The sequence below is a fragment of the Pallidibacillus pasinlerensis genome (assembly GCF_009996845.1).
Lineage (GTDB): Bacteria > Bacillota > Bacilli > Bacillales > Caldibacillaceae > Pallidibacillus > Pallidibacillus pasinlerensis.
Genome location: NZ_JAACYS010000002.1, coordinates 1 through 57,671 on the forward strand (window position 1 = coordinate 1; position 57,671 = coordinate 57,671).

Consider the following 57,671-nt stretch of genomic DNA (forward strand, 5'->3'; position numbering starts at 1 on the left):
TAATAATAATTATATGCTAATTGTCCTATTATTTAAATGTCCATAATTTATTTAAGAAGAAATTAAGTACCATTCCTACACCTGTTGCAAAAATTTGTGCGATTATGGCACCGATACTTAAGTAGTTAACTAAAGCATATAAGACGATATTGTTGACTATTAACGTAATTAAATTTACGATTACAAACTTTAAAAATAGATGATTTTTCCGATCTGTAACTTGAAAGACCCAATTTTTATTCCAGTAAAAGCTATTGATTACACCGAGAATATAGCCTATAATGTTTGCAAAAATGTAATATACACCAAGATGCACTAAGATTATATATGTGCATATTGTTATAATAGTATTAAATATACCAACAAAGCCAAACTTAGCAAATACTTTCATAATAAGTCTCCAGTTCTTTTACCGTTAATATAGATGGCCTACTATTAGTTTTTTCGAATACTATCTAAAAAACTTTTTTACATCACAAACTTCTACCGAGCAATATCATATCATAGTTTTCCATTAATACGTAATAAATTTATTACATGATATCATCATATTCTTTTTAGCTATATAATATAAGTATAATTTTCTACAAATACCAAATAAACGTATCAGTTTTAAATTATAATAATATTTCGAAATAACTTTATTTCATTGTATTTGGTACCAATATTTGAAAAGTTAGTTCAACCAACTAACAAATCGTAATATATTCAAATAGCCTCAACTTATTGAGGCTTCTTCTATATGTTACGTTAGAATTTTTCTAAAAGACGTCGTCATTTCCCTCGTTGGCTGAAGTGTAATATTTTATTTGTATGCCGCGCACAAAGCGGTATTTTCTTTTTCCACTCATTGGGATTCCTTTAAATATATTAATTACTTTTGTTTTAAGTGCAGTTATAATCGCGATCATTAGACGTATTCCTATTGTAAAAAAATTAGTTCCTTAAAATATATATGTTTGAAAAGAGGCCTGTCCTAGTTTTTTAGGATGAGTGCCTCTTTTTTTCTAGAGAGAATGGTGGGATTTTTCCCATCATTATCATTTTCGAATTTATTCCTTGCACATCATTTCATTTGTAAGATAGAATCTTTTGTAGATGGACATTTTACGATGATTTGAACCGTAATTAGGAGGTTTCATTTTGAAAAAAATTTATCAGGAACAGTGGGATTTGTTTAAGACGGCTTACTTAAAAACCTTTATTGGCTTATTCTTGTTCTTTATCATCGCAGGATTCCTAAGCTATTTTTACATGCAAAATAATGAAGGCTTGTTGAATGAGCTTATGCTTAAAATTTATGAAATGTTCGAAGAAACCGATTTGTTAAGTCCGGATTTGTCCCCTATTCCGCTTGCTATCGGTCTGTTTGTGAACAACACGCGGGCATCATTATTAATTGCTGCTACTGGATTTATTCCACTTTTTTTACCAGCACTTAGTATTTTATTTGTAAATGGAGCGATTATTGGCGTCTTATTTGCCTTTATGAACATAAATGCGAGTGAAGTTTCCATTTTTACGATGTTTATGTCGGGAATTCTTCCACACGGTATTTTTGAAATTCCGGCGGTTATTTTATCAGGTGCCATTGCGTTTTATTTATCGGTAGGTATTTATCGAAAACTTAATAACAGTGAGTATTCTTTTCGGAAATGTGCAGCGAATGCGGGGAAAACCTTTGTATTTGTCGTTGTGCCGTTATTGGTGATTGCAGCCATTATTGAAGCCTTTATTACACCGCAACTTATGGATCTTGTTGGGCTTGGTAATGGAATGTAATTTTATGATGTAAGGTGCGCGTCTTTTTCGACCTGCTATATGATGGTAGGTCGATTTTGTTTTTTAGACGTGGATTTTAATGATGATACGTTACTAATTTAGAGGATTTGTTGATATGGGATTTTATTCAATAACGAAAAGTGACGCTGTTTTCGTGTTTGATCAATTCTATGAGCGATTCGTCCTGTTTTTGGAGCGATTTTGTTAATTTATGGAGCGAGTTGACCGATTTAATGAGCGACTTTTTCAACCTATGAGCGAATCGGTATTCTACGAGCGACTTCGCCTCATCTAGGAGCGACTTCCATTGGTCTATGAGCGAAAGTATTTTGAAAAAGTTGATGCTTTCAACCTATGAGCGAATTCACCTCACCTATGAGCAATATAACCATGTCTATGAGCGATTTTTTCTTAAAAATACTATCCTTTCACTGCTTTTTTTGCCTCTTCCTTTAAAACACGATTGATTTTCATAGATATTGTGCGATTTTTCCTGTTATTTGTGCGAAAACCACAAATTTCGTGCGATTTCCCTCCATTTTTGTGCGAAATCTACAAAATTTGTGCGATTTCCCGAAATTGCAAGTCCCCCAGCCAAATAAACAAGTCCTTTCCTTAACTAAATTTCAGATACTTTCTAAAGGTATTAACTACAATAATCTTTCTATTTCTTTCCCCACTAAAAAAACAAGCAAATTATTGGTATAATAAAGAAATAAAGAATTTTACGGAGATGGCCGCCTCAGCAAATTGCGGTCAACATATTCCAAGGAGGATTTGTTCAGTGAGTTCGGTTCCGTCACTGTTTTTACATAAGTATAGTGATTTTTTAATCAACAATTTAAATCCACATCAAGCGGATGACCTTCAAAAGGTTGAAGATGGACTCGCCCTTTTTCAGGAAGGGATGATTCAAGATGTATTTGTGGAAAAAAATTTCATCATGGCATCGGTTTATGATGAAGAAAAATTTAATTGTTTATTTCACACCCATTTATTTTCATTAAATACGTGCAGTTGTAATCAAAAGTTGTGCAAGCATATGGTGGCATGCTTCTTTTCCATGTATAGCGAAAGAGATAATGCGAATCAGTGGATCGCAGAGTGGAAGTCTCATCATGATTTTGAAGAAAAAAACGAAACGCAGACCGTGGCGACACAAAGTTCGAGCCGCGAAACAGATTTATATCAACAATGGATTGATTTAACAGACAAGCTTTTTGAAAAAGAAATTTTATCAAATAAATCGATGGCTCCTTATCTTTTAAATCTGCACGGTTTAGTTTTGGCAAAAAAATTAATGATCTATCATGGTGCGGGGTATGAATATCAAAAGCTGTTTCAAATTGTTGTAAATGTGCGTTTATTAGAAAGGCTGTTGGACTGGTTTATTTCGAGCCGTTACAGTTATCAAGAGATCGAGGATATGTGCGGGCAACTGATGGATGCGATCTACGCCAATATAGAAACGGTAACGCCTCAGTTACCAAAACCCCTTCCCTTTTCCTATGATCCGATATGTGAAAAGTTACGCGGCAATGTACGGGAACTGCTCTTTTTACAAGGGGCCTTTGATCGTACAGTATTACGCATTTATTGGTTACTTTGGCAAAATTTATTTCAACAAAAGAAGTTGCGTGAAGAAGAGTTAGAGTTTGCAGAAAGAGCTGCCGCTAAAAGTAATCCAAACTCATCATGGCGAGTGGCCTATTCGTTCCACTTACTAATGTCCGGTCAAGTAAAGCAAGCCATTGAAGCGATTGAATCTGCTGATGCAAAGCAATTTGTTTATGTTTTAGATTATATGTTTTACTTTGTTGAACGAAATGAATGGATTAGTGCCGAAAGACTTGCGCCGACCTTTATTCAAAATGTAAAAAAATATATGGAACAAGCGGATAATCCGTGGCGTTTTATGAGTTATGTTGATTCGATTTTTGAACGAATTTCTGAACAAACCTCATCCTTCGATTTACATGAACAAGTATTAATTAAAATGCTTCCATACAGTAGACAACGGTTAGCTAATTTATATTTTGAATGGAAAGAATATGGTCGGATGCTCGACTTTTTACAAGTATCTGGATTTTGGCAACCGAGTACCGAACAGTTACGGATTATTCAAAAGGAAGCGCCGGAATGTTTACTTCCTTACTATCATCGTGAAGTAGTCCAAGCGATTGAACGGAAAAATCGTAAAAGTTATAAAGAGGCGGTCCGGTATTTGAAAAAGTTACGGACGATTTATAAAAAGTTAAAAAAGGAAACGACTTGGGAATATTATTTGGAAAATCTGTTAGAAGAAACGAAACGGCTACGCGCCTTTCAAGAAGAAATTCAAAGGGGAAAGTTAATTTATGTTGAAGATCAAGCAGTACGAAGTTAATTGCATACCACTTCGAAAAGGGTTCTTTTTTCTATACGCCTATAATGATAATGGAGTTGCCAGTTGCCAGCAGTGGGTGGAGCCGCTATTCCAATGGCATGAGGGAACTTTTTACGGATCAATTTTAAAGCCGAATGAAGTTGATATAGTCGTTGGCTCAAGTCAGACGATGCGGGTTGAAGGTGTGACGATCAATACGTTTGATACGTTGGAACTATTCGGTATGGAACCTTTTAACGAATTTGTCCGTTGGGATTTTGATGATTTTTCCCAAACGATGATGGCGATCTCCCCTGTTATTTATGAAAGTATTGTTAAAGGAGAGTTCGGTCCGGATTTTGACGCTTGGAGTGAAGGTAGTTTTCAGTGGCGAGTGCCGGAACAAGTTTGGGAGGAATTTTTACCTGGCTTTTGGGAAACGAAAGTAAGTGGTTGGTATGACGATGGTTTTGAGCCGGAATCGGTGAGTATGCGCGAATTTGTTTCCAATTTGTTCAATGACGGAGTTGAGATCTTTTTATCCCGGAAGCCCCTTGCTGAACGAAACTGGCGTGAGAAAAAAGCCGTGTTGGAAAATGCATTGGAACAAGGGATGGATTTAGCTTCCTTCTTTGATAAAAAGCGCTTTTTACAATGGGTTGGAATTGAAGAAAGCGGGTTGCCGTTTACATTTGCGCTGCAGCTTGAAGAACCGCAGGAAGATCACGACATGTGGCGGTTGACGACGATTTTACGGGATCGCAAAAAGCCGGATACGGTAATTGTGTTAAAAAATCGCGCTGGACGTGGGGTGCGGATTCCAAAACGTTGGCAGGCCTTCGCGGAGGAAATTGTTGAGGAACAAAGACGAATTTGTCGTTTTATACCATGGTTGGCAAATGAAGACGTTGATTTTACTTTAGATGAGGAGTTTGAGTTGGAAGATGTGGCGCGACCTCCCCTTCTTATTAAGGAAGAACTTTTTGAAGACGAGGCCCTTGATTTTTTAACAAGTGAAAGTGAAAAGTTATTGCTCCTTGGTGTGGAAATTCTTTTACCATCATGGTGGGAATCGTTGAAAAGTGCCAATATGCGCTTGAAGGCACAAGTAAAGTCGGGGTCATCGGGACCGTCCTTTGTTGGCTTAGATGCGCTGTTGAATTTCGAGTGGCGTGTATCGATGAATAATGTCGATTTGTCGGAAGCTGAGTTTCGCAGGCTGTTGGAGGAAAATCGACGCATCGTGAATATTAATGGGCAATGGATGAAGTTGGACTCTGAGTTTATTCGGAGAATGCAGACGTTGATGGAAAAAGCTGATAAGGAAGGTATGCGGGTCCAAGATTTAATTCAGCAGCAGTTGCTGTATGGGGATGATGAGATAGCTGGGGAGGATGTAGTGGATGAGGAAAACGATCCGAATGTGTTTGCGCGAATTCAAATTGAACTTCATCCGAAACTGCGAAATTTTGTTGAAAACTTAGTTGATTTGTCGGAGCTACCGGAGTTAGATGTACCGGATGCTTTGGTAGGCGAATTGCGGCCATACCAACGTAAAGGGATGAACTGGTTGTATTTCTTGCGGGAGTATGGCTTCGGTGCCTGTTTAGCCGATGATATGGGGCTTGGTAAAACGATTCAGTTGATTTCGTATTTATTGTTAGTGAAGGAACGGAACCCGGAGGCTGGACCAACGTTAATTATTTGTCCGACTTCTGTGTTAGGAAACTGGCAAAAGGAATTGGAGAAATTTGCACCTAGCCTGAATGTGTATTTACATTATGGTGCGAATCGGGCGAAGGGTGAGAAGTTTACGGGATTGTTTGATGGTGGCGATGGATCCGGGCAAGTGGAATTATTGGATTCTGAACAGTATGATGTCGTCTTAACAACATATGGCTTATCCCATCTAGACTTTGAGGAGTTGTCTTCGGTCCGATGGGGTACGATTGTGTTAGATGAAGCGCAAAATATTAAAAATGCGGCAACGAAGCAGTCTCGCGCGATTCGGAAGTTACGAGGCGAACATCATATTGCTTTGACAGGTACACCGATGGAAAACCGCTTAACAGAGTTATGGTCGATTTTTGATTTTATTAATAAAGGGTATTTAGGAAGTCTCGCCCGCTTCCAGGAACGGTTTGTTGTGCCGATAGAACGGGAACATAATGAGGAAAAAATTGAAGAGTTACGTAGATTAATTCGCCCGTTCTTATTGCGCCGTACGAAAAAGGACGAAGAAGTGGCATTGAATTTACCAGATAAAATTGAACAAAAGGCCTATTGTCCATTGACGGGTGAGCAGGCTGCGATTTACGAGCAGGTTGTGAAAGATACGTTTGACCGGATTGCTGAATTATCTGGATTTCAGCGTCGAGGGTTGGTGTTGCAATTGTTAGGAAGGTTGAAGCAACTATGTAATCATCCGGCGTTGTACTTGAAGGAGTCGAATTGGTCATCGAGTGAGGAATTAATTAAACGTTCAACTAAATTGGAAAAGTTAGTGGAAATTTTTGATACGGTGTTAGACCAAAATGAAAGTGGGTTAATTTTTACCCAGTATATTGGCATGGGTGAGATTATTCAATCTGTACTAGAAGAGCGATATGGCGTGCGGGTGCCGTTTTTAAACGGAAGTACGAGTAAACAACAACGGGATACGATGATTGCTGAGTTTCAAAATCGCGATTTTCCAATCTTATTGTTGTCGTTGAAAGCCGGTGGTACTGGTTTGAATTTAACGGCCGCTAACCACGTGATTCACTATGACCGTTGGTGGAATCCAGCTGTAGAAAACCAGGCGACAGACCGGGCCTATCGAATCGGGCAGACGAAATTCGTTCACGTGCATAAGTTTATTGCAACAGGTACGCTGGAGGAAAAAGTCGACGCGATGCTTGAGAAAAAACAAGCATTGAATGAAGAAATTATTCAAAGTGATCAATGGATTGTTGATATGTCGGATGATGAATTGTTTGATATATTACGATTGGATTAATGGGACACGGGAAAAGCCCGTGTTCCTTTTTTGTTGTCGGGTCCAGGGTGGTGGTTCACAGGGACAGACCTCATGTTTCACTTTGCAGTTAAATTTATTTACATGGCTTCAATTTTGTATTCAGAAAATGATACAAGGAACCCGTCCCCTTGTTGCATCTCGAGGACATTTTCTCATTTCTACTTTCACGTTTTGGCATCGAGAACCTATCTCGAGGACATTTTCTCATTTCTACTTTCACATTTTGGCATCGAGGACGCGTCTCGGGGACATTTTCTAAATTCTTCATCCACATTTTGTCACCGAGGACGCGTCTCGAAGACATTTTATAAATTCTACATTCACGTTTTGGCATCGAGGACGCGTCTCGAAGACATTTTATAAATTCTACATTCACGTTTTGGCATCGAGGACGCGTCTCGGGGACATTTTCTAAATTCTTCATCCACATTTTGTCACCGATCACGCGTCTCGAAGACATTTTATAAATTCTGCATCCACATTTTGGCATCGAGGACGCGTCTCGAAGACATTTTATAAATTCTATATGCACGTTTTGGCATCGAGGACGCGTCTCGAAGACATTTTATAAATTCTACATACAGATTTTGTCACCGATCACGCGTCTCGAGGACATTTCAAACCGACTTCTATCCCATTTTGTCCATTATCCCCCGCCTCTAGAAAATAAAAAAAAGCCAGATGTCTTGCACCTGGCTTGTTGGAAGGATAATTTAGAGGAACCAAAAGAAATTAGTGATGGGATTTTCTGATCTATTTTGTGTCACAAATTTACCCACAAATATTTTCCTTCAGTAACCCTATATTTAATTTTTCCTTAAAACAAAGTTTTACTCTGCCTCTTTTTCAAAATGCTTATCTCCCAAATCAACTTCAACGTCTGATGCAAATACTCCCTTATTTTCCTTTGCGTCGTTTAAATACTTTAATATATACCTTGCCTTTAAAAATTATTTTTACCGTTTTTTTGTTCCCTTTTACTTCTGAATATCTCCAAACTATTTAATATCCCTCAGAAAAAAATTAATCCTTTTCCTATAACTCCTTATCCTGTTTTCTTCTCAATTTTTCGATATTCATCCTCTTTTTCTAATTCCAGTTGTTTCAATCTTTCTTCAAGTTCAACAATTTTTTGATTTGTTTTGCCTAATATTCGGATCAGTAATTGGACCATTTCTTCAAGTTGATGGTTGGAATCCAACTTTTCTGACATACCACCTCCCTCCTTTCACAAAGCTACGATTCAATCCTCTTAAGATTGACTAGCTGCGATTACTTTTTCTTCTCGCTCTTGTGGTTTGCTACTTAGGAAACGAACATTATCTGCGACAACATCGGTGACGTAAACTTTTCTACCTTCGTGATTTTCGTAGCTTCTCGTTTGGATTCGGCCGGTTATTCCAACAATTGTCCCTTTCCGACAATATTGGACAGTGTTTTCGGCCGTTTTCCGCCAAAGAGTACATTGGACAAAATCTGTTTCGACTTCTCCATTACTGTTTTTAAAATTACGACTAACGGCTAAGGTGACATTTGCGACTGCAATACCATCTTGTGTAATTTTTAATTCCGGATCTTTCGTTAGTCTGCCAACGAGTGTCACCTGATTAATCAATTGTTTCCCCCCTTTCGCTTTGTTGCCTTCATTCTAGTCCATTACTCATCCTTTGTAAAATTGTGATTTTTCAATTTTGATATGTTTTTACTATAGTTTTACTAGCAAAATCGAGCCTAAATAATCCTTTTTTACTAAATTCAACTTTCAAAAAATCAATTTTACAAACATCAACATTTTTTTATAAATCGATTTTTACTAAAAAAGCAATGTACTTTTACTAAAATAAAGTGAAAAATCAGAAAAAAAGTGGTAAAGTAAAATCAAGAGGAGTCTGACTTTTAGGGGGGAGCTTGTTGAAGACCTTTAAATTAGTTTCATTTTATTTAGTAGATAAAAAAGGTGATGTTGTTTCAATCCCATTAATTGATGCACTAATCATTAATAAAGAAAATGAGATAAATACGTGGATTATTGAAATATTTGTAGAAAAGAAATATCAGGAACTATTTAAAGATTTTTCAGCAGAAGAGAAAATTCCAGTGTATACGGTCATAACAAAGAAAGATAATGAACCCGCTCCATTCATTGTTCAAATCATTTCGCAAAAAGAAATTGGGGATAATGTAAGTATTTTATTTGAAGGTAAATTAGATCGGACAACCGGTTATGCTGAGCAACTATTAGAGGCTTTATTAGAAACCGGGCTGGACGGTAATGAATTACTCACCTCCTTTAAACAAAAGATGAAAGATAAGACAAAAATAATACGTAGTAAGAGAGTATAAAAACAGGGGGGGAAATTTCCCCCTTTTAAATTTGCACAAAAAAATTATTCATCTTTTAGGTCTTTATCACGCACGTCTTTTGGATCTTCAATGATATCTTCTTCATTGCCTCGATTGTTTTCATCGAGAATATCATCATCATTTCTGCCATCATTGTCTAAAACCCCGTCGTCTCGGTTATCCTCTAGTAATCCGTCATCATCGTTCGTACCACGATCATTATCATTGACGTTATCATCTTCCATTAAGCCATCATCTACATTTGTATCATTCAAATCTTGATTCTCGTCTACATTATTATCTGCGGGAGGGGCTGGGTCTTCTTCATTATTTGCACAACCAAATAACAATGCTGAAGCTAAAATTGAAGTACCTAATATTTTTATCCAACGAGTCATTGTTTTACTCCTTTCTACATGTATAAGTATTTCCCTTTTATAGGGTCAATTGTTATGTTGCCCAAACTTTTTAAAAATTTGCATGTAAAAAAGTCTACACTTACCACTTAATGGCAATAGTTATAAATAGGATAGTTCCCTAGACTATGAAAGGAGAATTTCCTTTGGTATTTAATGAAATCATGGCACTCATTTTCCCATCTATTATCGGAATACTTTTATACGTAAAATTTACCAATAAAACACTTTCCATTCTTGAGGCTCTCGGTATTACTGTATTATTTAATTTAGTGACAAATTGTATTTGTTATGCTATTTTATATTTTTTCAAAGGGCGGCAAGATTTTTTGTTTACACCATTGTTTACCATTAAATATTGCTTAACTGCTGTGGTTGTAGTTATAATCATCGTCATTGCCTACAGATTTATTGAACTAAATTTTAAAGTAAAACTGAAGGTGGAGAATACCGAAAATGATTAACAGGATAAGGACACTTGCAACAGGGCTGTTTCTTCTTATCGCAACAATGATTATTACAGTAACTATTTACTTACAAGCAAATTTTTCTAATCAAAGTATTGATGAAATCATTTTCACAATTTTTTACGGATTAAAAGGTGCATCACCTGATATTTTTATGTCTGCTATCGTGCAAATTATTTTTCCCTTTTTCATCGTCTTTTTTATTCTCATTTCGCCCACAATTTTTGCTACAAAAAAGCAATTTATTGTTGAACTATACTTTCGAAATAGAAAATATCGTATTAATGCCTTTCCTTTAAAAATGCTTTATAAACATAAAACATCGTACGCAATTGTTACGCTTGTTTTAGTAATCTTTTTTTCGTATCAAATTATTGGAATTGCAGATTATATGAAAAGAGTTTCTGAATACTCTTCTATATATGAGGACTATTATATCGATGGAAGAGATGTAAAGATTACGTTTCCCGAGAATAAAAGAAATTTAATTGTGCTCTATTTGGAATCTGTCGAAAATACAATGATGGACCAGAAAGTTGGTGGAGGATGGGAATACGATGTGATGCCTGAATTAAGAGCGCTGGCGGAAAAGCATTTAAATTTTTCTCATTCGGATAAAATTGGCGGTGCTCTTCCTGCATCACGGACGCAATGGACTGTTGCAGCACTCGTATCACTTACGGCCGGAATTCCTTTAAGTATCCCAATAGACGGGAATGATTATACGAACTCGGAAAACTTTTTAGCTGGTGCTTATACGTTAGGCGATATTTTAAAAAAGGAAGGGTATAGACTTGGATTATTAGTCGGATCTGACGCTGGCTACGGTGGGCGGGATCAATATTATACAAAACATGGCAATTATGAGATTTTTGATGTTAAGCGAGCAATAGCTGAGGGAAGGATGACAGAGGACGAACGAGTCGGTTGGGGTTTTGATGATTCGAATTTATTTAAATGGGCAAAGGAAATCCTTACTGACTATGCTAATAGCGAGCAGCCGTTTCATCTTTCTCTTTTAACAGTAAATACACATTTTCCTGATGGGTTTTTAGAAAGTGAAGCAGATATCATATTCCCAACTCAGTATGAAAACGTCCATGCTCACGCTTCAAAACAAGTGCATGATTTTGTTGCGTGGGTACAAAAACAAGAGTTTTTCAAAGATACAACTTTAGTTATCGTAGGTGACCACATCAGTATGCAGCCGGTCGATTATTATGAATCAAAGATTCCAGATGACTACGTTAGAACTACATATAATGTTTTTATTAGTTCAGTAATAGAGCCGATTTATCCACATAATCGACAATTTACTAATTTCGATCTATATCCAACCATCCTCGCGAGTATTGGGGTGAACATTGACGGGGATCGGCTTGGTTTTGGGACAAATCTTTTTTCAGATAAACCAACACTTGTTGAAGAGTTAGGCTATGAATATGTAAACCGTGAGTTAGATAAAAGCTCACTTTACTACAATCAATATATTTTACAAGATGATTTTTTAAAATTAATGGAGCAAGCAAATGTAGAGTAATATCTCATTTTTCACTAAAAATAGAAGTCCAAGAACATGGAATAATCATGAATCTTGGACTTTTTTCATTATTATTGAATCGCAAACATTATATCTGTTTGGCAAGCTACTTCTCCATCTACTGTTGCAATAGCGCGACCTTTTCCGATTGGTCCGCGAACGCGCGTAATTTCAACTTCTAGACGTAATGTATCACCTGGTTTTACTTGGCGTTTAAAGCGGCAATTGTCAATGCCTGCAAATAATGCAAGCTTTCCACGGTTTTCTTCTTTACCTAAAATTGCCACAGCACCAACTTGAGCTAATGCTTCAACGATTAGCACACCTGGCATTACCGGATAGTCAGGAAAATGACCTTGGAAAAACGGTTCGTTTGCTGTTACATTTTTAATCCCAACAGCACGCTTGTCCTCTTCAACTTCAACGATTTTATCAATTAGTAAAAACGGATAACGATGAGGGATAATTTCTTTAATTTGATTTATATCAAGCATTATGTATTTCCTCCTCTATAAAAGAATGGCATTATGTACGAATTTATTAACTCATATGTATTATGAAAATGCAACCCGCGGTCCCGGTTAATTTCTTTGTAAAATTGCATCAAAATAAAAATACGGAATAGTTATCGTGAAAACTATTCCGCTTCCGAAGGTGTACCTTTATCAATTATATCTGTAATATGTGTCCATGTTGATGGTTTGAATACATCAAAAGCTTCGCCTTCACCAATCACACCATAACCGATCATCGTGCCAATAAAGAAGAACAAAACTATAAGTACAAAGACAATAATAATTCGCAACCAAATAGGAATCAGTTTAACACGTAACTTTTTTTTCTTTTTTCCGCTTCGTTTTTCTCCCTTTACCTTTTCTTTATCATTTTTTAATTTTTGTTGACGTCGTTCTTGACGGGTTTCACTTTGTTGAACATCCAAATTTTCCACGATCGTCCATTCCCCTCTTTATAAACTGCATGAAAGTTTATATCACTTTCATTCGAAATGGTACAGCAATGTTTTTTACACTTATAATAAAGGAGGTTTAACATTTTTGCTCGATATATGTTGTGAAGCATTTCAGTTTAATTTTTAAGTGAATGAACCCCTAAACTTATGTTTATGATATGTTGTAAAAAACATGCTTGTTATTATTTACTAAATTAGCGAATGCCATTAACTAAGCCGGACATTTGATCCGCTAATGTAATTGCTCGTGCTTGGAATTGATAAGCACGTTGGGTTTGAATAAGATTTGTCATTTCTTCAATTAAATCTACGTTTGATTGCTCTAGAGCTTGATGATTTAAGCCGATTTGGTCACGAGCTGCACCTACTAAATTAACGATTAAATCATCAATAGTAATATCCTCGTTTTGGAGATGGTCTGGTAACGTTAGCAAGTTGTTACCTGTTTTTACAAGGGCTTGCGGATTATTAACTTGAACCACGCCTAAGGCGAAGCTAGCTGATGCACCATGCTCATTGGAAAATGTTACGATACCATCGTCACCTAAAGATACATTCGTCAGATCACCATTAAAAATTATCGGATTGTTGTCTTCATCTAAAACACGATGGCCTTCACTTGTTACAAGTGCAACTTCTGTATCATTAATTGGTGATAAATAAAATGCCCCGTCCCGAGTATAATGAACATTCAACTCATTACCATTTGGCGCAAGTACTTTAAAGTATTGATTAGGAACTGTTAAAGCAAAATCTAAAGGACGTCCAGTTTCTTTGATAGCACCTTGATTGGCAACTGTTTGAACTTGACCAACTTTTCCACCTGTACCGATGCGAACGCCTTGAGGAGTCAACCGTGGTGAGTTATCTCGTAACGGATGATTATTATGTTGTTGAATGAGTAGTTCTTGAAAGCTTGCCCGTTGTTTTTTATATCCTGTTGTATCGACATTGGCAACGTTATTACTAATTATATCTAGCTGTTTTTGCAATTGACTCATCGTATTCATTGCGGTATATGTAATTCGACTCAAAACTGTTCACCTCTATATTTAAACAAGAAATGTTGTTGTGAAATTTTTAGTTCATTGGCGCAATTTTCTCACTTAGATTTTACCAATCTCATTTACAGCTTTATCCATACTACGGTCGTAAGCTTGTAATACTTTTTGGTTCGCTTCAAACGTACGATATGCCGCTAGCATTTGAGTCATCGTCTCTGTCGCATCAACATTCGAACGCTCTAAATACCCTTGTTGTAACGCGAAAGATACTTGACCATTTTCATAAGCAGAAGGTAGAGCTTGGCCATTATTCCATTGGAAAAGTCCTTCTCCTGATTTAGCTAATTCATTCGGATTTTCTGCAAATGCAATACCTAGTCTGGCCACATTTTGACCACCTTGTTGAATCCAACCATCAGCCGTTACTGTAAATTGATCACTCGTTAATTGAATCGGATTTCCCGCTGTATCTAAAATATAGTGTCCGTTTGCATTCGTTAAAAAGCCATACCCATCTAATGTGAAGTTTCCATTCCGTGTATACTGTACACCGCCATCCGGGTTTTCCACTGTAAAGAAGATACTACCCGTAATGCCCTCTGCATTAGTTGGCATGAAAATATTGTTTAATGCAACATCGGTATTTAATTCTGTTTTGTTTAGATCCCCTTGTTTATATGTTGGTGTTAAATCTTGAACGTAAACTCCCGTATTAATGGAACCTACTGGGGACATTTTTGTTGTTACTTGTCCTGAAGGTGACTTTTCCGTTTCTAACCGTTGTAAAAGCATTTCTGGAAAAGCACGAACCGATGATTGGTCTGCCTTATAACCAGGTGTATTAATGTTCGCTAAATTATTCGTAAACATTTCTACGCGACGCTGCTGTGTAATCATTCCCGATGCAGCATGATAAAAACCACGAAACATAAGTTGAACCCCTTTCCGCCGTTGCTTTATAAATTAGGATGTCTCCGAACAGTTTGGAAAATTTTTTATGTATGAAAAAAGTCGTTTTTTCCTTTAAACGTGCAAAATCATTACCTTTAATTATAAACGATTTTTCAATTTTAGGCAGTAAAATTTTAAAATTGTCAAATAATGTCATAGTCTTTTAATAATTAATCAAACGTTTGATTGAATTGGTGTGCGTGGTTTAGGAAAAATTTATAAAAACAGCTTGCGATATTGGCAAGCTGTTAAACGTTTCATATTTAGCATTTTTATTTGCAGACTAAACTAGGCTACGTTTTTCAATTTTATCTACATTTTCTAACATTAAGCCTGTACCGATAGCTACACAATCCATTGGATTTTCAGCAACTAGAACAGGAACTTTTAGCTCTTCAGCTAGTAATGTATCAATTCCATGGAGTAATGCTCCACCCCCAGTTAAGATGACGCCACGATCGATAATATCAGCAGATAACTCAGGTGGTGTTTTTTCCAATACATTTTTAGCAGCTTGTACAATTACTTCGACAGACTCACGTAAAGCTTCTTCAACTTCTGAAGAATGTACGGAAATTGTACGTGGTAATCCAGATACTAAGTCACGTCCACGAATATCCATTGATTCATCACGAGAATTTTCGAAAACTGTTCCAATGTTGATTTTAATACTTTCAGCAGTACGTTCCCCAATTAACAGTTTATATTTCTTCTTAATATAATTAAGAATATCCATATCAAATTGGTCGCCGGCAATTTTAACGGATTGAGATGTTACAATATCTCCCATTGATAGGACAGCTACGTCCGTTGTACCGCCACCGATATCAACGACCATGTTACCACTTGGTTGGAAAATATCCATTCCGGCACCAATTGCAGCTACTTTCGGTTCTTCTTCTAAGAATACTTTTTTACCGCCACTTTTTTCTGCTGCTTCACGAATCGCTTTTTGTTCAACGCTTGTAATATTCGTTGGACAACATACTAAAATACGCGGCTTAGATAAAAAGCCTTTTACATTGATTTTATTAATGAAGTGTTTCAACATTTGTTCAGTAACTTCAAAGTCAGCAATTACTCCGTCTTTTAGCGGACGAATCGCTACAATATTCCCAGGAGTACGACCAACCATTTTTCGAGCCGCTTCCCCTACAGCTAACACTTTATTTGTGTTCGTGTCTATTGCAACAACTGCTGGTTCATTCAGTACAATGCCTTTTCCTTTTACATTTATTACAACATTTGCAGTTCCCAAGTCTATCCCAATATCTTTGGCAAACATCTCTAAATTTTCCTCCTTAAACTTTCCGTTCATAAACTTCCCTAATTACTGATTTTAACATATTCGCAGTAAATAATGGAGGATTTTTTGTCAATATATTTCATTTTTTACTGGATTATGTCAAATTTTGTAAAGACATATTAATTTTATATTTCGACTTTGTAAATTTCGGCTAGGTTTTTTGCTCTATTAATTAAAAAAACAGGTGTTTATCTGTTTAACACCTGTTTTAAATGTATTATTTTTTCATAACCGTTTCTTTCTTAGCTTCCTTTTTGTATTTCAATTTTGTGGCTTCTCCCCCACGAAGATGACGGATTGATTTATGATATTCCAGAATCTCTTTAACTTGATTAGCTAATTCTGGATTAATTTCCGGTAGTCTTTCCGTCAGATCCTTATGAACCGTACTTTTTGATACTCCAAACTCTTTCGCTATAACGCGAACCGTTTTCCTCGTCTCCACGATGTATCTCCCAATTTTAAGTGTTCTTTCTTTGATGTAATCGTGCACACAACTCGCCTCCCTTTGGATTAGAGAAGTGTGAAATGGGACACGTGGTTACTTTGATGACTGCTATTACTCCGCATAAACGGTTCGGGATATTTTTCTCTTTTAGGCTATAGTTTTTGAATTATGTATTTTGTTTCATTTTATGTTTTTCTTTTATGCGGCAGAAAGCGATCAGTGCTTTCTGGAGGACGAATACTTTTTGTCTACAATTCCAACTAAGCTGCTTAAATACGAATCCTCACCTCAAACACTTTCTCTTATGTTCTTCCTGTTGATTGTTTTGGGGAAATTTCCCCCGACTATTAAAAATGTAATGAGCTTCCTTATATGATTGAAATGCCAATAAGGTTTTTAATTTTGTAATATTGTATTATTTCTAGGACTAGAATATTCATAAAAAAGTGAATAAGGACAAGGTTGGATGCGGTTTTTTCAATAATTTCCTATATTTTATTCCGTCGGACAACAAGTCTGGACAACAATAATCACTATCGTGTCAAAATATGATGAACTCTTACATTCTTTTATAAAAAAATATATACATTGACATTTTTCGTGGTATTTCCTGAGAAATATATCGGAAATTGTGGATATAGGGAAGGCTTTGTAAAAATTTAAGGGGGATTGTTACAGTTTGGCATGCGCTCAATTAGTTTTGATATACTTTTTATAAAAAAGGAAAACCTGCTAGCATAAACTAGCAGGTACATATATTTCACAAAGGGGGATAACTACTATACAACTAGAAAATTATTCTTGATCATTTTCATTGGCATCGCGATTTTCTTCATCTTCATTTGAAGAATCTTCTTCACTAGTTCCTGTTTCATCTTGTTCTTCTGTTTCTTCAGATGCATCTTCATCCGCTTCTTCACCTTCAGTTACTTCTTGATTTTGAAGGGTTGTTAAGGATTTTTTGAAGTAATTTAGCGGATTCACAGGAACTCCGTCTTTACGGATTTCAAAATGAGCATGGATACCTGCTTCTTCATTAAGTAGGCTGCGCCCTGCTTTACCTACAACTTCACCTTGTTTTACTTCATCACCTTCTGTTACATTTACATTTTGAAGGGACTGGTAAACAGTTTCAATACCTTCTGCATGTTCAATGACGACTACATTTCCTAATACAGTATCTTCTTTTACAGCTTTTACTTTACCGCTCATTGCTGCTTGTACATCAAAGGTTTCCCCATCTTTAGCTGCAATTGCAATTCCTGTACTTGGGTAAAAATTGTTTCCGTCATAAATGATTGCTGCTTCTTGCTCTTCATCTGATGCCGTTGTATCGTAGAAGTATGTGACAACTTCGATGTCGTCCTCATTGGCTACTGGCCATGAGAAGTCTTCTACTGGTTTTCCGACTTCTAGTGCATCTTCATCAGCAATTTGTCTTTCTGCATTTTCTTCATAACTAAAGTCTGGTTGTTCTACATTATCTGGCGTTCTTGCTTGCCATACTAAAAAAGTTGTTAGTAAAATAGCAGCAGCCCCAATGTAAATTGCAGGAAATACCCTTTTCTTTTTGAAGAAGTTTTTCATGCCAATTTTGCGAGAAGATCTTTTCTTTTCTTCCTCTCTCATTTTCATCACCTCAGCCATAGTTTGAACAGAAAAAGAGAATTATATACTCATAAAATTAATTTTTTTTGATTATTTTGCGCAATTGTAGCTTTTTTATGCAAAATTGCGTTGAATTTTTGTTTATTAGATGGCTAAGGTGGTTTATATGGATTTTTTACGCAATTATAGTTAAGATAAGTGTGTTTTTCTTGTAAAATATTTATTAAAACTAGTAAAGGTGATTGCAAAAGGTGGTATATATGAAAATAATGCGACTGATTATTAAAGTTTTACCCTTTATATATATGGGTTTAATATGGTTGCTATCTAGTAAACCTGCTGATGCCTATGTAACATTTAAAGTTTATGACGGATTGATTAAAGAGTCCCTTCATTTAGTAGAGTTCGGAATTTTATATGGACTATTTGTTTTATTCTTTTTAGTAGATGGAAAATTAACGATGAGAACGAGTGTGTTTTCAGCTATTGTGGCTGGCCTTTGGGGTGTGACCGATGAAATTCATCAATACTTTGTACCGTATCGTTCAGCAACGGTTATTGATGTGATGAAGGATATTATTGGGGTTGTTGCCTGTTACTTGATTGTTCATTTTTCTTATATTAAAAAGAAAAATAAATTGGGGATATGGATGGATCAGTTCGCGAAAGTCGTAAATCGTGGGCGCGGGTAGTTTTTTACGTAAAAAATAAAAACCTGGATTTGGTACGGAGGGATTTGGTACGGAGGGACAGGTCCGGTGTTTCATTTTATTTGGTACGGAGGGACAGGTCCCTTGTTGCATTTTCTAAACGTTTTGACGAGACATCGCCGCTTAATGATACGATGGACCCGTCCCCCTGTTTCAAATGGTACGACGGACCCGTCCCCCTGTTTCACTACCCCTGTTTCACTATTTTTTTACGACGTGTTGTTCAATATATTTAGTAGCATCGGTAATTTCTACGCCTTGATAATAATGTTTAACAATTTCTTCAAAGGTTTTTCCAGATTTGGCCATTCCGTTCGCACCGTATTGACTCATCCCGACACCGTGACCATAACCCTTTGTTATAATGACTACATTTTGTCCTGATAATTCCCAAGTAAAATCAGTAGATCGTAATCCGAGTTTGTTGCGAATTTCTCGACCGGTAAATTCTTTATTGCCAATTCTAACCTTCTCTACGCGATTACTATTTGTACGGGAGACTATTTTACCAACATGGGACCCCTCAATTTTTACTCCTAATGCGGATTCAAATTCATTAACCGGAATCGTTGTTTCTACCGTGAATTTAGGTGCTTCTGTGTCCCATGGGCTTTCTACACTCGTTAAATATGGAAAAGCACTGGAATAATAATCATCACTATTTTCTGTATAGCCATTACTCATTGAAAAATACGACGCTGTTATCGGTTCATCTTCATATACAAGAATTTGTCCTCGTGTTTCATATACCGCTCTTCTAATTTTTTCTATATTTTTTTCATAATTTCCTTTCCATTGTTCTTGTAATTGTTCCTCGTCTTTATATACTTGATGTTCAACTGTATCGTTAATATCGGCACCTTTTACAATTCCCCTTTGTACGTCTGACATCATTTGTTTAATGACGTACGTTCTTGCAGCAAGTGCTTGAGCTTTCAACGCTTCTTCTTCAAATTCTGCTGGCATTTCTGAAGCAACTACGCCGACAATATATTGTTCGAGTGGTACAGTTTCAATTTCATCTTTTGCTGTTCGGTAAACGGACACATCAATCATGGAGGCTTCTTTTAAAACCTCATCCCAATCTTTCGTTGTTTCTTTCGTAGGGATTTCTACCGATGTTGTACCTGTTTTACCTGATGCAAAAGGGAGAACAAGAATACTTGGAATAAGTATTATAGCTACTAGTAAAATACCACCGACAATCACTATTGGATTTAATTTTTTCAACCGTTTCGCCTCCCCAAAAATAATACTACATTCTATTTATATGGGGTTGGACGAACTTTTATACCAATCTATTAATCGTTTCTATTATTTTTTGGACGAGTATAGCAAAAAGCTAGGTCTGACGGGTGATGTTTTATTATGTATGAAGATGATGGGAAAAGTTGAGATATATTTAATTATGACCGCGTTACGTGGAAGTCATTACAGAGTTGGCGAAGTATTATTTTTACATTTGTAATATTCGTAGGAAAAATTTAATGATTTTGTTACTTAACATCAGAATATTAAGTAAATTGGACGCATATTTTTTAAAAATAAAAGGATTAATTGGAATGATTTTGTTGGAATTGGGTAACATATCATTTGTCAGATATTCGATTCATTGTATTCCTTGCGTTATGTTGTCTGAATAAATGGGTAAAATAACGGCTTTAATGGTTTTTCCTGTAATTTATGAGCGAATCGAGCTAATATGTGAGCGATTAATTTTGTTTTTCGAGCGACTTGACCAATTCTATGAGCGACTTAAACTTTTTATGAGCGAATCGCAACTTTATGAGCGATTTTACCCTTTTAATGAGCGACTCAAGCTTGCTATTGAGCGATTTTGCTAATAAAAAATTCATTTCAACGTTATATGAGCGTTTTTAAGTGGTCTATGAGCGAATATAACCGGCTTTGGAGCGAATATCTCGTACAATCACCAGTGTGATGCTTTCATCACGTCAAAATTGAAACAAGGGACCTGTCCCTCCGTACCAAAATGCATACAATGGCATTAAAAATGAAACAAGGGACCCGTCCCCCTGTACCAAAAAATGGGACAAGGAGCATGTCCTTGACCCATTAGTTAATCGCGATAGATGTTGTGTTTGGTGCTTGAGTTGTTTCTTCAACGGTAATGCGTTCGATGTCAGCACCTAGGGCAGCTAATTTGCCGTGGAAGTTTACGTAGCCACGATCAATATGCTTTAGTTCAGTAACCCTAGTAATACCATCAGCTGCAAGACCAGCAATAACTAATGCAGCACCTGCACGTAAGTCAGTAGCTGCTACTTCAGCACCTTGTAAATCAGCTGGACCGTTCACAATGACAGAACGTCCATCAATTTTCAAGTTAGCATTCATACGACGAAATTCTTCGACGTGCATAAAACGGTTTTCGAAAACAGTTTCCGTAATCATACTAGTTCCTTCAGCTGTGAGTAGCAATGCCATCATTTGTGCTTGCATATCTGTAGGGAAACCAGGATACGGCATCGTTTTAATATCGACAGCTTTTAATTTTTCAGGTGCGATAACACGTAAGCCATCCTTTTCCTCAACAAACTCAACGCCCATTTCTTTTAATTTAGCGATAAGGGCAGATATATGTTCAGGAACAGCACCTTGAACTAAAACATTGCCACCAGTAATAGCAGCTGCTGTAATAAATGTACCTGCTTCAATACGATCAGGAATTATTGTATGTTCTGCACCGTGTAGCTCATCTACACCTTCAATACGAATCGTTTCTGTACCGGCACCGACTACATTTGCACCCATGCTATTTAAATAATTCGCTAAATCGACAATTTCAGGTTCTTTCGCACAGTTTTCTAATATTGTTGTTCCTTCAGCTAATGTTGCCGCCATCATAATATTTTCAGTTGCGCCAACACTAGGAATGTCTAAATAAATTTTAGCACCCTTTAGTCTTCCTTCAACTTTTGCATCAATAAAGCCATTACCAACTTGAACTATAGCTCCCATCGCTTCAAAACCTTTTAAATGTTGATCAATCGGTCTTGTTCCAATGGCACATCCACCAGGTAAGGCAACACGAGCATGACCTAAACGAGCAAGTAATGAACCCATCACAAGTACAGATGCTCTCATTTTACGAACGTATTCAAATGGAGCTTCCGAGGTTAACTCTCTTGATGCGTCTATATAAACTGTATTATTTTCAAATTTAACTTCAGCATTTAAGTAACGTAACACTTCATTAATTGTGTACACATCTGAGAGAGCCGGTACATCATGAATGATACTTTTTCCATTACTAGCTAAAAGCGATGCGGCGATTACAGGTAAAACGGCATTCTTTGCTCCCTCTACTTTGACAGTGCCGTTCAATTTCTTTCCGCCGCGGACGATGATTTTTTCCAAATGTATTCCCCTCCGCGTCCAGTATCTAATTATATTAATATTCAATCGTTATTATAGGTGTTCCAATTACAAAGGTTGTTTTCTCATCGATGCCGTTTTCCCTAAGAGCAATTTGCACATTAAAACTACCATTTTCCGTTTGCATCTCATAGGAAAAATACGGACTTTGAACGGTTAACGAAGTAAAGTCTTTTTCTTCTAATTTTTCGATAATTTTTCCTTTAAAATCATTTACCATTTCTTTCGATTTTTTCGCAATGACACCATCAATCTTATCACCGAACTCTCCCTTTAGACAAGAGAAAAAAACTGTTGTTTTATGGAATATGTTTGATGAAATGTCGTCTAATTTCACTTTTATTACATGTTGTACATTTTTATTCCATTTTGATCCTTTTATTTCGTATAAAATAAAGCCATGGATTATGTTTTTTTCATTGAGGTTAGCGACAATTTGAAGATTTTCAACATAATGAAGGGATTGATCAGAAACGGTCCCAGTTATATTTATACGATCGGAATTGATATCTTTTGTCCACAAAAATTGAGGAAATTGTGACTTTAAGTGTGAATATATTTCTTCCAATTGTTGTGTGTCTATATTAGACAATTCTTCTCGGGCAAAAATGGACCATTCCGTTATCTTTCCATTATGTTTTATTACAACTTCATTCATTTTATTCAAATCAAATTCGTTTGTTACTTTTGCCTCTTTCTCAAAAGTATTGAGAATAAAAACGAATAATAGCGTACATACTGTCACTTGTACTAATAATTTATTTACCATCTATTCCTCTCCCCTTTATTACAATTGTTGCTTAAAAAGGGGATTGTCATACATGGTAAATGTCGTCAAGTTTTGACAAGTCTAAACTTCCAATGGTTTTTACTCGAACAAAAATGGAATTTGTTGAGACCAGTCGAAATATTTCAAAAAGAAATCGCTAACCGTTGTCCCGATCGCAATTGCCAATAAAATATATAACATACGTGCTTGGCCAACGCGATTTTTTCGTAAAAACTTTTCAAAGTTGAGTGATTGTAGGGCCCACCATGCTAGTCCAATAAAAATTAAATTTGTTACAATACCAAATACACTAAATAGGCTGTAATTAAAAAGCATGGTTCCACTCCCTTGTATACTTAAAGACATCTTTTATCATTTTAGCATACCTTTAAGTTAGATTTTTTACTGTTTGTTTGCATTCACATTAAAACGATAATACATAGATTACATAAGTCTAAATGTAAAGACTTTTCTAAAAAGTAATTCACATATTATCCACATTGTGTGAATAAATTTTATCCACATTTTTCACATTTTACGTTTTGAAGCCCCACAATACATTTTATAACATATTGTGTGTAATTTCGACAATATTCTACCCTCAAATAGGTTCTTTTTTACTAACAAAACTTTTTACGTTGTCCACAGTATTAAGTAGATTATCCACATTGTTAACGGATTTATCCACATTTTGTTGATTTTATTAATAAAATGATTGTTGGGATTTAATAAGTTGAAGTGAATTTTATATGGCTAGTCTATTTTTTCTTGGAGCTGGATCTTCACTTTGTAATATCTTTGTGACTTTTATCACTTGACAAGCGAGATGTTCACGCAAAAAGTCCCCTTAGCCGTTTAATATACTAAGAGGACATAGTTTTTTGCGTTAAACGATTTGACACAAAATTATGTGGGTAAAATTTATTTTTTGCCAAGTTGTGCAACTTGAATACGGTTAATCGCACGTCTTAGTGCCAACTCAGCACGTTTCTGATCAATATTTGCTTCTCTTTTTTGGTTTAAACGTTCTTCAGCCCGTTGTTTTGCTCTTAAAGCACGGTCAACATCGATTTCTTCAGCTCTTTCAGCAGCTTGTGCAAGAACCGTTACTTTGTCTGGACGTACTTCAAGAAATCCACCGGTAACAGCTACTACATCTTGATCGTTCCCTGTTTTCATTCGTACAGATCCGATTGCAAGTGGGGCAACAAGTGGAACGTGTCCCGCCATGACACCTAGCTCTCCACTCGTTGCTTTTGCTACAACTAATTCCGCTTCCGATTCATAAACTGGGCCATCAGGAGTTACAATACTTACTGCGATTGTTTTCATTTATAATCCCCCTCGGTTCCCAATTAAACTTCAGCGCCCATTTGTTTTGCCTTTTCAACAGCATCTTCAATAGTTCCAACTAGACGGAATGCTTCTTCTGGAAGATGGTCCCATTTACCTTCTAAGATTTCTTTAAATCCGCGGATTGTTTCTTTTACTGGTACGAAGGATCCTGGTTGACCAGTAAATTGTTCAGCCACGTGGAAGTTTTGTGATAAGAAGAATTGGATACGACGTGCACGGTGAACAACTAGTTTGTCTTCGTCGCCTAATTCTTCCATACCTAAGATTGCAATGATATCTTGTAATTCACGGTAACGTTGTAAAGTTTCTTGAACTTTACGGGCAACTTCATAATGTTCTTCTCCAACGATTTCTGGCGCTAAAGCACGAGATGTGGATGCTAATGGGTCAACCGCAGGGTAAATACCCATCTCAGATAGTTTACGCTCTAGGTTCGTTGTCGCATCTAAGTGAGCAAATGTTGTTGCTGGAGCCGGATCTGTATAGTCGTCGGCTGGTACGTAGATCGCTTGGATAGATGTTACAGAACCTTTATTTGTAGATGTAATACGCTCTTGTAGTTGTCCCATTTCTGTAGCAAGTGTTGGTTGGTAACCAACGGCAGAAGGCATACGACCAAGTAGCGCTGAAACTTCAGAACCTGCTTGAGTAAAACGGAAAATATTATCGATAAATAATAGAACGTCTTGTCCTTCTTTATCACGGAAGTATTCAGCCATTGTTAGACCAGTTAAAGCAACACGCATACGTGCACCTGGTGGTTCGTTCATCTGACCGAATACCATCGCTGTTTTGGATAAAACGCCAGAGTCTTTCATTTCAAAGTATAAGTCATTTCCTTCACGTGTACGCTCACCAACACCAGCGAATACGGAAATACCACCGTGTTGTTGCGCAACGTTATGGATTAACTCCTGAATTAAAACTGTTTTACCTACACCTGCACCACCGAACAGACCGATTTTACCACCTTTAATATAGGGCGCTAGTAAGTCAACAACTTTAATTCCTGTTTCTAAAATTTCAACTTCCGTTGATAGCTCTTCGAATTTTGGAGCTTCACGGTGAATTGGTGCTCTTCTTACATCTTTATCTATTTCTCCATCTAAATCGATTGGATCACCTAAAACGTTAAATACACGACCTAAAGTTGCTTCACCAACTGGTACGGAAATTGGAGCACCTGTATCAATAACTTCCATTCCACGAACCAGACCATCAGTTGAAGCCATCGCAATTGTACGAACTGCATCATCACCTAAGTGTGTAGCAACTTCTAAAGTTAAGTTAATATCTACTTCTGATGCAGATTGGGCTTTATACTCTACACGCAAAGCGTTGTAGATTTTTGGTAGTTGTCCGTTTTCAAATTTTACGTCAACAACCGGACCCATTACTTGAAGGATGGTCCCTTTATTCATGTTTTTCCCTCCTGACTAAAAATACTCGGTACTCAAGCAATAATGTTAAATTGACTTGAGTATTCTATTCTAAGGCTGCTGCACCGCTCACAATTTCGGTGATTTCTTGCGTAATCTTATCTTGACGAGCACGGTTGTAACGTAAAGTAAGCTCATCAATAAGTTCCATCGCATTATCTGTAGCATTTTTCATGGCAGTCATACCTGAAGCATATTCACTTGCCTTACTAGATAAAATTGCACCAAATATTAAGCTTTCCGCGTATTGCGGTAGTAAGACGTTCAAGATTTCTTCAATATTTGGTTCGAATTCATAGGACAAGTTGCTACCTGTCGATTCAAAATCCGTAAGCGGCAAGATTTTTTTCGCAACAACTTCGTGAGAAATTATAGTTTTATAATTTGTATATATTAGATACAACTCATCATATGTACCATCTGAATACATCCCAACAGCTTGACGAGAAATTGTGTTAATTTCTTCATAGGTTGGATGGTCATGTAGTCCGATAATATCTAATAAAATATTGTGACCTAGCTTTTTAAAGTGATCACGTCCTACTCGACCAATCGCAATGATTCCGTATTCGTCCGGTGATTTATGACGTTCTTGTATCATTTGGTTCAATTTACGAATGACGTTACTATTATACGCACCAACTAATCCACGGTCAGCTGTTATTATAATATAGCCGGTTTTCTTAACTGGACGTTGTTCTAACATTGGATGGGTTGCTTCAGTTGTGCCTGATGCAACACTGGAGACAACATCCTGGATTTTTTCCATATATGGTACAAAGGATTTTGCACTTTGTTCAGCTTTACTTAATTTAGCTGTTGATACCATTTCCATCGCTTTTGTTATTTGACTTGTCTTTTGCGTAGACGTAATTCTAGATTTTATTTCTCTTAATGATGCCACTCAATTCACCACCTTTTTTTAAAGTTGGGACATCCTGAGTTTCAGGATGCCTATTTGGATTCAGATGTGATAAATGTTTTCTTGAAACTATTAATTGTTTCAGCTAAATCATCATCTGCAGGTAGTTGTTGAGTTTGTTTAATTTCGTTGACAACAGCAGGTTTGTTTTGATCAATCCAGCTGTAGAATTCATTTTCAAAGCGACGGATATCTTGTACAGGAATATCGTCTAAGAAACCACGAGTTAAAGCGTAAAGAATCATAACTTGTTTTTCAACAGGAATTGGTTTGTTTAAGTCCTGTTTTAAGATTTCAACTGTACGTGCACCACGAGCAAGTTTTGCTTGAGTTGCTTTATCTAAATCTGAACCGAATTGCGCAAAGGATTCTAGTTCACGATAAGATGCCAAGTCTAGACGTAGTGTACCCGCAACTTTTTTCATCGCTTTAATTTGCGCGTCACCACCAACACGTGATACAGATAAACCTGGGTTAATCGCAGGTCTAACACCAGAGTGGAATAAATCAGATTGTAAGAAGATTTGTCCATCTGTAATTGAAATCACGTTTGTTGGGATATATGCAGAAATGTCTCCTGCTTGTGTTTCAACGAATGGTAGAGCAGTTAATGAACCGCCACCTTTTGCATCACTTAATTTCGCTGCACGTTCTAGTAGACGTGAGTGTAAGTAGAAAACATCCCCTGGATATGCTTCACGGCCTGGAGGACGACGTAGTAGCAAGGAAAGCTCACGATAAGCCGCTGCTTGTTTAGATAGGTCATCGTATACAACAAGAACGTGCTGTCCGTTGTACATAAACTCTTCTCCCATAGATACACCTGCATATGGAGCTAGGTATAATAATGGAGCTGGTTCAGAAGCAGATGCTGATACAACAATCGTGTAATCCATTGCACCGTATCTTCTTAATGTTTCAACTGTACCACGAACAGTAGATTCTTTTTGTCCGATGGCAACATAGATACAAATCATGTTTTCTTCTTTTTGGTTAATAATTGTGTCAATTGCAACACTTGTTTTACCTGTTTGACGGTCACCGATAATTAATTCACGTTGTCCACGGCCAATTGGAACAAGTGCGTCAATCGCTTTAATACCAGTTTGTAGAGGCTCATGAACGGATTTACGATCCATAACCCCTGGTGCTGGACTTTCAATTGGGCGAGTTTTTGTTGTGTTGATTGGACCTAAACCATCTAGTGGTTGTCCTAACGGGTTAACAACACGTCCAATTAACTCTTCACCAACAGGTACTTCCATAATACGGCCGGTACGACGAACTTGAGCACCTTCACGAATATCAGTGTAAGGTCCCATGATAATAACACCGACGTTGTTTTGTTCAAGGTTTTGGGCCATACCCATTACCCCGTTTTCAAATTCCAATAGCTCACCAGCCATAGCATTATCTAAACCATGTACACGAGCGATTCCGTCACCAACTTCAATAACGGTACCGACATCGGTTACGGTCATATCAGCCTGATAATTTTCAATCTGCTTTTTTATCAGCGCGCTGATTTCTTCAGCCTTAATGCTCAATGCTTTCACCCCTCTTAAATACGATTTATCCGATTAGTTCGCGTTTGAGGCCGTCCAGTTTTCCACGCAGACTACCATCATAGATGCGATTACCAATTTGAATTTTTATTCCGCCAAGTAAATCTTCGTTAACGGTATTTTCTATTTCTAACGTGTTTTTGTCCAATTTTTTAGCAAAGACAGTCGCTAACGCGTCTTTTTCTTCGTCTTTCAATGGGCGCACAGACTCAACACGAGCTTTTGTAATCCCTTTCGATTCATATGAAATGTTGATAAATTCATCAATAACCGCCATTATGTATGAAACACGTTGACGATCCAATAAAAGTAGTAATGTATTAAGAATAAATGGATTTAAATCTCCAAAAGCATTCTTAATCAGTTCTCGTTTTGTGTCTTTTCCAATCTTTGGAGATGTTAGAAAGGACTCAAAATCTTTTTCTTGATTGAAAACTTCTTTTACAACTTTTAATTGTTCTTCAATTTGATCAACGAGATTGTTTTCTTCGGCTAATTGGAAAAGAGCAAGCGCATACTTATTAGCTACTACTGTATCCCTCATTACTCTTCTCCTGCCTTCTTAATGTACTCTTGAATTAGTGCTTCTTGATCTTTTTCGTTTAATTCTTTCTCAATAACTTTTGAAGCAATTAATACAGAAAGGCTCGCCACTTGTTCACGCAATGCTTTAACTGCATTTTCTCTTTCTTGTTGAATCTCTAAGCGAGCAGATTCTTTCAAGCGCTCTGCTTCTTGTCTTGCAGCCGTAATAATCTCTTCTTTTTGGGTTTCCCCTTGAAGTTTCGCTTGTTCGATAAACTCTTGCGATTGTTGGCGTGCTTCTTTAACCATTTGTTGATGCTGAGCTAATAACTTTTCAGCTTCTTTTCTAGCTTTTTCTGCTTGATCTATCTCATTCGCGACATGCTCTTCGCGTTTTTTCATTACATTTACTAATGGGCCCCAGGCAAATTTCTTTAGTAACCACATGAGGACTAGAAATGCAAGTAATTGGTAAAGAGCATCTCCCCATGCAATGCCTTGAGCTGCTGCAATTACTAAACCTTCAGATAACACGCTTAGCTTCACTCCCTTCAAAGGCTGGGTTTACATTTTCATAGTTTAACATCATATATTTGGAAAATTCTAGATTATTGTCATAAAGGAATGGCGAAGGTTCTTTTACAGATAACTCCGCCATTAGAAATGAATACACTTCTTCTACTATTAAGAGAATAGTGCGATAAATGCAATAACCACGGCCATGATAGGAATAGCCTCAACTAGACCTACACCGATAAACATTGTAACACGCATCATACCTGCTTGTTCAGGTTGACGTGCCATACCTTCTACAGTTTTAGAAACGATTAAACCGTTACCAATACCAGCACCTAGTGCCGCTAGACCAATTGCTAATGCTGCTGCTAAAGCTCCCATTAAAATTTCCTCCTTTAAATTATAAGAATATATAAAAATAGTTTTTTCTGTTCAATAAATGAACGTATTATATTAATGGCTTTTGTTCACTTTGTGTGACATATAAACCATTGTTAACATAGTAAAGATAAAGGCTTGGATAGATCCAACAAAGATACTGTAACCTTGCCATGCCATCATTAGTGGGAATGCTAACACTCCACCTACAATACCACTAATTCCTAAACTTGCGATTAAAGCAAGAAGGACCTCACCCGCATAAATGTTTCCGAATAGACGGAGACCAAGCGTTAAGGTGTTGGCAAACTCTTCAATAATATTAATTGGTGTCAAGAAAGCTAGAGGTTTACTATAACCTGTAATATATTCTTTTGTTCCTTTCAGTTTGACACCGTAATAATGGGTTAAACCAATTACTAAACTTGCAAGGGTTAATGTAAGCAATGGATCAGCTGTAGGCGATTTCCACCAAAGTTCCCCATCAATTACAATAGCAAATGGTAGACCTAACATGTTCGATACAAATATGTACATTATTAATGTTAAGGCTAACAGATGGAATCTTGCCCCTGTTTTCCAATCCATATTGCTATCAATAATACCTCTTACAAAGTCTAAAACCCATTCCATAAAGTTTTGGGCTCCAGTAGGTTTCATTTGTAGTCTTCGAGAACATAAAACTGCAATCAAAAACACAATAACACATGCAACAGTAATCATAAGAACATTGGATAAGTTAAAAGGAATCCCTAATATTTCTGTATATGGATTTTCATGGTTCACCTTTCTCACCTCTCTTCCTGATTGCGTTTAGTAATGAACATAAGAAAATATTCTCCAAAGATGACACCAGTAGATGCCAATAAACCAATTACAGTAGCAATTATATTAAAATAATTTGGAAATTTAATCGCGATAAGTATAGCTAGACCTGCGTAAGCAAACCGGCTCAGCATCCCGAGGGAATACGCCTTTTTACCATTTAAAATTGCCTCACTAAATTTAATGGTTTTTTTGTAAAGTAACCATAAATTAATGAAACTAACTGTGGTACCTAGAATTAATCCTAGGAAGATCGTTTTATATGGAGTAAATCCCCAGCCTAAAACTAAAAGAGCGAGGAAGTAAAACAAATATTGTCTGTACTTTTTAAATAAATATCCGATGTCTGGCATAAGTTAGTTCCCCTAAAAAAAGTCATATTTCAATTATACAATAGGAATTTTGTTAGATTTGTGAAAAGATTATTAATGATTCGTGTCCAAAATAAATTCGAACCGTTCATAATTTGGTCATAATTTCACAATTTCACACTTGATTTTTTACATTTTTAGGCATAAAAAAGGACAAAAAATTGCTGTAGGAAACTAATATTTTCGCATTTATTGTGAAGTTGGAAACCCTATCATTTATCCTACTTAAGGGTACAACAGTAAACATTTTCTGTCAATTTATAAGTCATAAAAAAGTGAAAGTTAACTTAAAACAGTTTTTTTCGTTTTCACAGTTTTGTCACAAATCTCTTTACTGTGCGAAGGAAATTAATAAGTTTTTTAAAATTTCCTAATGCGTTTTTATTTTAACAAATCTTTTAAGTAGGAAAACTTACAAATTGTGAACATTTTATGACCAACCTTTTGCCAAGTTTTTACTGGATTTCTAATAAAATTAGTAGAGGGACATTTCGTAAACTTTTGTTTGATTTTGTTATTTTAAAATAACGAACCTATTTCAACTAGCTGATCTAAATAGTCCTCTCTACCTTCTTTTTTAGCAAAGGCAACAGCGATATAAATACCTGGTTTAATATTTTCCTTTATTTTTCCTTTTTTTGTAACTGTACCTCGTTTTATTTTCCTCCCCCAATCTAAATATTCAACAAATTGGAAGGTGTCCGGATCAAATAAGGCAATACCAAATTCATCCGCACCACCTGGTAAATAAACTTCATATTCGTACTCGTCTTTTTGATTCGTTGTTTCCATAGAAAAAGCCATGATTCTTGGATAGTCTGGTTCATTGACAACATATAAGTATGGGATATGAATCATTTGTGTATTAGCATGCATTGTTAGATATCCATTGTAAATATCGTTTTGTTTATGTTGGTCCTTTACTTCCATACCGATTTTAACTTTCATTTTTTGTTTTGGCTCTAACGTAAAGGGTAACGGTAAATCCCAGTTAATTTCATCAGAACGGGGTGGTGTTGAAAATGTGTAATGGACGGGTTCATCACTAATATTTTCAACGGTAACGTATTTTGTTTTTTCTACCAGTTTTGTACCAGTAATTTTACCTAGTCTTAAAGAAGCCGGATGAACAATTGAATTGGATTGTAGAGCTTTTACGAGATCAATCCGACCCGCTCCCTGTTCATACGGTTGATATGTTTGTGCTTGTTCATTTTGTAGTAATTTACTTGTGTTCATAAGTAACGCTTTAATTTGTGCAGGAGTAAAATCAGGATAGACCTGTTTTAATAAAGCAGCAGCCCCGGCAACATGGGGAGCAGACATACTTGTCCCTTGTAAAGTGAGGTAGCCACCTGGTACCGTACTTTCAATTTCAACCCCTGGTGCGACTAAATCAGGTTTAATATCCCAAGTGTATGTGACTGGTCCTCGGGAACTGAAATCAGCTAGTAAATCTTCTTCTGTTTTGCGAATGATTTTGGCAAAGGTTTGGTTTTGTTGACTGAGTTGTAAAAGTTTTTCACCTTCTTCTTTAGTTAATAGTGCTGCTGGGATATCAACTTCAGTTTCTAGTTGGGCAAAAAACTCTCCTTCTTCATTGTTATAGATGAGTACTGCTTTTGCACCTTGTTCTTTTGCATTGAGGACCTTTTCAGTAAAGGTAATTTCTCCTCTTTTAATAAGCACAATTTTTCCATCAAGTGGGATGTTCGCTAAATCCTCTCGTTTGCCGAGACTACCGTCAACAATTTTGTATGAACGGTTTAAGTTCCAAGGTGCGGAGCCAATCATCGGAGTTAAGCGGAATTGTTGTCCGGCATATTCAAGGTAGGGAATTTCAATTTCTGGTGTACTTGCGCCCACAGAGATTGCACGCTCTGATGTACCCGGAGAGCCAACTGTCCATATTTCAGGACCAGAATTACCATTCGAAGTAACAGCTATAATTCCTTTTTCAACTGCTTTATCAAGGGCTATACTCGTTGGTAAATCGGGACCGTTTATGCTAACACCGAGGGATAGATTGAGAATATCGACTTGATCTTTAATCGCTTGTTCAATTGCTGCAATGATCATTTCTGTTGTACCAAAGCCACCAGGCCCGAGGGCTCGATATGCATAGATTTCTGCATCCGGTGCAATACCGGTCATTTTTCCATTTGCTGCGATGACACCCGCAACATGGGTTCCATGGAAAGTACTTAATGGTCCTAAGTTTTCTGTTTCCATTGGGTCGAGATCATTATCGATAAAATCAAAGCCCTTTACGTACGACTTTCTTAAATCAATATGGGTATAGTCAATTCCTGTGTCAATGATGCCAACTTTAATCCCTTTTCCCGTTAGACGGTTTCCGTTTTTATCTTTAATATGTCGAACTGCATCCGTTCCAATGTAATTGATACTATTTTTGCTGATTAATTGTTTTTGTACTGATGGATTCGTTTTTAGTTCATAAGTATAGGAAGGGAAAAGTTGGAATGTATTGTTTTGAGCGGTTCCTTCGGTTAAGTTATTTTGTGCTGATTGATTGGATTGATCGGCTTCGTGTTGGCTTTTCTGTTCAATCGAGCGTTTGATTGATAGGGAAGCTTGAGCACCTTTTCGGTTTTCTTGTTTGGAGTCACGGTCATTTTCCGTTTCAATCAATCGTTTGATTGGTGGGTTAATTTGCTGATTTTCTTTGATGTTATGCTGGTTTTCGGATTCAATCAATCGTTTGATTGACAAATCAAGTTGAGTTGTTCGATTTAAGTCATCAAGACTTTCGTTGTTTTCAATCAATCGTTCGTTTGATAGACCAGTTACATATTTTTCAACTTCTTCTAATTTTTCTACAGGCCCTTTAATTGAGATTCCATGAAAAACATGTTCAAATTTATGACGCAACTGAATTTCAGGAAAACTTGCTTTTAATTTTTGAATTAATTCTTTTGTGATTGGTTCCTGACTAATTAAAATAGCAACTTCTTGTTCTGTTTCCTTTGGTAAGGGTGGAAAATCGTATGGTTTTGTTTCTGTACTACTGTTATTTTTGGATATTGGTGGAATTTCAATTGATATAGTTTTTACTTCATCATTGGATATTTGTGTTAGGTCAACAGTATTTGCAGTAACCCCTGTGGCACCACTGGTAAGTTGTCCAAATCCATTCAATCGAGCGTTTGATTGACTAATATTAGAAAACATAAAAAGGATCCCGATTACGAAGAAGTAGAAGTATTTAACTGATTTATGGGTTTTTAAGTTTATATTTATCTGAAATTTTCCCTTCATCGTAACCTCTCCTTTTATTAGTTGTAAATTTATTATTAGAGAGGAAGGTTTGTTTTATTAAGTTAAATATTGGATGGAATAAATGGAGTGAAAGATTTTTTATCTGCTCCAAAAACATTGTGATGTCACTTTTTTTACAAAGTGCCCGCCAATTTTCGGCATTTATTCCACTCCCTAGCTCATAAAAAAAGATGCAACTGGAGGCTACAAGCCCAATTTGCATCTACATACACCACTTTAAGCTAAAAAGAAACCGCCGTACACAAAGGCTGCGAGAATAACAAAAGCTGGATGTACCTTGAACTTTTCCATTAATAGCCAACTGACGACCGCTATAATAATCGTTTGCCAAAGACCAATTCCTGAATAAGAGCTGGAAAAAAATTCAAACGCCATTACACCTAGAAGCACTGCAATAACCGGGCGTACATAAAGAGTCAAGCGTTTTACCTTTGGTGAGTTTTTATATTTTAATAAAATGCCTAACAAAACAATCATTAAAATGAGAGATGGAGCAACATTGGCAAAAATCGCAACAATCGAACCTACTACTCCACCTACCTCATACCCGATAAATCCGGCTAGTTTTGTTGCGATTGGTCCTGGGAGTGAGTTACCAATGGCCAACACTTCACTAAATTCTTCTACGGTAAGCCATTTATAACGGTCAACAACTTCATGTTCAACTAACGGAATGGATGCTGGACCACCGCCGTATCCTAAAATTCCAGGGATGAAAAATGCTAAAAAGATTTGCCAATATATCATGATACTTTACCTTCATTCTTTTTCTGTACTGATTGTTTATCTTTTTGAACTAAGGCCATTATTAGTAATGTCACAATAACGATGGCAGGATGAACGGAAAATATATGTAGTATAAAGAAAATAATGCCAAGCATAAAGATCGTTACTAACCAACCTAACCCCTTACTAGCATTACTTAAAAAGGTCCATGTCATTTGTGCTAGCATGACACCAACAACAGGAATAACTGCAGCGACCATTCCCCCGACCCAGTCAAATTGTTTAATACTTGATAAAGATTTTAATAAAACAATCATTAAAATGACTGTAGGTAAGACACTTGCGATAAGAGAATTAATCATACCAAGAATGCCGCCGACGCGATACCCGACATATCCAGCAAGCTTCGTAATAATTGGTCCTGGGAGTGCATTTCCTAGCGCAATAATATCTCCAAATTCTTCAGCTTCCATCCATTTATATCGATCAACTGCCTCTTTATAGACAAGCGGGATGGAAGCTGGTCCACCACCGTATCCTAATAATCCTACACGTAAAAAAGCGACAAATAAATCCCATTGTAATTTCATGTTTTAACATCCTTTTTAAAAAGGTTTTCGTTTCTTATCTCTATTCAAAAGTAATTTTTTTCATTCGTCAACCGTATATGTAATTATTTACTCCTCGGTTAATTTCGTTGTTTTTCACGATCCCAATTAAATAAATTTTCAAGTAGAAGTGCTAACGTAATTCCTACTAACAAGCCATTACTTAACAACGGACGTAGTACAACAGGTAATGTTTCAAAATAAGAAGGAGGGAATGTCATAATTATCACTCCAACAAAGATTGGAACGGCTGCTCGATATATATTGTTTGTTGTAAACTTAATTTGACTAAAGAAATTTAACGATGAATTAAAGAGTTGTAAATAAGCAACAAATAACACAGCACTACCAATACTTAAAGGTAACATGGAAAAAAAGTAGCCCAGTGGAGGAATTACTCCCATTACAAAGAACATAAATCCACCAAGTATGAACGGTAGTCGTTTAATAATTCCCGTTTGTTTAAGAAAACCAATGGAAGAGACGTATGGTGCATAAGGTACAAGGCCGAATAATCCTGCTGTACTTGTGAAAATGCCCGTAATTGTAAAAGATGAGCGATATTGAGAACTCGTTGTCTCATTTTTATACATTTCATCTGTTCCTTTTAAAGCTCCAAACGTGTTTGCCGTATTGAGTAACCCAGTAAGAACCGCAGTCATAATAATGCCGATATGCCACGATGGTTCGCCAAGTGGAAATATTTCAATGCTCGCTGAATTTGATTGATCAACTAGTTTTTGTTGTCCAAAAATTAGATAGAATGCGATCCATCCGACTACGATTCCAATCAATAAACCGTAGCGCCTTATACTTGAAGGTCCTTTAATATTTATAACGGCAACTAGTATTGCAATAATAATAGATAGTAGAGAAATAGATAGATTAATAGTCGCATGTTGTGCTTCGTTGCCAAAAGGAATGCCGAGCATACCATTTAAAAATATGCTAATTAATTGGCAACCTAATAAAAACATAAATACACCCATTACTCCAGGATTAAACAATTTCGCAATTCGAGGACCTACTCCACTTAAGCCGATAATTACTGTTATGATACCTGAAATAATAATTCCTACTGAAAAACTACCGCCAACTTCGCTTAATTGTAACCCTTGTGCAGTTGCTGTTGAAGCTAAAGACAGTATGACACCCCACCATAGACCTGATTGACCTTCCATAATTGCTCGTTTATGACCAAGCAAAGCTTGTACGATACAGGCTATTCCAGTGACTATGAAGGATAACTGAAGTAAAACGACAATTGTCCCTTGTGAAAGTCCGAAAGCAGCCCCGACCGTTACTGGGATTACTACAATATTAGTAAAAATAAAAAAGAGCCATTGAAGCCCTAAAAGCCAGTTACTTGATTTTAATAACTCCTTCACGTAATTTCCCCGCCTTTGCTGTATGGAAAATTTTTTCATAAGATGGTTGAGTAATTTTATATGTATTAAAATTCAAATCGTTTAAAGTTGGATTTTTTATGTGTGGAATTATAGGAATAGTACAGATTATATTTAATTTTGTCAATGTTTTGGTGTTAATTTTTATGTAGGTGAAACACAGGGGTGAAACACAGGGACGGGTCCAGTGTTCCACTTTCAAAATTGAAACAGTGAACCCGTCCCCCTGTACCACCCCTGTACCAAAAAAGTGCTGTCTTGGTTAGGATTAGTGTTTCCCACCATGACAGCACATTTATTAGTTTTTATTAAAAGCTTTCTGCTATTTCTTGTACTTGTTCTGTTGTTAGTTCTGTACTTGATACTGATAAATCAACTAATAAACCGTCTTGTTCCCACATTACAGAATGAAAGTCCTCTTCTTCATAAAGAAGGCCTTCACTTCCATTTACAGTTATAGGATCGCCTTCCATGTCACTTAAACTGTAAACATCAACGGGATTGATTTCTACATAAATCCAGTTCTCTAAATCTTTTTCATAGCTTAATGAAACAAGCTCTAGTTCCTCTTCATAATACCCTTCTGTAAACACATAACCGTCTGGTAATTGGGCAGGTTCAGGAATTTCATATGATGCTAAATCTTTTAGCTCATCAAGTGTATAAGTTTCTTCAACAAATGAATCGAACTCATCTTCAAATAGACTTGAGATTTCATCTTCTGATACGGCATTTTCGATGACCTCTGCTGGGATTTCAATCGGATCTACTTTGTTGATATTTGAAAGGGTGACTTCCCCATCCATTTTCATCGCCATGGTCATGCCGCTTTCTTCTATTTCTAACTCGATATTAAAAGTTTCTTTTGTTTGATGGAATGTTTCTTTATCAACGTATATGACTAATTCAAATTTATTAATTTTTAATGATTCCATCAATGTAGCTAGAATTTCATCATCTCCGGCTAAGTCATCACCCATTGAAGAAAACATATAGTCTTCAACTAATTCAATATACTCTTCGTTATCTCCAGATAAGGTTAAAATATATTGATCCTTTTCTTCTTCCATTTCAAAATGTTCTTCGAATTTCTTTAGTTTCTCAAGTTCTTCTTCATTAATTTGTTCAAATCCAGTCATGCCTAGATCTTCTAGATTTTGTTTAACCCACTGACCATCCATACTCATATATGCTTCGTCTTCATTTGCATAAACTTCAAAATCCATACCTAACATACCCATATCCGTTTTTACATACATCGTATTAGGATTGTTAGTTATATCTCCCGTTATTTCGATTGATTGTTTCATTCCCATAATTTCCATACCCATTGTCATATCCATTGAGTAACTTTCGATTTTTTTACTTTCCTCAATCGATTTCGAAAGGACTTCAGATTTATCTAGCGATTTGCCACAAGCAGCTAGAGCGATGATTGCAAATATCCCAATAAAAAATAGACTGAACTTTTTCACTAGTGCTCTCCCCCTAAAAAAATAAAAACTATTATTTCTATGTTAGCATTTACATTTAGTATGGTCTATAAAACTTTTGTCATATTTTTGAACTTTTTAGATTGTTAGTTTGAATGGAAAGTGAGTGAGTTGAAGTATTTTGATTGTGTAAGCAAGAACTTTTATGGCAAAGCTTAGAACAATTGTTGAAAGAACTTTTTTTAAAATGTTAATCGAGCGTTTGATTGACTATATTGGCGAAAGCAATGAGAACAATGCTTTTCAAGATTTACTGATCAAACGTTTGTTTGTTTAAATATGAAATTCCCAACACAAAACAAAAGACTGGAAAATCATTTCCAGCCTTCGATAGAGAAATTACTTAGTACCAAATAACCGGTCACCAGCGTCACCAAGACCTGGTACAATATAGCCATTTTCATCTAATTTATCATCTAAAGCTGCAATGTAAATATCAACATCTGGATGTGCTTCTTCTAAAGCTTTTAATCCCTCTGGCGCAGCAATTAAACATAGGAATTTAATACGCTTTGCACCACGTTTTTTCAAACTATTAATTGCCTCAATAGCTGAACCACCAGTTGCAAGCATTGGGTCAACAACAAAAATATCACGTTCTGTAATATCAGATGGAAGTTTAACGTAATATTCAACTGGTTTTAATGTTTCTGGATCACGGTATAATCCTATATGGCCAACTTTGGCTGCTGGAATTAATTTCACAATTCCGTCAACCATTCCAATACCTGCACGAAGAATTGGTACGATACCTAATTTTTTACCGGATAAAACTTTTGATTTTGTTTTTGATACTGGAGTTTCAATTTCAATTTCGTCTAATGGTAAGTCTCTTGTTGCTTCAAATGCCATTAATGTAGCAATTTCGTCTACTAATTCACGGAATTCTTTTGTACCGGTTTCTTTTTTACGAATATGTGTTAATTTGTGTTGAATTAATGGATGATCAAATACGTATACTTTTCCCATGGTTATCGCCTCTTTCATTTTTTAGTCGGTTACTAGGAACAAACGTAGTTCAACTTTTATATTTTGAGTATGGTCAATTAATATATGTACTTTTGGACAAAAAAATATTGTACTGATGTGATATTTGTCCATTCAAATGGAAACTGTAGGATTTTTTAACCAACCCGATAATGATAAAAAAATTTCACTTCGATTTATTTTACAAAAAATCATATATTTCGGCAATAGTCTACACGTATTATAACAAAACTTTCAAATATGCAGTAGGTAATTTAATGTCTTTGGGTTCGGGCTAGTGTTATATATGTTGCTTGATCTTTATAATTTCAAAAATATCTGTGAGATAAGGTCTATTGGACATTTCAAAAGAGTTTTCTCTACTAAATGTCCACAAGAACGCTTCTATTGGACATTCCATACGAATTCCCGCACCAAAATGTCCACGAGAAACACTCTATTGGACATTTCACACTACTATTTTCACTAAAATGTCCACGAGAACGCTTCTATTGGACATTCCATACGAATTCCCGCACCAAAATGTCCACGAGAAACACTCTATTAGACATTTCACACTACTTCTTTCACCAAAATGTCCGCGAGAACGCCTCTATTGGACATTTCACACTACTATTTTCACTAAAATGTCCACGAGAACGCCTCTATTGGACATTTCACACTACTATTTTCACTAAAATGTCCACGAGAACGCCTCTATTGGACATTTCACACTACTTTTCTCACCAAAATGTCCACGAGAACGCTTCTATTGGACATTCCATACGAATTCCCGCACCAAAATGTCCACGAGAAACACTCTATTGGACATTTCATTATACTATCCTCTATATTTTGTCCCATAGAACACTTCCACCTTATCTTTTCCAATTGTCACGTAAAATATGGATACGAAATCTCAAATATCAAATGAAACAAGGAACCCGTCCCCGTGTACCACCACCCGTGTACCACCATGCAAACAAAAAAAAGCTCACTAAACGTGAGCTTAAGAATGCCCCTCCGTGTCCGGTTCCCCCACTAAAAGCAGCCGTTCACGGAGAACACCCTTTATTCCTATGCATATAATGGGTATTTGTCTGTTAAAGCTTTTACGCGAGCACGAGCTTGTTCTAATGCTGCTTCATTTTCATGGTTTTTCAAAGTGAAGGCGATGATTTTACCAACTTCAATCATGTCTTCTTTTGTGAAACCGCGAGTTGTTGCAGCAGCTGTACCTACACGAATTCCACTTGTTACGAATGGTTTTTCTGGATCAAATGGGATAGAGTTTTTATTCACTGTAATATGAACTTCGTCTAGAACTTCTTCAGCCACTTTACCAGTAATACCAAGTGGACGTAGGTCAACTAATAATAAGTGGTTGTCTGTTCCACCGCTTACTAAATCTAAGCCTTCTTCAACAAGTGTTTCTCCAAGGACTTTTGCATTGTCAATTACGTTTTGGATGTACGTTTTAAATTCAGGTTGCATTGCTTCACCGAAGGCTACAGCTTTTGCAGCAATAACATGCATTAACGGACCACCTTGAATACCTGGGAAGATTGCTTTATCGATTTGTTTTGCATATTGTTCTTTACATAAAATCATACCGCCACGTGGGCCACGTAGTGTTTTATGTGTTGTTGTCGTTACAAAGTCAGCGTAAGGCACTGGATTTGGGTGAAGGCCAACAGCAACTAATCCGGCAATATGAGCCATATCAACCATTAAATATGCGCCAACTTCATCGGCAATTTCACGGAACTTTTTAAAGTCAATCACACGTGGATAAGCACTTGCACCAGCTACAATTAGTTTCGGTTTATGAGTACGTGCTTTTTCTAACACATCATTATAATCAATTGTTTGTGTTTCTTTATCAACACCATATTCAACAAAGTTATATTGAACACCACTAAAGTTTACTGGGCTACCATGAGTTAAGTGTCCACCATGGGATAAGTTCATACCAAGTACTGTATCGCCAGCTTCAAGTACAGAGAAGTAAACCGCCATGTTCGCTTGTGCACCGGAATGGGGTTGAACGTTGGCATGATCAGCACCAAAAATTTCTTTTGCACGGTCACGAGCGATGTCTTCGGCAACATCAACAAATTCACAACCGCCGTAGTAACGTCTTCCTGGATAACCTTCTGCATATTTATTAGTTAAAACAGAACCTTGAGCTTCCATAACCGCTCTTGATACAAAGTTTTCAGAAGCAATTAACTCAATATTTGTTTGTTGACGTTTTAATTCATCTTGGATTGCTTGGTATAGTTTAGGATCTTGATTCGCAATATTACTCATCAGTCAGCCTTCCCCTTTCATATCGAATCGATTTATTTTTCAATTTCCATTGTACCACATTTCTCGTTCGGAAACTATAATTATTTTTTAAATAATAAGATTATAACGTTCGTGTTTCACGCCTACATTGTAGATACAATAGTGTTATTATGCAAAATAAATACCCAAACACAAATATTTTAGTGACACGAAGTATTATCTTCAGTTACTCTATAAACTGCACGTTCACCACCGATTAACTTAGGACGAGTTCTTGCTAAAGTTACGTGGGCACTGCCAATATTGTTAATCGATACACGAACCGGTACAGCCACATGTTTTAAATGCATTCCAACAAACGTATCACCAATATCAATACCGTAGTCCGCTTTAACATGTTCTACGACAACAGGATCTTCCATATGACGATAAGCATAAGTAGCCATTGATCCACCAGCACTTGGCACTGGTACAACGGTTACTTCTTCAAAATTTAACTTTTCTTGAACATGACGTTCCATAACTAACGCACGATTTAAATGTTCACAACATTGGAATACCGGTTGAACTCCAGTTTCCTCACGAAACTTTTGTGCAGCATCAAAAATAACCTGTGCTACTTCCGTTGAACCTGCCGTACCAATTTTTTCACCGATAATTTCCGAAGTCGAACAACCAATCACAAGAATTTGATTCTTCCGTGGATCGATTTGCTCTTTAAATTCTTGAAAAATCGTTTCTGCTTCCTGCTTCCACTTACGTAAGTCTTGTCCCATTCGTTACCCTCCACCTTTTAAAACTTCTTTTAATATTATAAAAAAAGCCGACCATGCACAATTTACAAAATCTAGTTTTTGAAGTACCTCCCCTAGATTGTTGCATTGTGTAGGTCAGACCTTTTGGTTGTTAAGAACTCTTCTTTACTCGATTTCTACCTTTTCGTTGAGATGATTAATTTTTCGCTTCGTATTCTGTAATTTTACCAACACGACGCTCATGGCGTCCACCAGTAAACTCAGTCGTTAACCATGTATGAGCAATTTCTCTTGCAAGACCAGGTCCAATAACACGTTCACCCATCGCTAAAATATTGGAATCATTATGTTCACGGGTTGCTTTTGCACTGAACACATCATGACATAACGCACAGCGAATCCCCTTTACTTTATTAGCCATAATACTCATGCCAATACCGGTACCACAAATTAAGATACCGCGGTCAAATTCGCCATTAGCTACTTTTTCCGCTACAGGTAATGCATAGTCTGGAAAATCGACAGAGCAACTACCGTCACAACCGAAATCTTCATATTCAATATTTAGCTCTTCTAATAATGAAACAATTTCATTTTTTAAATTAAAACCGCCGTGATCACAGGCAATAGCTACTTTCATGATGTCCTCCTCTTAAACTTTTCCTATTTAAAAACACAACCAAATCATAATTTACTATTTTTATAAACGACTAATTCCACTTACATTTTAACACATAATTATGGAACGATAAATCCGTCCTTTAATTAATTTTAAACTTTGTAATCGTTTGTTTTAAGTTATTTGCTAAATCTTTTAATTCTTTAATATGCTGTTCGACAGTTTCAATACCGACTGTTTGTTCCTGAGCTGCAGCTGCTACTTCTTGTGCACCGGCTGATGTTTCTTCAGAGATTGCAGAAACTTCTTGTGATTGCATTGATGTGTTATGGATGTATTCCATTTGTTTATCTACTAATAAGGAAATTTCCTTCACAGCATCAGCAACTTGATAAATTGTCTGAGTCATCTGTTCCATCATTTCACGAGTTGTTGCACCTTTTTTCACTTCATGATCAACAGATTCAACTTGGGTATTGATTAAATTTGAAACTTGGCTTACTTCATTTTGCATACTCCGAATAAGTTCGGCAATTCCGCTAACTGCTTTAGCACTTTCATCGGCTAATTTTCGTACTTCTTCAGCTACGACTGCAAAACCTTTTCCGTGTTCACCGGCTCGAGCTGCTTCGATGGATGCATTCAAGGCAAGTAAATTTGTTTGTTCAGCGATATCACCAACAAGTTGAATAATTTGTTCAATTTGATTCGCATTATCCGTTAAGTTATTCACAGACTTGATCGTTTCACGGTTTGATTTCGAAACGTTTTCAATTCCATTGACAAGAGAAGTAATTACTTTATGACTTTCTCGTAAAACATCCAGCATTTCATTTGATTTTTCCTCAGAATCTTTTGCCTTCATTTGCACTTGATTAGCAATGTTTGTAACGTCTTCAATCGATTCGGCAATTGACTGAATCGATTCTGCTGAGTTTTCAGCTCCTTGAGAAATCTCCGTAATCGTATTTCCGATGTTTTCAGCTTGTTCTGTCGCCTTAGTCGCTTCAGCAGAAATAATTTCTACTTTTTCATTTGTTGATGTGAAGTTTTTATTAATTAGTTGTACCATATGTCGGATGTTATCTAACATATATTCGAAGGCTAAGCCAACCGCTCGAATTTCATCATCTGACTTTGATACTTTCACTTCTACGGTCATATCCCCTTCCGCCGCTTTAATTGCTGCTTCTTCTAAGTCCTTTAACGGTTTAATTATTAAAACGGCAGCAAAAAACGCTAAAATCCCCATCCACATCGCACCAGCAGCAAGCACTAATATGACATAAAGTGTATGGTTTTCAAAAAATTGTTCGAAAAATAATGGGTAAAGTACATATATAAAAAAGCCACTCGTTGAATATGTAATGATTCCAAGGATTAGCGTAAACCAAACTAACTTTTTCCGTAACCCAAATTTATATTTATTTTTATTCACTCCAGTTCTCCCCTTATATGTATTTTAAGTACATAGATTACTTCATTCTATTTTAATAGTATCATTATTTAATAATTGCTCGATTACTGATTGCAACTCCTTGAACGTTTCACGGTACGTATCGATCGTTCCTCCAAATGGATCCAATATATCACCATCTTGGTTTAACGCAAATTCCTTCAATGTATAAGTCTTCTGTTTGCTTTGTGGAAATTGTTGTAGAATCATTTGTTTATGGGAATTTGTCATTGTGAGTATTAAATCGGCCCAATTAACTGTATTTTGATTTAGTTGAGTTGCTTGATGGTTGAGTGATATATTATTTTCATTTAATACTTGTTTTACATGTGGAGACATATCAACACCAGGTGCAGCGAACACACCTGCAGATTTTACTTCTATACTTGATATATTTTTACTTTTTAAAATGGCTTCTGCCATAGGGCTTCGGCATGTGTTACCTGTACAGACAAATAGTATATTAGTCATTTCATACCTCCTAACCTTATTATAATCCATTCAAAAAATTGTTGAAAGTGTTTCCTCTGAAAATTTACAATTATATAATAGTACCTTTATACTAAAATGCTAAAATTAATTTTATTCCAAAAAAGAGTAGAATTGATCCACCGAAGGCTTCACTATATTGACCTAATATCCCCTTTATTTTTTTTCCAAAAAGTAATCCAAACCAAGTTAATACGGTTGCAAAAATGCCGAATAGAAGTACAGCGGTGATGATTTTTGTGCCGAATATACCGAGGCTTAATCCTAAAGAAAAACTATCGATACTAACACTGAAGGCAAATAGGATAAGCCCGATTCCTTTAAGTTTTAAACTTACTTTTTCATCATCTTGAAAACTAGAGATAAACATATGAATGCCAATGAAGATAAGTAGAGTACCACCTATATAGGTAGCGACCATTCCGAGGGTTTCTGATAAAATTTTTCCAAGCATAATACCTAAAAGTGGCATCCAAATATGGAATGCTCCGACGGTGAGTCCAATTTTAAAAATTTGCATTAGTCGCATGGGGATCATACCCATACCGAGACCGACGGAAAAGGCATCCATCCCAACAGCAATAGCAATTAAGGACAATGTTAATAATTCATTTAACGCTTGAGACAAAATGAATTCCCCCTATTGGCAGGAGAGTTAAAGTTGGACTAGCTTTTATAACATATGCACCAAAAAAGGGGAATAGACTTCACGTATGTAAAAACTAGATTAGTCTTATGTTTCGTGAGATTGTGAATGTGTATGTTGATAAGTTAGTTTTCATAAATTACATTGTGACCGGCTGCTTTAATTAAACGATTCATAATTGCAATGCCAATTCCTTCCGTTGGAAAGGTTTCGCTCACTATATAATCAACGTTTTCTTGGTTAAAGGAACGTAATGTTTTAAATAATGATTGGGCAACTGTGGATAAGTTATTGCGATTGCCACAGACGAGAACTTTATCCGCATCATAAATGTTTTTACGTTCTTCTGTTGTAAGAACCCCAACTTTTTTCCCTTCTTGACGTTTTTCATCAATAATTTTCTGCAAAAATTCCGGACTACCGTCAACAAGCACCATTGGAACATTTGGGGCATAATGTTTATATTTCATACCCGGCGATCTTGGGTTTTCCACTTCTTCTTTAATTTGACTATCAATTTTGACCGGTCCAATTACCGTTTCAATTTCTTCTTTCGTAACACCACCCGGTCTTAAGATGATTGGAATGTTGTCTGTACAATCAATTACTGTGGATTCTACACCAACTCCTGTTTCCCCACCATCCACAATGCCTGCAATTTTTCCATTCATATCTTGGAATGTGTGGACAAAGTTTGTCGGACTCGGTTTTCCAGATAAGTTTGCACTTGGTGCTGCGATTGGTAATCCTGCAGCCTTTATAAGTGACAAGGCAACTGGGTGGTCCGGCATGCGAATTCCAACTGTGGATAATCCTGCTGTCGTTTTTTCAGAAATAATGCCAGGTTTTGCCTGGAGGATAATTGTTAAAGGGCCCGGCCAAAAGGATTCCATAAGAAGTTTTGCTTTTTCAGGAATCGTTTCAACAAACTTTTGAACATCCTGTTGATCACTAATATGTACAATTAACGGATTATCACTTGGACGCCCCTTCGCCTTGAATATCTTTTCTATCGCTTCATCGCTTAACGCATTCCCACCTAATCCGTAAACTGTTTCAGTCGGAAAGGCAACGACTTCATTTTGTTTTAAAAGTTCAGCTGCTTCTTTTATTTGTGGATATGTGTATAAATTATCCCCATACTTATCCACTTTCCAAATCTTTGTTTTCATCTCGTACTCCTTCTTTATATAAAAATGTAGAAAGTCATTTATACCAAAATGTAACGACTATTTTTTAACAGAATCTGTTTGTTTTATATGCAGATTTTGCAAGGGTTATCAACAAAATGTGGATAATTATCCAGTTTTTGTGAATAACTTTGTTAATAAGTGTGAGTTATACACAGGTTTTTTCACATTTTTAGTGTGTGGACTGTTTTTTTCAACAAAGTCGTCAACATCAATATTCAAACTATAACTTTTATTATACTAGTTTTCAAATTTTGTGATGTATTACTATCTTCTTCAAGCTAATGGTGTTGTATGTATAGAAATAAAAATTTGTGTGCCTATTTGGATTGACGTCGGCCAAAACTTATTTTATTATTTATTGCTTTATTTGTCCCGATATTTTTTAAGTTTGTGTTCATTTTTAAGCATGATTGTTTGGGTGCGGGAGGCTTTTTCCGGAAAGCTACATTTTTCTTTTTCTCATGTATAAGTTTACTAGATTCTGTTAACACTGGTTGACAGAAGGGAGAGGATTACATGAGAAAGAGACAAACCCATGCAATTGCATTTTTCTTTATATTATTAACGTTTGCAAGTATTTTAAGTTTATATATACCAAAAAGTTGGGCCGCAACGGAAAACGGTGAAGTTCAAGTTATCCCCAATGATGCTATTCGCTTAAGAATTTTGGCGAATAGTAATTCAGATGCGGATCAAGAGATTAAAAGAATTGTTCGTGATCGAGTCAATGAACAAATTACGGAGTGGGTAAGTGAATTAACAAGTTTAGAAGAAGCTCGCTCTGTAATTGTGGATAACCTGGATAAGTTACAAGAGATTGCATATGATGTTTTAGAAGAAAAAGGTATTAATAATCAAACAGTGAGTATCGAATTTGATGAGGTTGCCTTTCCAACGAAATTATACGGAAATTTGTTATATCCAGCAGGGGTTTATGAGGCAGTTTTAATTAGAATCGGTGATGGTAAAGGTGCAAATTGGTGGTGTGTACTCTTTCCACCGTTATGTTTCCTTGATTTTTCAAGTGGCACAGCAGTAAGCGAAGGATTTGAAGATGAAGCAAGTGAAGTTATGGATGGCACTGACCAGGCGGTTGAAGCATATCAAGACAATAGTGATGCGGCGCAAGAAGCTAACGGTAAGCCTGTTGAAGATGTTAGGGCCGATGACGGTCAAATCGAGATTAAAGAGATTGTTGTTCATGAAGAGGAAGAAGTTGAAGTAAAGTTTTTCTTAGTAGAGTTGTTTGAAAAAATCTTTTCCTTTTTCGGATCTATTGTAGGGATGGTATTTGGGTGAGTGGCGTTTGAGATAGTTGAGGTGGTTGAACTTGCAGATTTGCGGCGCACAGACGCGATTATAAAATAAGGAGCTAACGAGTCTTTGATTGGGTTCGGTAGCTTCTTTTTAATTGTCTTGATGACACTTGTGTAGCTACTTTGCCTTTACAGTACTTATGAAAGATAGGTCTGTTACTTTTTCTCCCTTAATTTACTTTCATCATGTCGATGAGGGACACTTTTCTCTTTTTTCTTCGATAATTTGTCCTTCATTAGACCGATGAGAGACACTTTTCTCTTTTTTCTTCGACATTTTGTCCTTCATTAGGCCGATGAAAGACAATTTTCTCTTTTTTCTTCGACATTTTGTCCTTCATTAGGCCGATGAAAGACACTTTTCTCTTTTTTCTTCGCCGATTTGTCCTTCATTAGGCCGATGAAAGACACTTTTCTCTTTTTTCTTCGATAATTTGTCCTTCATTAGACCGATGAGGGACACTTTTCTCTTTTTTCTTCGCCGATTTGTCCTTCATTAGGCCGATGAAAGACACTTTTCTCTTTTTTCTTCGACATTTTGTCCTTCATCACGTCGATGAAAGACAATTTTCTCTTTTTTCTTCGACATTTTGTCCTTCATTAGGCCGATGAAAGACACTTTTCTCTTTTTTCTTCGCCGATTTGTCCTTCATTAGGCCGATGAAAGACACTTTTCTCTTTTTTCTTCGATGATTTGTCCTTCATTAGGCCGATGAGGGACACTTTTCTCTTTTTTCTTCGACATTTTGTCCTTCAGCACGTCGATGAAAGACAATTCAGGCTGATTTCTTCGAGGATTTGTCCATTATTAAGTCGATGAAGGACTTTTCAGCGATTTTTTTGATGATTTGTCCTTTAGGAAGCTCATTAAAGCCAAATCTAGCTTCTTTCTTTGATCTTTTGTCTTTTACACAAGTGACCTTCCCCAATCCAATCCCAAAAAACAAAAAAACTCCGGAACAAGGACCGCCCCCTGCTCCAAAGTTATTCTACATAAGCAAATACCATTCGATCTTTACCGTTAATATCTTGTACAACTTCTATTTCAGCTAGTGGAAATTGTTCTTTCAATAAATTGGATACAGCTACACCTTGATCATAGCCAATTTCAAAGCCAATTAAAGCTTTTTCTTTAATTACTTTCGGTAATTGACCTATCATTTTTCGATATAAAACTAATCCATCAAGACCACCAAATAAAGCTGATTCTGGTTCATGGTCTTTTACGACATCGGATAAGTCTTTACGGTCTGCTAACGGAATGTACGGCGGATTTGATACGATGATGTCGAATCGTTCCTTCCCAACAAAAGGAGTTAGTAAATCGCCTTCGACAAAACGTATTTCAGCTCCTAACCGTTTAGCGTTATTTTCAGCAACAACAAGTGCTCCTACCGAAATATCAGTCGCTGTTACGTTTAGTTCAGGCATTTCCAGCTTCAATGTAACAGCAATCGCTCCACTACCGGTACCGATGTCTACGCAGTCAAGCCTACTCACACCATTCTCAGCTCCGCCAACATTAAATCGCTTTTTCACACGATCCAATATGCCAAAAACTAATTCTTCTGTTTCAGGTCTTGGAATTAACACGTTCGGATTAACAAGGAATTTTCGACCATAAAATTCCTCATAACCAATTAAGTATTGAATTGGTTCGCCGTCCACATGCTTCAAAATTAACTGTTTGAATTCCCGCCATTCATCTTCCGTTAATTCTTGACGTAAATTTGCTAACATTTGTACTCGATCCATTCCCAAAACAAAGCCCAACGCAATCTGTGCTACATTTTCTTCTCGACCATGTTCCTTTAAAAAAGACGAAGCCCAATTGAGAGCTTCGTATACTTGTTTCATCTCTTATAACCCTTCATTCTCTAGTTTTGCTGCTTGTTCGTTGATAGTAAGGGCATCGATAATTTCATCTAGTTTACCTTCTAAAATCTGGTCGAGTTTTTGGATTGTTAGGCCGATGCGATGGTCTGTTACACGGTTTTGCGGGAAGTTGTACGTACGAATACGCTCTGAACGGTCACCAGTACCTACCGCAGATTTACGGTTAGCATCATATTCAGCTTGCATTTCTTGTTGTTTCATATCATAAAGTCGCGCACGTAATACTTTCATCGCTTTTTCACGGTTTTTAATTTGAGAACGCTCGTCCTGACATGTTACGACGATTCCCGTTGGAATATGTGTTAAGCGGACCGCAGACATTGTCGTGTTAACGTGCTGTCCACCGGCACCACTAGATGCATACGTATCAACACGAATATCATTTTCATTAACTTCGATATCAACGTCTTCCATTTCTGGTAAAACAGCTACTGTCGCTGTTGAAGTATGGATTCTTCCACCGGATTCTGTTGTCGGAACACGTTGAACACGATGTGCACCATTTTCATATTTCAATTTAGAATAAGCACCATGTCCATTAATCATGAAAATAATTTCTTTGTAACCACCGATACCGGTTTGGTTTGATTCAATAACATCAGTTTTCCAACCTTTAGATTCTGCATATTTCGTATACATGCGATAAAGGTCACCTGCGAATAATGCTGCTTCATCTCCACCTGCAGCTCCGCGAATTTCCATAATAACGTTTTTATCATCATTTGGATCTTTCGGTACAAGAAGAAGTTTTAACTTCGCTTCTAGCTCTTCCACTTGTGGTTCCAATTCACGAATTTCTTCTTTTACCATTTCATGCATTTCTGCATCTAGCTTTTCTTCTAACATTGATTTAGCATCTTGTAATTGTTCAGTAAGCGATTTATATTCACGATACGTATCTACCGTTTCTTGAAGATCAGATTGTTCTTTGGAGTACTCCCGTAATTTTTTCGGATCACTAACGACATCGGGATCACTAAGTAATTCATTTAATTGGTCATATCGGTCTTCTAATGCTTGTAGTCGATCAAATAACGACATAGATGTTCACCCTCTTTACTCTAGTTTTCAATATTTATTCTGCTGATTTTAACACTGTTCGCTTTTGCATTTTTTCTTCTCTTGGATGGTTAGTTACAATATGATGATGACGGCAACGAGGTTCATAACTTTCACTTGCACCGACCATAATTACTGGGTCATAGTAGGAAGCTGGTTCATCATTAATTAAACGTTGCGTTCTTGAAGCTGGAGATCCACATACTGTGCAAACGGCTTGTAGTTTTGTAATTTGTTCTGCGATTGATAAAAGCGTAGGCATCGGTCCAAAGGGTTCGCCACGGAAATCTTGGTCAAGACCAGCTGTAATTACGCGATATCCACTATTTGCTAAATGTTGTGCAATCTCGACAATTTCTTCTTCAAAAAATTGAACTTCATCAATGGCTATTACATTTGTTTCTTCGGATATATGGTTATAAATCTCTTCAGCCTTCGCAATTGGAATTGCTTTTATCGACTCACCATTATGTGAAACGACTTCTACCGTACTGTAACGATCATCTATTTTCGGTTTAAAAACAACTACTTTTTGTTTAGCGAAATGACAGCGGCGCACTCGACGAATGAGTTCTTCGGATTTACCAGAAAACATACTACCGCAAATTACTTCGACCCAACCAGATTGCTTCATTATATACATGGACGCCCTTCCTTCCGTTAACAAAAATTGTTTCTATATATTCCAGTAATTCTTTTGTATCGATTTGACTGTACTATTATTAGTTCCATACTCTATCATAAACGATACGCGCAATCACGAAAACTATTTTTTGCATAATTAAATTTTCATAACATTTATTATAAAATATGAAGTACGATTTTTTCACGAAATCATATTGAATCATGGATTTAATAAAAAAATTTTTTTGCGTATAAAATGAGTGTAGATTATCAATCAAGTGTTTGATTGATTTTTTTGCCTTAAAAAATATGTGTGGTCACTCATCAAACGTTTGTTTAAATTCAATCAAGCGTTTGATTGATAATTTTCGCCTATAAAAATAAATAAAATCATCCATCAAACGTTCGTTTAAATTCAATCAAGCGTTTGATTGATAATTTTCGCCTATAAAAATAAATAAAATCATCCATCAAATGTTCGTTTAAATTCAATCAAGCGTTTGATTAGGTTCAATCGAATGTTTGATTAAAGGCATTTTATGTTGATTTTTCAAGCTTTCAACATTAGAAAAGAATCTAATCAAACGTTTGATTAACATTCACTATCAAATACTCGAAGTAACTCTTACTATATTTTCCCCTATTAATCGGTATTCAGGAAATTTCTCGCTTCATTTTTCACTAGTTCTTTCCCACAAAAAAACAGGCAAGATAAAAGCTTTCCTTGCCTGTTTTTATATAAATTACGGAATTTAGTTGCTTTTTAAAGCAATGATTAGTTTTTGATGCCGTATTTTTTGTTGAAGCGTTCAACACGTCCATCTGCTTTAGCGAATTTTTGACGACCAGTGTAGAATGGATGGCATTCAGAACAAATCTCAACACGCACTTCATCTTTAACTGATCCACTTTCAAATTCATTTCCGCAAGCACATTTAACCATAACGCGTTTGTAATTTGGATGGATACCTGCTTTCATCCTTTTCAACTCCTTCTGCCCTGAATCATTCTGAAACAGAGTTATTCTAGTTTATTCAAAAAACACTGAGTCAATTATAGCAAGGTCAGTTTTAAAAATCAATATCTCTTTGCAATTGTTAAATATTTCATGTAAATTCCGTAACTGAAACAAGGGGTCTGTCCCTCTGTATCAAATTAGAAATGGTACGAGGGACCTGTCCCCCTGTATCACTAACGGTTTTTGTTGAGGCCGTTGTTTTTCAGTTCGTTTGTTAATGTTTCGATAAATTCATCGTTTGTTTTTGATTGTTGTAGTTTACGTAAGAATTTCTCAACAAAGTCCGGCGTGTCTGTAAGTGATTTACGAAGCGCCCATAAAATATCAAGATGGGATTTCGGTAATAGTAACTCTTCTTTACGTGTACTAGAACGTTTAATATCGATAGCTGGGAAGATTCTTCGTTCAGCAAGATTTCGGTCAAGATGAAGTTCCATGTTCCCAGTACCTTTGAATTCTTCGTAAATAACATCGTCCATACGTGATCCTGTATCGATAAGAGCTGTTGCAAGCACAGTTAAGCTACCGCCCTCTTCAATATTCCTTGCTGCCCCAAAGAAACGTTTTGGACGGTGAAATGCAGCTGGGTCAATCCCACCAGATAAAGTTCGTCCACTTGGTGGAATTACTAAGTTATAAGCACGTGCAAGTCTCGTAATACTATCCATTAAAATAATAACATCGCGCTTATGTTCTACTAAACGCATCGCCCGTTCTAAAACAAGTTCTGCTACCTTAATATGATTTTCTGGCACTTCATCGAAGGTTGAACTAACAACTTCAGCATCAACAGAACGCTCAATGTCCGTCACTTCTTCTGGACGTTCATCGATTAGTAAAACGATCAATTCTGCTTCAGGGTGATTTTTCGTAATACTATTTGCAATTTGTTTTAGTAGGGTTGTTTTACCTGCTTTTGGAGGAGCAACAATTAATCCCCGTTGTCCGAAACCAACCGGCGTAATTAAATCCATAATTCGTGTTGAAATTGTATGCGGTTCTGTTTCTAATTTAATTTGTCGGTCAGGATATAATGGGGTTAAAGCAGGGAAATGGACACGTTCCTTAGCGATCTCTGGGTTTTCACCGTTAACCGCTTCCACATGTAGAAGGCCAAAATATCGTTCATTCTCTTTTGGTGGTCGAACTTTCCCAGAAACTTTATCACCATTTCTTAAGTCAAAGCGACGAATTTGCGACGCAGAAATATAAATATCTTCCGAACTTGGCGAGTAATTAATCGGACGTAAAAATCCGAACCCTTCCGATTGGATAATGTCTAAGACGCCTTCCATAAAGAAATACCCTTCATGTTCCGCACGCGCTTTTAGAATCGAGAAAATCAATTCCTTTTTAGTTAATTTGCTATAGTAGGAAACATGATACTTTTTAGCAAGTTCATATAATTCCTTCAATTTCATATTTTCTAATTGAGCAATAGTTAGATTTGTATCTTCCAAATATATACACCACACTTTTTAATTTTAACAATTTTATTTGAATTGGGTTTTTCTATAGAGAAGGATAATAGAAGCTATTTTTATACAGGATGCTGTTGGGGCAGCTCTTTTTTATATGACAATATTTCAAAAAATCATTTTCTATTTTAGAAATTGTCCAAGTTCATATTACCACAATCTTCATTTAAGAAGAAGTGTTTATATTATATTTAACAACAATTCTATCTTTTTGACACATTTTAGAAAAAATATTACTATGTATTTTTTATTCTCATAAATATGACCGAATAATCGTTCCTCAACCCCAATATTTAATTTATGTTGATGAAATTGCTTTTTGTATCCTATCATAAAATTCAAAATTTAATTTGAGTTAAAACACCCAATTATGTTCGAAGAAACAGACGAACATAATTGGGTTTAATTCTATAATTTATTATTTCATTACAAGGTTAGGTTTTTTCTTCAAACTATGACGGCCTTCAATAAAGCGAACAGTACCTGATTTTGCACGCATTACTAAGGAATGAGTTGTTCCATAGGTACCTTTATATTGCACACCTTTTAATAGTTCACCGTCAGTGATACCAGATGCAGCAAAGATTGCGTCATCACCTTTAACTAGATCTTCCATTATTAACGTTTTACGGTAATCTACACCCATTTTTTTACAACGTTCAATTTCTTCTTCGGATTGTGGGAGTAATTTACCTTGTAGTTCTCCACCTAGACATTTTAATGCTACAGCAGCAATTACGCCTTCTGGGGCACCGCCGCTTCCAAATAATATATCTACGCCAGTGAAGTCAAAAGCTGTGTTAATTGCTCCTGCCACGTCACCTTCATTAATTAATTTAATACGGGCACCCGCTTCGCGAATTTCATGAATAATTTTTTCATGACGAGGGCGATTTAAAACTGTGGCAACCACATCTTCAACGTCTTTATTTTTTGCTTTTGCAACAGCTCTTAAGTTATCAATAACCGGTGCATTTATATCAACTTGTCCTACAGCCTCTGGTCCAACTGCAATTTTATCCATATACATATCAGGTGCATGTAGTAAATTACCGCGGTCTGCAATAGCAAGTACCGCTAAAGCATTCCAACCACCTGATGCTACAATAGCTGTTCCTTCAACAGGGTCAACCGCAATATCAACTTCAGGACCTGTTCCCGTACCTAATTCCTCACCAATATACAGCATTGGTGCTTCGTCCATTTCTCCTTCACCAATAACAACTGTACCTCTCATCGGAACGGTATTTAATACGTTACGCATAGCTGTAGTCGCAGCATCATCTGCTTCATTTTTTAAACCTCTTCCCATCCAACGGGCAGAAGCTAATGCTGCAGCCTCGGTTACACGTACTAATTCCATTGATAAACTTCTTTCCATAATTGCTCCCCCTGGCATTTTAGTATATGCGAAATAATTCGTTTTACATTATATCACATTATTTTTATACGAAAACAAAGTAATTTAATTGTAACAGGAGTTTCTGCACTAATTTCCTTTTACTAGCGTGATTTTATGACTGTTTCACTTGTTGAATTTCCGCTTCAGTTAATTTTTCACGCCAAATATCAGCACCGATACCTTGTAGTTTTTCAACAACATGACTATAACCACGATCAATATGTTCTACTCCAGTGATTTCAGTGACGCCATTTGCGATTAAACCGGCAATTAATAGTGAAGCACCTGCTCGTAAATCACTTGCTTTCACCTTTGCACCTTCTAGTTGAACGGGACCGGTAATAATTGCAGAGCGACCTTCAACTTTTATATTAGCATTCATTCTTCTTAACTCATCAATATGTTTAAAACGTGCTGAATAAATCGTATCCGTCACTACACTAGTTCCTTCAGCCATTGTTAGTAGAGTAGTCATCGGTTGTTGCAAATCTGTAGGGAAGCCTGGGTAAACAAGGGTTTTGACATCGACAGGTTTATAATTGCTTGCTCGTGAAATAAACACTTGATCATCGGATGTTTCAACGGAGACGCCCATTTCTTGTAACTTTGCAATTAGTGATTCTAAATGGTCAGGAATGACATTATCAATTAATACCTCATCACCTTGAGCAGCAGCTAAAATCATGTATGTACCAGCTTCAATCCGGTCCGGGATAATTGTATGTCGACATCCTTGTAAACGTTCAACACCTTCGATACGAATTGTATCCGTTCCTGCGCCTTTAATTTTTGCACCCATATTTGTTAGTAATGTTGCAACATCAATAATTTCTGGTTCTTTTGCTGCGTTTTCAATAATCGTTTTTCCTTTTGCGCGGACAGCTGCTAACATAATGTTAATCGTCGCACCGACACTAACGACATCCAAATAAATACGAGCACCTTTCAATTCTTCCGCTCGTAAATAAATTGCTCCTTGCTCATTGGTTACTTCGGCACCTAAGGCTTCAAATCCTTTAATATGTTGATCAATTGGACGTGGTCCGAGGTGACAACCACCAGGTAAACCAATTACCGCCTTTTTGAAACGTCCTAGCATCGCTCCCATTAAATAGTAGGAAGCACGTAGTTTTTTAACCTTCCCATTTGGTAGTGGCATTGATGTCATTCGCGTTGGGTCGATTGTCATTTCTTGATTATCAAGGGTTACAACTCCACCGATTTCTTCTAGTAATCCTTTTAAAATCTCAACATCTGATATTTCTGGTAAACCTTCTATCGTTACCGGTGACTCCGCTAAAATACTTGCTGGAATTAAAGCAACGGCACTATTTTTCGCGCCGCTAATTTTAACGGTCCCTTTAAGTGGCTGGCCACCACGAATTTTAATCTTTTCCATTTGGACTCTCCTTTTCCGTTTAAAAAATCTGTTTTCTTCTATAAGTAACTGTTTTAACTTTTATTACGCTCGTTAATTATCTATATTTTAACCAATTATTAAACAACTCAAAATAAGACTTCATTTTGTTTATATCATTTCTTTCACTGTAGTTCAACTAAATCTATAACTATTTTGAAGTTGTTCCAGAATTTACACAAAATTTTTTCAACATTCTATAACATATTTGACAGAACGATACTTGGAGAGTAAGTAACGCTCAATTTGCAAAATAAAATTCTCGGTAATTACTTATTATATACGTGGTTTAAAACTTGGAGAGAATATTATATTTTAATTGGGAAAATGAAAGATGGGAAGTGATGACAAGGATTAATTCATATTTAAAATGTAAGCCAATGCAAAAACTTATCGTTCTATGCTTTGGCCTACGTATTCGATAAAATTGATTTTCTACCTATCGTTTGTTCCAATCAGCTAAAAACTTCTCAATCCCTTGATTGGTTAACGGATGGGTAAATAATTGGTTCAATACT

Annotated in this window: 55 protein-coding genes (1 of these 55 running past the window's edge); 9 read left to right on the forward strand and 46 right to left on the reverse strand. The window is 36.4% G+C overall.

Annotated elements, in window-relative coordinates; genetic code table 11:
• Positions 1–28 precede the first annotated feature (28 nt).
• Entirely contained in the window at positions 29–391 is a 363-nt protein-coding gene (locus GW534_RS00545) for a GtrA family protein (RefSeq protein ID WP_161919103.1), read from the reverse strand.
• A gap of 752 nt (positions 392–1,143) precedes the next feature.
• On the opposite strand from GW534_RS00545, the gene GW534_RS00550 reads away from it, so the two are divergent.
• From GW534_RS00550 to GW534_RS00560, 3 genes are all read left to right on the forward strand, one after another.
• Entirely contained in the window at positions 1,144–1,782 is a 639-nt protein-coding gene (locus GW534_RS00550; protein WP_161919104.1) for a stage II sporulation protein M, read from the forward strand.
• 784 nt (positions 1,783–2,566) lie between these two features.
• Positions 2,567–4,168 carry a hypothetical protein gene (locus GW534_RS00555; RefSeq protein ID WP_161919105.1) on the forward strand — a complete coding sequence of 534 codons (1,602 nt, stop codon included), beginning with the start codon at positions 2,567–2,569 and terminating at the stop codon, positions 4,166–4,168.
• The gene (locus tag GW534_RS00560) at positions 4,140–7,145 is read left to right on the forward strand and encodes a DEAD/DEAH box helicase (RefSeq protein WP_161919106.1); all 3,006 of its coding nucleotides are present in this window, start codon (positions 4,140–4,142) and stop codon (positions 7,143–7,145) included. Before GW534_RS00555 ends, GW534_RS00560 begins: the two co-directional genes overlap by 29 nt.
• A 1,066-nt stretch (positions 7,146–8,211) precedes the next feature.
• On the opposite strand, the gene GW534_RS00565 is transcribed toward GW534_RS00560, so the two are convergent.
• The gene (locus tag GW534_RS00565; RefSeq protein WP_161919107.1) at positions 8,212–8,379 is read right to left on the reverse strand and encodes a hypothetical protein; all 168 of its coding nucleotides are present in this window, start codon (positions 8,377–8,379) and stop codon (positions 8,212–8,214) included.
• 39 nt (positions 8,380–8,418) lie between these two features.
• The gene (gene ssb, locus GW534_RS00570) at positions 8,419–8,781 is read right to left on the reverse strand and encodes a single-stranded DNA-binding protein (RefSeq protein WP_161919108.1); all 363 of its coding nucleotides are present in this window, start codon (positions 8,779–8,781) and stop codon (positions 8,419–8,421) included.
• 296 nt (positions 8,782–9,077) lie between these two features.
• Here ssb and GW534_RS00575 point away from each other — a divergent pair, with 296 nt between their 5' ends.
• On the forward strand, positions 9,078–9,509 hold the full coding sequence (locus tag GW534_RS00575; RefSeq protein ID WP_161919109.1) for a YwpF family protein: 432 nt from the start codon (positions 9,078–9,080) through the stop codon (positions 9,507–9,509).
• 44 nt (positions 9,510–9,553) lie between these two features.
• On the opposite strand, the gene GW534_RS00580 is transcribed toward GW534_RS00575, so the two are convergent.
• The gene (locus tag GW534_RS00580; RefSeq protein WP_161919110.1) at positions 9,554–9,907 is read right to left on the reverse strand and encodes a hypothetical protein; all 354 of its coding nucleotides are present in this window, start codon (positions 9,905–9,907) and stop codon (positions 9,554–9,556) included.
• 164 nt (positions 9,908–10,071) lie between these two features.
• Here GW534_RS00580 and GW534_RS00585 point away from each other — a divergent pair, with 164 nt between their 5' ends.
• Together GW534_RS00585 and GW534_RS00590 are read left to right on the forward strand one after the other, a co-directional pair.
• Positions 10,072–10,389 carry a hypothetical protein gene (locus GW534_RS00585; RefSeq protein WP_161919111.1) on the forward strand — a complete coding sequence of 106 codons (318 nt, stop codon included), beginning with the start codon at positions 10,072–10,074 and terminating at the stop codon, positions 10,387–10,389.
• The gene (locus GW534_RS00590; protein WP_161919112.1) at positions 10,382–11,932 is read left to right on the forward strand and encodes an LTA synthase family protein; all 1,551 of its coding nucleotides are present in this window, start codon (positions 10,382–10,384) and stop codon (positions 11,930–11,932) included. Before GW534_RS00585 ends, GW534_RS00590 begins: the two co-directional genes overlap by 8 nt.
• A gap of 71 nt (positions 11,933–12,003) precedes the next feature.
• On the opposite strand, the gene fabZ is transcribed toward GW534_RS00590, so the two are convergent.
• From fabZ to GW534_RS00625, 7 genes are all read right to left on the reverse strand, one after another.
• Positions 12,004–12,426 carry a 3-hydroxyacyl-ACP dehydratase FabZ gene (gene fabZ, locus GW534_RS00595; protein WP_161919113.1) on the reverse strand — a complete coding sequence of 141 codons (423 nt, stop codon included), beginning with the start codon at positions 12,424–12,426 and terminating at the stop codon, positions 12,004–12,006.
• 143 nt (positions 12,427–12,569) lie between these two features.
• Positions 12,570–12,881 carry a DNA-directed RNA polymerase subunit beta gene (locus GW534_RS00600; RefSeq protein WP_312854609.1) on the reverse strand — a complete coding sequence of 104 codons (312 nt, stop codon included), beginning with the start codon at positions 12,879–12,881 and terminating at the stop codon, positions 12,570–12,572.
• A gap of 215 nt (positions 12,882–13,096) precedes the next feature.
• Positions 13,097–13,936 (reverse strand): flagellar hook-basal body protein, encoded by an 840-nt coding sequence (locus GW534_RS00605; protein WP_161919114.1) that lies wholly within the window; start codon positions 13,934–13,936, stop codon positions 13,097–13,099.
• Between the two features lie 72 nt (positions 13,937–14,008).
• On the reverse strand, positions 14,009–14,836 hold the full coding sequence (locus tag GW534_RS00610) for a flagellar hook-basal body protein (protein ID WP_161919115.1): 828 nt from the start codon (positions 14,834–14,836) through the stop codon (positions 14,009–14,011).
• A 304-nt stretch (positions 14,837–15,140) separates the two neighbouring features.
• On the reverse strand, positions 15,141–16,142 hold the full coding sequence (gene mreB / locus GW534_RS00615) for a rod shape-determining protein (protein ID WP_161919116.1): 1,002 nt from the start codon (positions 16,140–16,142) through the stop codon (positions 15,141–15,143).
• A 238-nt stretch (positions 16,143–16,380) separates the two neighbouring features.
• Positions 16,381–16,656, reverse strand: a complete 276-nt coding sequence (gene spoIIID / locus GW534_RS00620) for a sporulation transcriptional regulator SpoIIID (protein WP_161919117.1) — start codon at positions 16,654–16,656, stop codon at positions 16,381–16,383.
• 750 nt (positions 16,657–17,406) lie between these two features.
• Entirely contained in the window at positions 17,407–18,258 is an 852-nt protein-coding gene (locus tag GW534_RS00625; protein WP_246203808.1) for a M23 family metallopeptidase, read from the reverse strand.
• Between the two features lie 221 nt (positions 18,259–18,479).
• Here GW534_RS00625 and GW534_RS00630 point away from each other — a divergent pair, with 221 nt between their 5' ends.
• On the forward strand, positions 18,480–18,911 hold the full coding sequence (locus GW534_RS00630) for a VanZ family protein (RefSeq protein ID WP_161919119.1): 432 nt from the start codon (positions 18,480–18,482) through the stop codon (positions 18,909–18,911).
• A gap of 219 nt (positions 18,912–19,130) precedes the next feature.
• Here the strand turns inward: GW534_RS00630 and spoIID are convergent, their stop codons facing one another.
• From spoIID to GW534_RS00720, 19 genes are all read right to left on the reverse strand, one after another.
• A complete protein-coding gene (gene spoIID / locus GW534_RS00635) occupies positions 19,131–20,159 on the reverse strand; it encodes a stage II sporulation protein D (protein ID WP_161919120.1) in 1,029 nt (342 codons plus the stop codon).
• A gap of 846 nt (positions 20,160–21,005) precedes the next feature.
• Positions 21,006–22,310 (reverse strand): UDP-N-acetylglucosamine 1-carboxyvinyltransferase, encoded by a 1,305-nt coding sequence (gene murA / locus GW534_RS00640; protein WP_161919121.1) that lies wholly within the window; start codon positions 22,308–22,310, stop codon positions 21,006–21,008.
• A 34-nt stretch (positions 22,311–22,344) separates the two neighbouring features.
• Positions 22,345–23,097: a YwmB family TATA-box binding protein gene (locus GW534_RS00645; RefSeq protein WP_161919122.1), complete on the reverse strand. Its 753-nt coding sequence runs from the start codon at positions 23,095–23,097 to the stop codon at positions 22,345–22,347.
• A 99-nt stretch (positions 23,098–23,196) separates the two neighbouring features.
• Positions 23,197–23,433 carry a DUF1146 family protein gene (locus GW534_RS00650; RefSeq protein ID WP_161919123.1) on the reverse strand — a complete coding sequence of 79 codons (237 nt, stop codon included), beginning with the start codon at positions 23,431–23,433 and terminating at the stop codon, positions 23,197–23,199.
• Positions 23,434–24,018: 585 nt separating this feature from the next.
• A complete protein-coding gene (locus tag GW534_RS00655) occupies positions 24,019–24,429 on the reverse strand; it encodes a F0F1 ATP synthase subunit epsilon (protein ID WP_161919124.1) in 411 nt (136 codons plus the stop codon).
• Positions 24,430–24,452: 23 nt separating this feature from the next.
• Positions 24,453–25,874: a F0F1 ATP synthase subunit beta gene (gene atpD, locus GW534_RS00660; protein WP_161919125.1), complete on the reverse strand. Its 1,422-nt coding sequence runs from the start codon at positions 25,872–25,874 to the stop codon at positions 24,453–24,455.
• Positions 25,875–25,938: 64 nt separating this feature from the next.
• Entirely contained in the window at positions 25,939–26,796 is an 858-nt protein-coding gene (gene atpG, locus GW534_RS00665; RefSeq protein WP_161919126.1) for an ATP synthase F1 subunit gamma, read from the reverse strand.
• A gap of 50 nt (positions 26,797–26,846) precedes the next feature.
• Positions 26,847–28,361 (reverse strand): F0F1 ATP synthase subunit alpha, encoded by a 1,515-nt coding sequence (gene atpA / locus GW534_RS00670; protein ID WP_161919127.1) that lies wholly within the window; start codon positions 28,359–28,361, stop codon positions 26,847–26,849.
• 25 nt (positions 28,362–28,386) lie between these two features.
• Positions 28,387–28,923 carry a F0F1 ATP synthase subunit delta gene (locus GW534_RS00675; RefSeq protein ID WP_161919128.1) on the reverse strand — a complete coding sequence of 179 codons (537 nt, stop codon included), beginning with the start codon at positions 28,921–28,923 and terminating at the stop codon, positions 28,387–28,389.
• Entirely contained in the window at positions 28,923–29,438 is a 516-nt protein-coding gene (gene atpF, locus GW534_RS00680) for a F0F1 ATP synthase subunit B (protein ID WP_161919129.1), read from the reverse strand. The genes GW534_RS00675 and atpF overlap by 1 nt, the downstream gene beginning before the upstream one ends.
• Positions 29,428–29,562 (reverse strand): hypothetical protein, encoded by a 135-nt coding sequence (locus GW534_RS16620; protein ID WP_281351932.1) that lies wholly within the window; start codon positions 29,560–29,562, stop codon positions 29,428–29,430. Before GW534_RS16620 ends, atpF begins: the two co-directional genes overlap by 11 nt.
• Positions 29,563–29,588: 26 nt before the next feature.
• The gene (gene atpE / locus GW534_RS00685) at positions 29,589–29,801 is read right to left on the reverse strand and encodes a F0F1 ATP synthase subunit C (RefSeq protein WP_161919130.1); all 213 of its coding nucleotides are present in this window, start codon (positions 29,799–29,801) and stop codon (positions 29,589–29,591) included.
• A 72-nt stretch (positions 29,802–29,873) separates the two neighbouring features.
• On the reverse strand, positions 29,874–30,584 hold the full coding sequence (gene atpB / locus GW534_RS00690) for a F0F1 ATP synthase subunit A (protein WP_161919131.1): 711 nt from the start codon (positions 30,582–30,584) through the stop codon (positions 29,874–29,876).
• 5 nt (positions 30,585–30,589) lie between these two features.
• A complete protein-coding gene (locus tag GW534_RS00695) occupies positions 30,590–30,976 on the reverse strand; it encodes an ATP synthase subunit I (RefSeq protein WP_161919132.1) in 387 nt (128 codons plus the stop codon).
• Between the two features lie 537 nt (positions 30,977–31,513).
• Positions 31,514–34,273 carry a S8 family serine peptidase gene (locus GW534_RS00700; protein WP_161919133.1) on the reverse strand — a complete coding sequence of 920 codons (2,760 nt, stop codon included), beginning with the start codon at positions 34,271–34,273 and terminating at the stop codon, positions 31,514–31,516.
• A gap of 237 nt (positions 34,274–34,510) precedes the next feature.
• Positions 34,511–35,041, reverse strand: coding sequence for a chromate transporter (locus GW534_RS00705; RefSeq protein WP_161919134.1), 531 nt, complete (start codon positions 35,039–35,041; stop codon positions 34,511–34,513).
• Positions 35,038–35,610 (reverse strand): chromate transporter, encoded by a 573-nt coding sequence (locus GW534_RS00710; protein ID WP_161919135.1) that lies wholly within the window; start codon positions 35,608–35,610, stop codon positions 35,038–35,040. Before GW534_RS00710 ends, GW534_RS00705 begins: the two co-directional genes overlap by 4 nt.
• 98 nt (positions 35,611–35,708) lie before the next feature.
• Positions 35,709–37,016: a uracil/xanthine transporter gene (locus tag GW534_RS00715; RefSeq protein ID WP_312854610.1), complete on the reverse strand. Its 1,308-nt coding sequence runs from the start codon at positions 37,014–37,016 to the stop codon at positions 35,709–35,711.
• Positions 37,017–37,342: 326 nt separating this feature from the next.
• Positions 37,343–38,509, reverse strand: coding sequence for a DUF6612 family protein (locus tag GW534_RS00720; protein ID WP_161919137.1), 1,167 nt, complete (start codon positions 38,507–38,509; stop codon positions 37,343–37,345).
• Between the two features lie 163 nt (positions 38,510–38,672).
• Here GW534_RS00720 and GW534_RS16625 point away from each other — a divergent pair, with 163 nt between their 5' ends.
• Positions 38,673–38,804, forward strand: a complete 132-nt coding sequence (locus GW534_RS16625; RefSeq protein WP_281351933.1) for a hypothetical protein — start codon at positions 38,673–38,675, stop codon at positions 38,802–38,804.
• A gap of 62 nt (positions 38,805–38,866) precedes the next feature.
• Here the strand turns inward: GW534_RS16625 and upp are convergent, their stop codons facing one another.
• The 8 genes from upp to GW534_RS00760 form a co-directional block, all read right to left on the reverse strand.
• Positions 38,867–39,496, reverse strand: a complete 630-nt coding sequence (gene upp / locus GW534_RS00725; protein WP_161919138.1) for a uracil phosphoribosyltransferase — start codon at positions 39,494–39,496, stop codon at positions 38,867–38,869.
• 1,074 nt (positions 39,497–40,570) lie between these two features.
• Positions 40,571–41,806 (reverse strand): serine hydroxymethyltransferase, encoded by a 1,236-nt coding sequence (gene glyA, locus GW534_RS00730; RefSeq protein ID WP_161919139.1) that lies wholly within the window; start codon positions 41,804–41,806, stop codon positions 40,571–40,573.
• Between the two features lie 179 nt (positions 41,807–41,985).
• Positions 41,986–42,561 (reverse strand): TIGR01440 family protein, encoded by a 576-nt coding sequence (locus GW534_RS00735; protein WP_161919140.1) that lies wholly within the window; start codon positions 42,559–42,561, stop codon positions 41,986–41,988.
• Positions 42,562–42,736: 175 nt separating this feature from the next.
• A complete protein-coding gene (gene rpiB / locus GW534_RS00740; protein ID WP_161919141.1) occupies positions 42,737–43,180 on the reverse strand; it encodes a ribose 5-phosphate isomerase B in 444 nt (147 codons plus the stop codon).
• Positions 43,181–43,301: 121 nt separating this feature from the next.
• Positions 43,302–44,597, reverse strand: a complete 1,296-nt coding sequence (locus GW534_RS00745; protein WP_161919142.1) for a methyl-accepting chemotaxis protein — start codon at positions 44,595–44,597, stop codon at positions 43,302–43,304.
• 42 nt (positions 44,598–44,639) lie between these two features.
• Complete coding sequence (locus GW534_RS00750; protein WP_161919143.1) at positions 44,640–45,086, reverse strand: low molecular weight protein arginine phosphatase; 447 nt, start codon at positions 45,084–45,086, stop codon at positions 44,640–44,642.
• A 91-nt stretch (positions 45,087–45,177) separates the two neighbouring features.
• Complete coding sequence (locus GW534_RS00755) at positions 45,178–45,732, reverse strand: manganese efflux pump MntP (RefSeq protein WP_161919144.1); 555 nt, start codon at positions 45,730–45,732, stop codon at positions 45,178–45,180.
• A 143-nt stretch (positions 45,733–45,875) separates the two neighbouring features.
• Positions 45,876–46,922 carry an L-threonylcarbamoyladenylate synthase gene (locus GW534_RS00760; protein WP_161919145.1) on the reverse strand — a complete coding sequence of 349 codons (1,047 nt, stop codon included), beginning with the start codon at positions 46,920–46,922 and terminating at the stop codon, positions 45,876–45,878.
• Between the two features lie 537 nt (positions 46,923–47,459).
• Here GW534_RS00760 and spoIIR point away from each other — a divergent pair.
• Positions 47,460–48,242: a stage II sporulation protein R gene (spoIIR, locus tag GW534_RS00765; protein WP_161919146.1), complete on the forward strand. Its 783-nt coding sequence runs from the start codon at positions 47,460–47,462 to the stop codon at positions 48,240–48,242.
• A 1,001-nt stretch (positions 48,243–49,243) separates the two neighbouring features.
• On the opposite strand, the gene prmC is transcribed toward spoIIR, so the two are convergent.
• The 8 genes from prmC to fsa form a co-directional block, all read right to left on the reverse strand.
• Positions 49,244–50,116, reverse strand: a complete 873-nt coding sequence (gene prmC / locus GW534_RS00770; RefSeq protein ID WP_161919147.1) for a peptide chain release factor N(5)-glutamine methyltransferase — start codon at positions 50,114–50,116, stop codon at positions 49,244–49,246.
• Positions 50,117–50,119: 3 nt separating this feature from the next.
• Positions 50,120–51,196, reverse strand: coding sequence for a peptide chain release factor 1 (gene prfA / locus GW534_RS00775; RefSeq protein WP_161919148.1), 1,077 nt, complete (start codon positions 51,194–51,196; stop codon positions 50,120–50,122).
• A gap of 34 nt (positions 51,197–51,230) precedes the next feature.
• Positions 51,231–51,857: a thymidine kinase gene (locus tag GW534_RS00780; RefSeq protein ID WP_161919149.1), complete on the reverse strand. Its 627-nt coding sequence runs from the start codon at positions 51,855–51,857 to the stop codon at positions 51,231–51,233.
• Positions 51,858–52,613: 756 nt separating this feature from the next.
• Positions 52,614–52,817 (reverse strand): 50S ribosomal protein L31, encoded by a 204-nt coding sequence (gene rpmE / locus GW534_RS00785; RefSeq protein ID WP_161919150.1) that lies wholly within the window; start codon positions 52,815–52,817, stop codon positions 52,614–52,616.
• A 212-nt stretch (positions 52,818–53,029) separates the two neighbouring features.
• Positions 53,030–54,316 (reverse strand): transcription termination factor Rho, encoded by a 1,287-nt coding sequence (gene rho / locus GW534_RS00790; RefSeq protein ID WP_161919151.1) that lies wholly within the window; start codon positions 54,314–54,316, stop codon positions 53,030–53,032.
• 436 nt (positions 54,317–54,752) lie between these two features.
• Positions 54,753–55,715, reverse strand: a complete 963-nt coding sequence (gene glpX, locus GW534_RS00795; protein ID WP_161919152.1) for a class II fructose-bisphosphatase — start codon at positions 55,713–55,715, stop codon at positions 54,753–54,755.
• 133 nt (positions 55,716–55,848) lie between these two features.
• The gene (locus GW534_RS00800; protein WP_161919153.1) at positions 55,849–57,135 is read right to left on the reverse strand and encodes a UDP-N-acetylglucosamine 1-carboxyvinyltransferase; all 1,287 of its coding nucleotides are present in this window, start codon (positions 57,133–57,135) and stop codon (positions 55,849–55,851) included.
• Between the two features lie 457 nt (positions 57,136–57,592).
• Positions 57,593–57,671, reverse strand: partial view of a fructose-6-phosphate aldolase gene (fsa, locus tag GW534_RS00805; protein WP_161919154.1) — the 3' end only. It continues 563 nt past the right edge of the window; 79 of the gene's 642 nt are visible here — the last part of the coding sequence; its start codon lies beyond the right edge, outside the window — the gene reads right to left on this strand; it ends in the stop codon at positions 57,593–57,595.

Excerpts from the sequence above, each read along its gene's own strand:
- GW534_RS00545 (WP_161919103.1), bottom strand. The coding sequence starts at position 391 with ATGAAAGTATTTGCTAAGTTTGGCTTTGTTGGTATATTTAATACTATT.
- GW534_RS00560 (WP_161919106.1), top strand. The coding sequence starts at position 4,140 with ATGTTGAAGATCAAGCAGTACGAAGTTAATTGCATACCACTTCGAAAA.
- GW534_RS00565 (WP_161919107.1), bottom strand. The coding sequence starts at position 8,379 with ATGTCAGAAAAGTTGGATTCCAACCATCAACTTGAAGAAATGGTCCAA.
- GW534_RS00580 (WP_161919110.1), bottom strand. The coding sequence starts at position 9,907 with ATGACTCGTTGGATAAAAATATTAGGTACTTCAATTTTAGCTTCAGCA.
- GW534_RS00590 (WP_161919112.1), top strand. The coding sequence starts at position 10,382 with ATGATTAACAGGATAAGGACACTTGCAACAGGGCTGTTTCTTCTTATC.
- fabZ (WP_161919113.1), bottom strand. The coding sequence starts at position 12,426 with ATGCTTGATATAAATCAAATTAAAGAAATTATCCCTCATCGTTATCCG.
- GW534_RS00610 (WP_161919115.1), bottom strand. The coding sequence starts at position 14,836 with ATGTTTCGTGGTTTTTATCATGCTGCATCGGGAATGATTACACAGCAG.
- mreB (WP_161919116.1), bottom strand. The coding sequence starts at position 16,142 with ATGTTTGCCAAAGATATTGGGATAGACTTGGGAACTGCAAATGTTGTA.
- GW534_RS00625 (WP_246203808.1), bottom strand. The coding sequence starts at position 18,258 with ATGGCTGAGGTGATGAAAATGAGAGAGGAAGAAAAGAAAAGATCTTCT.
- GW534_RS00630 (WP_161919119.1), top strand. The coding sequence starts at position 18,480 with ATGAAAATAATGCGACTGATTATTAAAGTTTTACCCTTTATATATATG.
- GW534_RS00645 (WP_161919122.1), bottom strand. The coding sequence starts at position 23,097 with ATGGTAAATAAATTATTAGTACAAGTGACAGTATGTACGCTATTATTC.
- GW534_RS00650 (WP_161919123.1), bottom strand. The coding sequence starts at position 23,433 with ATGCTTTTTAATTACAGCCTATTTAGTGTATTTGGTATTGTAACAAAT.
- GW534_RS00655 (WP_161919124.1), bottom strand. The coding sequence starts at position 24,429 with ATGAAAACAATCGCAGTAAGTATTGTAACTCCTGATGGCCCAGTTTAT.
- atpD (WP_161919125.1), bottom strand. The coding sequence starts at position 25,874 with ATGAATAAAGGGACCATCCTTCAAGTAATGGGTCCGGTTGTTGACGTA.
- GW534_RS00675 (WP_161919128.1), bottom strand. The coding sequence starts at position 28,923 with ATGAGGGATACAGTAGTAGCTAATAAGTATGCGCTTGCTCTTTTCCAA.
- GW534_RS16620 (WP_281351932.1), bottom strand. The coding sequence starts at position 29,562 with ATGGCGGAGTTATCTGTAAAAGAACCTTCGCCATTCCTTTATGACAAT.
- atpE (WP_161919130.1), bottom strand. The coding sequence starts at position 29,801 with ATGGGAGCTTTAGCAGCAGCATTAGCAATTGGTCTAGCGGCACTAGGT.
- GW534_RS00695 (WP_161919132.1), bottom strand. The coding sequence starts at position 30,976 with ATGCCAGACATCGGATATTTATTTAAAAAGTACAGACAATATTTGTTT.
- GW534_RS00700 (WP_161919133.1), bottom strand. The coding sequence starts at position 34,273 with ATGAAGGGAAAATTTCAGATAAATATAAACTTAAAAACCCATAAATCA.
- GW534_RS00705 (WP_161919134.1), bottom strand. The coding sequence starts at position 35,041 with ATGATATATTGGCAAATCTTTTTAGCATTTTTCATCCCTGGAATTTTA.
- GW534_RS00710 (WP_161919135.1), bottom strand. The coding sequence starts at position 35,610 with ATGAAATTACAATGGGATTTATTTGTCGCTTTTTTACGTGTAGGATTA.
- GW534_RS16625 (WP_281351933.1), top strand. The coding sequence starts at position 38,673 with ATGGCAAAGCTTAGAACAATTGTTGAAAGAACTTTTTTTAAAATGTTA.
- upp (WP_161919138.1), bottom strand. The coding sequence starts at position 39,496 with ATGGGAAAAGTATACGTATTTGATCATCCATTAATTCAACACAAATTA.
- glyA (WP_161919139.1), bottom strand. The coding sequence starts at position 41,806 with ATGAGTAATATTGCGAATCAAGATCCTAAACTATACCAAGCAATCCAA.
- GW534_RS00735 (WP_161919140.1), bottom strand. The coding sequence starts at position 42,561 with ATGGGACAAGACTTACGTAAGTGGAAGCAGGAAGCAGAAACGATTTTT.
- rpiB (WP_161919141.1), bottom strand. The coding sequence starts at position 43,180 with ATGAAAGTAGCTATTGCCTGTGATCACGGCGGTTTTAATTTAAAAAAT.
- GW534_RS00750 (WP_161919143.1), bottom strand. The coding sequence starts at position 45,086 with ATGACTAATATACTATTTGTCTGTACAGGTAACACATGCCGAAGCCCT.
- GW534_RS00760 (WP_161919145.1), bottom strand. The coding sequence starts at position 46,922 with ATGAAAACAAAGATTTGGAAAGTGGATAAGTATGGGGATAATTTATAC.
- spoIIR (WP_161919146.1), top strand. The coding sequence starts at position 47,460 with ATGAGAAAGAGACAAACCCATGCAATTGCATTTTTCTTTATATTATTA.
- prmC (WP_161919147.1), bottom strand. The coding sequence starts at position 50,116 with ATGAAACAAGTATACGAAGCTCTCAATTGGGCTTCGTCTTTTTTAAAG.
- prfA (WP_161919148.1), bottom strand. The coding sequence starts at position 51,196 with ATGTCGTTATTTGATCGACTACAAGCATTAGAAGACCGATATGACCAA.
- GW534_RS00780 (WP_161919149.1), bottom strand. The coding sequence starts at position 51,857 with ATGTATATAATGAAGCAATCTGGTTGGGTCGAAGTAATTTGCGGTAGT.
- rpmE (WP_161919150.1), bottom strand. The coding sequence starts at position 52,817 with ATGAAAGCAGGTATCCATCCAAATTACAAACGCGTTATGGTTAAATGT.
- glpX (WP_161919152.1), bottom strand. The coding sequence starts at position 55,715 with ATGGAAAGAAGTTTATCAATGGAATTAGTACGTGTAACCGAGGCTGCA.
- GW534_RS00800 (WP_161919153.1), bottom strand. The coding sequence starts at position 57,135 with ATGGAAAAGATTAAAATTCGTGGTGGCCAGCCACTTAAAGGGACCGTT.